This window comes from Qipengyuania triglochinis, from assembly GCF_054655615.1.
The window spans coordinates 229489-287159 of sequence record NZ_BAAHND010000003.1; the positions used below are offsets into that span (position 1 = coordinate 229489).

The 57671-nt window shown below is 58.5% G+C and carries 41 protein-coding genes and 1 tRNA gene (2 of these 42 only partly in view); 8 read left to right on the top strand and 34 right to left on the bottom strand.

Features of this window, described 5'->3' with window-relative positions:
* The 13 genes from ACYQ0G_RS12845 to ACYQ0G_RS12905 form a co-directional block, all read right to left on the bottom strand.
* On the bottom strand, nucleotides 1–721 hold the 5' portion of the coding sequence (locus ACYQ0G_RS12845; RefSeq protein WP_460103249.1) for an ABC transporter permease. Its footprint begins 662 nt before the window's first position; the window shows 721 of its 1383 coding nt (coding positions 1–721); it begins with the start codon at nucleotides 719–721; the stop codon falls past the left edge of the window.
* Entirely contained in the window at nucleotides 718–2136 is a 1419-nt protein-coding gene (locus ACYQ0G_RS12850) for an ABC transporter permease (protein ID WP_460103251.1), read from the bottom strand. The genes ACYQ0G_RS12845 and ACYQ0G_RS12850 overlap by 4 nt, the downstream gene beginning before the upstream one ends.
* Nucleotides 2133–2873 carry an ABC transporter ATP-binding protein gene (locus tag ACYQ0G_RS12855; protein ID WP_460103381.1) on the bottom strand — a complete coding sequence of 247 codons (741 nt, stop codon included), beginning with the start codon at nucleotides 2871–2873 and terminating at the stop codon, nucleotides 2133–2135. Before ACYQ0G_RS12855 ends, ACYQ0G_RS12850 begins: the two co-directional genes overlap by 4 nt.
* Before the next feature lie 2 nt (nucleotides 2874–2875).
* Entirely contained in the window at nucleotides 2876–5041 is a 2166-nt protein-coding gene (locus tag ACYQ0G_RS12860) for a TonB-dependent siderophore receptor (RefSeq protein WP_460103253.1), read from the bottom strand.
* 1806 nt (nucleotides 5042–6847) lie between these two features.
* Entirely contained in the window at nucleotides 6848–7894 is a 1047-nt protein-coding gene (locus ACYQ0G_RS12865; protein WP_460103255.1) for a Leu/Phe/Val dehydrogenase, read from the bottom strand.
* A 136-nt stretch (nucleotides 7895–8030) separates the two neighbouring features.
* A complete protein-coding gene (locus ACYQ0G_RS12870) occupies nucleotides 8031–8507 on the bottom strand; it encodes an Lrp/AsnC family transcriptional regulator (RefSeq protein ID WP_460103256.1) in 477 nt (158 codons plus the stop codon).
* 7 nt (nucleotides 8508–8514) lie between these two features.
* On the bottom strand, nucleotides 8515–9714 hold the full coding sequence (locus ACYQ0G_RS12875) for a dipeptidase (protein WP_460103258.1): 1200 nt from the start codon (nucleotides 9712–9714) through the stop codon (nucleotides 8515–8517).
* Entirely contained in the window at nucleotides 9711–11294 is a 1584-nt protein-coding gene (locus ACYQ0G_RS12880) for a serine hydrolase (RefSeq protein WP_460103260.1), read from the bottom strand. The genes ACYQ0G_RS12875 and ACYQ0G_RS12880 overlap by 4 nt, the downstream gene beginning before the upstream one ends.
* Nucleotides 11287–12435, bottom strand: coding sequence for a YkvI family membrane protein (locus ACYQ0G_RS12885; RefSeq protein WP_460103262.1), 1149 nt, complete (start codon nucleotides 12433–12435; stop codon nucleotides 11287–11289). The genes ACYQ0G_RS12880 and ACYQ0G_RS12885 overlap by 8 nt, the downstream gene beginning before the upstream one ends.
* Nucleotides 12432–13475 (bottom strand): N-acetyltransferase DgcN family protein, encoded by a 1044-nt coding sequence (locus ACYQ0G_RS12890; RefSeq protein WP_460103264.1) that lies wholly within the window; start codon nucleotides 13473–13475, stop codon nucleotides 12432–12434. Before ACYQ0G_RS12890 ends, ACYQ0G_RS12885 begins: the two co-directional genes overlap by 4 nt.
* A gap of 13 nt (nucleotides 13476–13488) precedes the next feature.
* Nucleotides 13489–15819, bottom strand: coding sequence for a TonB-dependent receptor (locus ACYQ0G_RS12895; protein WP_460103266.1), 2331 nt, complete (start codon nucleotides 15817–15819; stop codon nucleotides 13489–13491).
* 98 nt (nucleotides 15820–15917) lie between these two features.
* Nucleotides 15918–16943: a dipeptide epimerase gene (locus ACYQ0G_RS12900; RefSeq protein ID WP_460103268.1), complete on the bottom strand. Its 1026-nt coding sequence runs from the start codon at nucleotides 16941–16943 to the stop codon at nucleotides 15918–15920.
* Nucleotides 16943–18919: a serine hydrolase domain-containing protein gene (locus tag ACYQ0G_RS12905; protein WP_460103270.1), complete on the bottom strand. Its 1977-nt coding sequence runs from the start codon at nucleotides 18917–18919 to the stop codon at nucleotides 16943–16945. Before ACYQ0G_RS12905 ends, ACYQ0G_RS12900 begins: the two co-directional genes overlap by 1 nt.
* A 132-nt stretch (nucleotides 18920–19051) precedes the next feature.
* Here ACYQ0G_RS12905 and ACYQ0G_RS12910 point away from each other — a divergent pair, with 132 nt between their 5' ends.
* Nucleotides 19052–19687 (top strand): helix-turn-helix domain-containing protein, encoded by a 636-nt coding sequence (locus ACYQ0G_RS12910; protein ID WP_460103272.1) that lies wholly within the window; start codon nucleotides 19052–19054, stop codon nucleotides 19685–19687.
* A 293-nt stretch (nucleotides 19688–19980) separates the two neighbouring features.
* On the opposite strand, the gene ACYQ0G_RS12915 is transcribed toward ACYQ0G_RS12910, so the two are convergent.
* The 4 genes from ACYQ0G_RS12915 to ACYQ0G_RS12930 all read right to left on the bottom strand — a co-directional run bounded on the left by ACYQ0G_RS12915 (nucleotide 19981) and on the right by ACYQ0G_RS12930 (nucleotide 27188).
* Complete coding sequence (locus ACYQ0G_RS12915) at nucleotides 19981–21324, bottom strand: efflux transporter outer membrane subunit (RefSeq protein WP_460103273.1); 1344 nt, start codon at nucleotides 21322–21324, stop codon at nucleotides 19981–19983.
* Nucleotides 21321–24446, bottom strand: a complete 3126-nt coding sequence (locus tag ACYQ0G_RS12920) for an efflux RND transporter permease subunit (protein ID WP_460103275.1) — start codon at nucleotides 24444–24446, stop codon at nucleotides 21321–21323. The genes ACYQ0G_RS12915 and ACYQ0G_RS12920 overlap by 4 nt, the downstream gene beginning before the upstream one ends.
* A complete protein-coding gene (locus ACYQ0G_RS12925; RefSeq protein WP_460103277.1) occupies nucleotides 24436–25527 on the bottom strand; it encodes an efflux RND transporter periplasmic adaptor subunit in 1092 nt (363 codons plus the stop codon). Before ACYQ0G_RS12925 ends, ACYQ0G_RS12920 begins: the two co-directional genes overlap by 11 nt.
* Nucleotides 25528–26033: 506 nt before the next feature.
* Nucleotides 26034–27188 carry a DUF3089 domain-containing protein gene (locus ACYQ0G_RS12930; protein ID WP_460103278.1) on the bottom strand — a complete coding sequence of 385 codons (1155 nt, stop codon included), beginning with the start codon at nucleotides 27186–27188 and terminating at the stop codon, nucleotides 26034–26036.
* A 165-nt stretch (nucleotides 27189–27353) separates the two neighbouring features.
* On the opposite strand from ACYQ0G_RS12930, the gene ACYQ0G_RS12935 reads away from it, so the two are divergent.
* On the top strand, nucleotides 27354–28883 hold the full coding sequence (locus tag ACYQ0G_RS12935; RefSeq protein WP_460103280.1) for an MmgE/PrpD family protein: 1530 nt from the start codon (nucleotides 27354–27356) through the stop codon (nucleotides 28881–28883).
* 9 nt (nucleotides 28884–28892) lie between these two features.
* On the opposite strand, the gene ACYQ0G_RS12940 is transcribed toward ACYQ0G_RS12935, so the two are convergent.
* The 3 genes from ACYQ0G_RS12940 to ACYQ0G_RS12950 all read right to left on the bottom strand — a co-directional run bounded on the left by ACYQ0G_RS12940 (nucleotide 28893) and on the right by ACYQ0G_RS12950 (nucleotide 34304).
* A complete protein-coding gene (locus ACYQ0G_RS12940; protein WP_460103282.1) occupies nucleotides 28893–29579 on the bottom strand; it encodes a TetR/AcrR family transcriptional regulator in 687 nt (228 codons plus the stop codon).
* A gap of 92 nt (nucleotides 29580–29671) precedes the next feature.
* Nucleotides 29672–32644: a TonB-dependent receptor domain-containing protein gene (locus ACYQ0G_RS12945; RefSeq protein ID WP_460103284.1), complete on the bottom strand. Its 2973-nt coding sequence runs from the start codon at nucleotides 32642–32644 to the stop codon at nucleotides 29672–29674.
* An 82-nt stretch (nucleotides 32645–32726) separates the two neighbouring features.
* Nucleotides 32727–34304, bottom strand: coding sequence for a carboxylesterase/lipase family protein (locus tag ACYQ0G_RS12950; protein ID WP_460103286.1), 1578 nt, complete (start codon nucleotides 34302–34304; stop codon nucleotides 32727–32729).
* 225 nt (nucleotides 34305–34529) lie between these two features.
* Between ACYQ0G_RS12950 and ACYQ0G_RS12955 the strand changes: the two genes are divergently transcribed.
* On the top strand, nucleotides 34530–36182 hold the full coding sequence (locus tag ACYQ0G_RS12955; RefSeq protein ID WP_460103289.1) for a carboxylesterase/lipase family protein: 1653 nt from the start codon (nucleotides 34530–34532) through the stop codon (nucleotides 36180–36182).
* 145 nt (nucleotides 36183–36327) lie between these two features.
* On the opposite strand, the gene ACYQ0G_RS12960 is transcribed toward ACYQ0G_RS12955, so the two are convergent.
* Nucleotides 36328–36404: transfer RNA gene (locus ACYQ0G_RS12960), tRNA-Arg, on the bottom strand.
* Between the two features lie 78 nt (nucleotides 36405–36482).
* Here ACYQ0G_RS12960 and ACYQ0G_RS12965 point away from each other — a divergent pair.
* Nucleotides 36483–37190, top strand: a complete 708-nt coding sequence (locus tag ACYQ0G_RS12965; protein WP_460103383.1) for a queuosine precursor transporter — start codon at nucleotides 36483–36485, stop codon at nucleotides 37188–37190.
* A gap of 15 nt (nucleotides 37191–37205) precedes the next feature.
* On the opposite strand, the gene virB11 is transcribed toward ACYQ0G_RS12965, so the two are convergent.
* The 9 genes from virB11 to ACYQ0G_RS13010 all read right to left on the bottom strand — a co-directional run bounded on the left by virB11 (nucleotide 37206) and on the right by ACYQ0G_RS13010 (nucleotide 45506).
* Nucleotides 37206–38243: a P-type DNA transfer ATPase VirB11 gene (gene virB11 / locus ACYQ0G_RS12970; RefSeq protein WP_460103291.1), complete on the bottom strand. Its 1038-nt coding sequence runs from the start codon at nucleotides 38241–38243 to the stop codon at nucleotides 37206–37208.
* A 7-nt stretch (nucleotides 38244–38250) separates the two neighbouring features.
* Nucleotides 38251–39375 carry a TrbI/VirB10 family protein gene (locus ACYQ0G_RS12975; protein ID WP_460103293.1) on the bottom strand — a complete coding sequence of 375 codons (1125 nt, stop codon included), beginning with the start codon at nucleotides 39373–39375 and terminating at the stop codon, nucleotides 38251–38253.
* Nucleotides 39376–39377: 2 nt separating this feature from the next.
* On the bottom strand, nucleotides 39378–40142 hold the full coding sequence (locus tag ACYQ0G_RS12980; RefSeq protein WP_460103295.1) for a TrbG/VirB9 family P-type conjugative transfer protein: 765 nt from the start codon (nucleotides 40140–40142) through the stop codon (nucleotides 39378–39380).
* Nucleotides 40139–41311: a TrbL/VirB6 family protein gene (locus ACYQ0G_RS12985; RefSeq protein ID WP_460103296.1), complete on the bottom strand. Its 1173-nt coding sequence runs from the start codon at nucleotides 41309–41311 to the stop codon at nucleotides 40139–40141. The genes ACYQ0G_RS12980 and ACYQ0G_RS12985 overlap by 4 nt, the downstream gene beginning before the upstream one ends.
* Complete coding sequence (locus ACYQ0G_RS12990) at nucleotides 41308–43740, bottom strand: VirB4 family type IV secretion/conjugal transfer ATPase (protein WP_460103298.1); 2433 nt, start codon at nucleotides 43738–43740, stop codon at nucleotides 41308–41310. Before ACYQ0G_RS12990 ends, ACYQ0G_RS12985 begins: the two co-directional genes overlap by 4 nt.
* Complete coding sequence (locus ACYQ0G_RS12995; RefSeq protein ID WP_460103300.1) at nucleotides 43730–44014, bottom strand: VirB3 family type IV secretion system protein; 285 nt, start codon at nucleotides 44012–44014, stop codon at nucleotides 43730–43732. The genes ACYQ0G_RS12990 and ACYQ0G_RS12995 overlap by 11 nt, the downstream gene beginning before the upstream one ends.
* Nucleotides 44015–44320, bottom strand: a complete 306-nt coding sequence (locus tag ACYQ0G_RS13000; RefSeq protein WP_460103302.1) for a TrbC/VirB2 family protein — start codon at nucleotides 44318–44320, stop codon at nucleotides 44015–44017.
* A 4-nt stretch (nucleotides 44321–44324) separates the two neighbouring features.
* Nucleotides 44325–44879 carry a lytic transglycosylase domain-containing protein gene (locus ACYQ0G_RS13005; protein ID WP_460103304.1) on the bottom strand — a complete coding sequence of 185 codons (555 nt, stop codon included), beginning with the start codon at nucleotides 44877–44879 and terminating at the stop codon, nucleotides 44325–44327.
* Nucleotides 44880–45122: 243 nt separating this feature from the next.
* Nucleotides 45123–45506 carry a hypothetical protein gene (locus ACYQ0G_RS13010; protein ID WP_460103305.1) on the bottom strand — a complete coding sequence of 128 codons (384 nt, stop codon included), beginning with the start codon at nucleotides 45504–45506 and terminating at the stop codon, nucleotides 45123–45125.
* Nucleotides 45507–45745: 239 nt separating this feature from the next.
* Between ACYQ0G_RS13010 and ACYQ0G_RS13015 the strand changes: the two genes are divergently transcribed.
* Nucleotides 45746–47323 (top strand): hypothetical protein, encoded by a 1578-nt coding sequence (locus ACYQ0G_RS13015; protein WP_460103306.1) that lies wholly within the window; start codon nucleotides 45746–45748, stop codon nucleotides 47321–47323.
* 93 nt (nucleotides 47324–47416) lie between these two features.
* On the top strand, nucleotides 47417–50170 hold the full coding sequence (locus ACYQ0G_RS13020; protein WP_460103308.1) for a TonB-dependent receptor domain-containing protein: 2754 nt from the start codon (nucleotides 47417–47419) through the stop codon (nucleotides 50168–50170).
* A 161-nt stretch (nucleotides 50171–50331) separates the two neighbouring features.
* On the opposite strand, the gene ACYQ0G_RS13025 is transcribed toward ACYQ0G_RS13020, so the two are convergent.
* The 4 genes from ACYQ0G_RS13025 to ACYQ0G_RS13040 all read right to left on the bottom strand — a co-directional run bounded on the left by ACYQ0G_RS13025 (nucleotide 50332) and on the right by ACYQ0G_RS13040 (nucleotide 53758).
* Nucleotides 50332–50985 carry a response regulator transcription factor gene (locus ACYQ0G_RS13025; RefSeq protein ID WP_460103310.1) on the bottom strand — a complete coding sequence of 218 codons (654 nt, stop codon included), beginning with the start codon at nucleotides 50983–50985 and terminating at the stop codon, nucleotides 50332–50334.
* A 113-nt stretch (nucleotides 50986–51098) separates the two neighbouring features.
* The gene (locus ACYQ0G_RS13030) at nucleotides 51099–52121 is read right to left on the bottom strand and encodes an aldo/keto reductase (protein ID WP_460103312.1); all 1023 of its coding nucleotides are present in this window, start codon (nucleotides 52119–52121) and stop codon (nucleotides 51099–51101) included.
* Between the two features lie 11 nt (nucleotides 52122–52132).
* Nucleotides 52133–53110: an NAD(P)H-dependent flavin oxidoreductase gene (locus tag ACYQ0G_RS13035; protein WP_460103314.1), complete on the bottom strand. Its 978-nt coding sequence runs from the start codon at nucleotides 53108–53110 to the stop codon at nucleotides 52133–52135.
* Between the two features lie 57 nt (nucleotides 53111–53167).
* Nucleotides 53168–53758, bottom strand: coding sequence for a flavin reductase family protein (locus ACYQ0G_RS13040; RefSeq protein ID WP_460103316.1), 591 nt, complete (start codon nucleotides 53756–53758; stop codon nucleotides 53168–53170).
* 230 nt (nucleotides 53759–53988) lie between these two features.
* On the opposite strand from ACYQ0G_RS13040, the gene ACYQ0G_RS13045 reads away from it, so the two are divergent.
* Together ACYQ0G_RS13045 and ACYQ0G_RS13050 are read left to right on the top strand one after the other, a co-directional pair.
* Nucleotides 53989–57006 (top strand): TonB-dependent receptor, encoded by a 3018-nt coding sequence (locus tag ACYQ0G_RS13045; RefSeq protein WP_460103317.1) that lies wholly within the window; start codon nucleotides 53989–53991, stop codon nucleotides 57004–57006.
* A 130-nt stretch (nucleotides 57007–57136) separates the two neighbouring features.
* Nucleotides 57137–57671: the 5' portion of a tryptophan halogenase family protein gene (locus ACYQ0G_RS13050; protein WP_460103320.1), read on the top strand. 1010 nt of this gene lie beyond the right edge of the window; 535 of the gene's 1545 nt are visible here — the first part of the coding sequence; its start codon is at nucleotides 57137–57139; its stop codon lies off the right edge, out of view.

A 57671-nucleotide genomic window follows, 5' to 3' on the forward strand; every position in this document is an offset into this window, starting at 1 on the left:
CAGTGGCGGACGTACGCAGGCTTGCTCCGATTAGCATCGCCAGACCGAACCAGAACGCGCAATAGAGCGCGGCTGTCAGAAGCATGGCTGCGATGCCCGAAGCAGGCGCGGCCATGATCACTCCACCGACAATTAAAGGCAAGCCGAGCGCGGCGAGCACCGCGCCATAACGCAGACTCACCCGGCGGCGCCACAGCCCGCCCCTTGGCAGGGAAAGCAGCAACCGTAGCCGCCCGTTCTCGCGTTCGCCGGTTACCAGATCATGACCGAGGGCGATCACGACCAGCGGCAGGAGATAGATGAGTACGAACGCCCAATCGAATACGCCCGGAAGCGCCAGTTCGGGATTGTACGTTTCTGAATCATAGAGCTGCGCTTGCAGCCCAAGCGCGCGTACTCGCAAAACATAAGGCTGTAGATCGCGCTGACCGATTGCCGCGAAAGATAACGGCGGCGGCGGATCCTGCGTCAGCATGAAGCCGTAATAGGCGTTGTAGCCCGCATCCCCCTCGGGGCCAGCATTCGCCTGTTCGACCGCAGCTAGATCACGAACCTGCTCGCGCTCTACCCGGTCGATAGTGGCGCGCTGGTGCTCGATTTCGGAAATCCCGGCCCATAGCGCGGCACTTGCCAACACCAGCAGCAATAGCAGTGCGAGAAGATTGCGGCCGGAACGCAACAGCAGCCGCGTTTCGGCTAGCCAGATTGAAGACGTGCTCATCGTGCAGTCCTCCCAATGCGACGCGCGGCGAATGCTGCCAGCGCGCTAAGTGCAACAAGCCATGCGAGCAAGACAGCGAAGGGCCAAGCAATGGCCTGAGAACGCTCCAAGGGATCTACTGGCTGGTAAGCAAAGCGGGGAATCTCTTGCCAGTAGGCGGCCGAGATACGCGGATCTTCGCCCCCTATGCCGGGCAGCAGCTCGGCCTGCATTCGGTTCAGCCGCTGGACGAAATCGTAGCGAAAGCGCTCGGCCTGATTCAGAAAGTCGTGATGCGCCGCCAGATCGCTGCCTGCGAACGCCATCGACAGCTGCCGAATAGCGATAAGTGGGCTAACGACGGAGAATGCGTGGACGAAAGCGTTTTGATGAGTCTGGCGCGCAATTTGCCGTTCAGCGGCATCAGCGTAAATTTGTGTCGTCAAACGCTCACCCTCGATGCTGACGAGGCCGGCATACTGAACTGGCAGCTCCTCAACGGTGTCGACCCCATATTCGGCTAGAACCTCTTCCTTGAAATCGTTGAAGTAGGGATCTTCAGGATCGTGGCTGTCCCCGATTTCGAGCAGGTCGCGGTGTAGCGCGATTTCGGTTTCGATCTTGGTCGCAAGTTCGCTCTGCGCCGAGGCTGCTTCGGGCAATGCGCGCGGAAGCAGGATCACCGTCACCATCCAGAGGCCGATGAGGATAGCCAGCGCATCGCGCGGGCGTGCTGTCAGCGCTGAAACAACCACGCCGAGCACCGCCCAAAGCAAGAGCCAGGCGGCATAGCCCAGCACCATCAGGCCCACGCTCCCCCAACCGGCCGCGCCAGTGGCCGCGAAAACGCTCAATACAGCGAACGCCGGTAGGCCTACCACGAGCGCGATGGCTCCGTGTCCAAGAAGTTTTCCAGCGATCAGGCTGCGTCCACCCACTCCTTGGGCCAGCATCAGCTTGAGCGTGGCACGCTCTTTTTCACGTGCGACGCTGGCGAAAGTCAGGAAGATCAGCAGCAGCGGCGCCAGAGTCTGCAGCACGAAGGCTGGAGTCAGCTGGCCGAAGCGCATGAGCAACGATGATTGGCGTGCCTCGGCGAAATTGGCGCTGTTCTGACGATGCCCTTCGAGGAAGATTGTGTTCCCTGTGAAACTGTCCACGCCTGGATCGAAGAACGCCAACGGAGAAATCGGGCGGAATACGAATTGGCCGTAATGGACCATTCGGTGCGGATGGCGATCGGGCTGCGCATCGAAAGTCTCATCGACGCTGGCCTGATAGCGCTCGCGATCTGCTTCGATCGCATTACGCCGTTCCAGGCTGGTGAAACTGGCCACAATAATTAGCAATACGAGCAGCGCGGTGGCGATCAGCCCTGCGCGGTTGCGCGCGAGCACTCGCCACTCTTCGCGCGCGATCAGGGTCGCAGCACTCATACCGGTTCACCTGAACGAGCATAGCGCGCATGGAGAGCGTTGAGATCGAACCGTGGGCCTGTGGAATTGGCTTCGCGCTCTTCCTCGATGCGGCCATCGCCCAGAAAACCGATCCGGTCGGCGATGTCGACTGCGCTCACAATGTCGTGCGTAACCATCAGGACCGCGACCTCGCGTTCGCGCGCAGCATCTAGCAACTGGTTGAATTCGAGCACGGCGCGCGGATCAAGCCCTGAGGTCGGCTCGTCCAATAGCAAAACCGGCACGTCTCTTGCCAACGCAAGGGCAATTGCAACTTTCTGGCGCATGCCCTTGGAATAACCAGAGAGCCTCTTGTCACACGCCTTCGGTGCGAGGCCCACAGCAGTTAGGCCGCTGTCGATAGCCTCCTTACCGCGTGTCACCCCGGCCAGAGCAAGGAAATATCCGATATTCTCACGCGCAGTGAGATGTTCGTAAAGCGAGACGTTCTCCGGCACATAGGCCATTGTCGCGCGCGCGCCGCGAGGATCGGCCACAGGGTCGATACCGCATACCCGCACCGTCCCTCGTTCGGGAGCCAAGAAGCCTAAGAGCGCTGAAAGCGTGGTCGACTTGCCCGCCCCGTTGCCGCCAAGCAGCGCGTATATTTCGCCCCGGCGCACGGTTAGATTGAGCCCGCGCAGCACAGCGTTCGCGCCATAGCTGTGATGCACGTCGGCAATTGCGATGACAGGCGTCAGATCATGTTTCAGCATCATCAGAACCCCGCCCGGAAGCCAACGGTTGCGGTGCGCGGTGCGCCCGGCTGGACCCACAGCTGGGAGTAGCTGTTGGCATACCAATCTTCGTTGAATACGTTCGCTATCGTGCCGTAGAGGGTGACATTGTTCAGCAACTCGACCTCCCCGAATAGTCGAACCAAAGTATGATCGGGCAGGAAGAAATCGGTGCCGGTCGCGCCCAGCCGATCGCTGACATATTGCACGCCGCCGCCCAGTTTCGCGTCGCGGCCGGCCAGCTTGAAAGTCTTGGAAGCTTGGGCGTTGAAGGTGTGGTCGGGAATATTGATCAGTGGATCGCCTGGCTCGATCACGAAGGAGAAATTCGGGTCGAGCACGCTGGAACGCGATTCTGCATCGACATAGGCATAGCTAAGCAACACATCGACGCCGCCCGGCAGGCGGCCGTCCACATCCAGTTCAACCCCGCGGCTGCGCGCTTCGCCGATAGCGACCGAAAAGCCGGGGTTGTTAATGTCGCTGGCAAGGACGTTGCTCTTTTCCAACTGGTATAGGGCAAGTGTACCGTTGAGCGCGCCATCCAGCATTGTAAGCTTGGCCCCCAATTCCATCGACTTGCTGATTTCCGGATCGAAGATGCGACCCGTGACGTCGGTACCGATATTCGCGCGGAAGCCCTCGCCATAGGCGGCATAGAGGGTGACGGCTGCCGCCAGTTCATAGACAAGCCCGAACTGGGGACTGATCCGGTCATCCTTGCGCTCGCTGGTCACATCGGTGAGGTAATTCTCGGTCCGCAGGGTATAGTCGTCATACCGCGCGCCGATACGGATCTGCAGGCGATCACTTAGTTCCACCTGATCCTGGATGAAAATGCCGGTTGATTTCTGCAGGTCCAGCCGATCATTGTTCGGCAAAGGCGTGGGCAGCGGAAAGCGACCATAAACCGGATCGAGAATATCGATTATGTAGGCGGACTCCTCGCTCGGATTGCTACCTAGTGATGGCGGGCGGACACGCCGGAAATCCTGATAATTCTCAAACTCGTCATGGTCGGCCCCGATGAGAATGCGGTGGCGCAGGCCGCCCGTTTCAAACTCGCCGGTGATCTCGCCGCGAAAGACCTGCTGCTGAGAATCATACAGGCGGGAACGACGCTGGCGCGAAAGCGACCGGCCATCGGTGAAGATCGGCTGGCGCGATCCCGCAAGTTCGGGATCGGAAGATGTGCCAGTCAGCAGCGTGTCGCGAATATTCGCGCCTAGCAGCATGCTCCACCGATCGCTGAACTCGTGCTGCAGGCGGAGCTGATGCCCTTCGGCACGCGCGACATGGTCGCCATCGCCAGGCTCACCCAAATAGCGATCCCGTGGCACAGTGTCGAAATCGCCGTCCAGCACGACTATTCCGCGGTCGAATGGGACTTCAACGCGCGTCTTTTCGAGATCATACGTAAGGCGGGTATCAGGCCCCAGCGCGAAACCGATCGAGGGCAGGAAACCCCAACGATATTCCTTAACCGTATCCCGGAAGGTATCGCCATCCTCGGCATAGGCTATGATGCGGGCGCTCACCCCATCGGTGACGGCAAGATTGACGTCGGCTTCGGAGCGCAGCCGTTCGAAGCTGCCAAATTGCAGACCGAACGTACCGAATGTATCGCCGACCACCGCTTGCTTGGTGACGAGATTAACCGTGCCCCCCGGCTCGCCCCGACCAAGCAGCGCAGCTGCCGGGCCTTTCAGCACTTCGATCCGTTCGATCCCTGCGGTATCGCGCTCACCGCCAAAGCCGCGCCCGCCATTGAAGCCATTGACGAGATACCCAGTCGGAATGTTTTCATCACCCGCGAACCCCCGGATCGCAAAGGAATCCCAAAGGCCGCCAAGCGTGTTCTGCCGTGCGATCGAAGCGTTCAGGTCGAGCGCATCGTTTAGACGCACCAGAGAATTTTCTTGGAGTGTCTCGGCAGAGATCGTGTCGATCGACTGAGGAATTTCCGTAAGGGCAAAGTCGCCACGATAGGCCTGACGTACGCCAGTAACGATAATTGCAACCTCGTTACCCTGTGCATTGGGATATTTCGCATCGCCGTTCGCTTTGGGCTGTGCAGCAACTTGCGTCGGCGCAACCAAGAGCGTCAGCGAAGAAAGAGCCGAACTGGCGAGAAAACATTTGGTCATCGGAAGCTCTCGAAGGAAAGAGAAAAGGGACGAGATAGTGTATCGTGGGGAGCGCCCTACTACCGCCCAAAGTTGCGAAGTCAATGTTATGTTGTACCATACAGGGAGGGCGCTCCCAACTTGAACGCTAGCAAGCTCCGGCGGTATTTCTGGTGATGGTTACTACGTACATGACATTCGCGCCCGGTCATTGCTCGCTCTATGTCGGCGATAGCGCCAAGCGGAGCACCAAATGAACTAAGCTTCTGAAACGTCGGGATGTTATTCGCCTGCTAGACTAGAAGGCTACTAAATCGCGAAATGCGTAGCACCCCGTTCTGCCCAATTGCGAATTACAGGATCGTCTGGCAGCTTAACTCTGAACCAGTGAGAAGGAGACGCACCCGGCATATCTGCCACGCTGAAACGTTCGCGCAGCAGCCATGCCCATGGCGCAATTGATGCACCACACGTTCGAGCATCTTGGCTTCGTTCCGTAGGCCCGCTTCGATAGCCGGGTCGGATCCTTGCCCAATTTACTATCAGTATCGGCTCAATTCCGCACTATTAACACAATATCCAAGAAAGATAAGCCTCACGGCGTGCAAACCGACTGTCGGCACCGGCATGCCGCAGAATAGGATCGGTCAGGTAAAGCACAATAGTCCTGCGCTATCGGATATATTCGCGGGCATCGACAAGGTGAGGGACTTTCGACGAAGTAAGGGCCCTTCGTTTCTGGTTGCGGATCGTCCGGATCACGTCCGCTAGTACCATTGGTTTTGCATGATTGAGACTTCCTGAATATCGACATCCGCGCCCAGCAAACGACGAGACTAACAATCGTGTGTCACTTGGATTGGGCCGAATGGTATAGTATCGTCACCATGTTTCTGGTTTCGTTTCCTGTATCGAACGCGCAGAGAAACCCTCCTGACAGTTTGAGACAGTGGCAAAGATAGCACGACAGGACAGGCTTATGCGGCTGCTTAGCGGCCCTACGACGGCTGCCCTCGCCTCCTAAAGCCAAGCAACTGGCACTGAAACCGAGAGCTCGACATGCCAGTTCTATCACGACATCGCCACGCTCGATGCCCCTGTGTGCGGATCGATAGCGTGGCAGGATACGGCTACATTCTGACGGAGGCCGCCGCGATGCCTCAACGACGCGTCTAACCCCTGGAGGTCAACGCGCTTTTATTCGCGAAAGGCAACCTCGACCATTTAGTTGGCGAGCGGCTCGCCACGGCCGGCAACGGTGTGTTGGCGCGGATTATCGCTTACCTAACCGATTGCCAATCGCAGAGATACATGCATGCAATTACGGAATTATGGCTTCCTCCGGTGGAGCGATCCGACATCACGGTCCATTTCCAATTACTACGCGAAGGCTGATTAGGAAAAGGTATTCACTTCGCTTTTCGCGACAAGCAGGATCACCTTCTTAAACCCGAGATTTTGCACCCCGGTCTATCGTACGAGCCAACCCGGTTTTTCGTCGCGGGCTGGTGTCTTCTGCATAAGAGTAACCGCTGTTTAGAAGTCTCGCATACAGAAACGCTTATCATGGGCCACAAGAGCTTCCGCCCATGCTGCGTCGATCTCTTGAGACGCTCCGGGATATTGCCCCTGATGGAGTGGAAAGCGCAACAAGAACCAAAGCGACTGAAGTGAGCTTTTTCGGAAAATAGGGTTCGTTCAAAGCACCCGCCGCCAACAAGCCGTGATCTAACCCCTCATCGATGAGACCGAAGGCTCAAGTATGGCATTCGGAGCCGGTATATCCAGATCATCGTGATTTGCTGAGGCGAGGCGGCGCCACGTTCCTCATCTCCTGCCATGAGAGAGCTTTGCCCGAGCCAAGCAGCAGGCAGCACGGTGCGGAGGAAGGCCGGACACTTCGGCTTCTTCGAATACCCTCGCGAGTCGCTCACCGCTTACCTCTACGCGTTCTTCGACTTCGGCGACTTCCCAGCCGAGATATTCGGCGCACACGTTGATAATTCCCCCTGCATTCACCACGTAGTCTGGCGCATACAGAATATCACGCTCGGCCAGCATGTCGCCCGCTTCCGAGGTCGCCAGTATGTTGTTAGCGGCACCACAAACGACGGCTGCCCGGAGCTTCTCGACGTTCTCCTCGGTCACCACTGCTCCCAGCGCGCAGGGTGAGAAAACATCGCACCGCGTAGAGAGAATTTCGGACGGGCGCACGATCTCGGCTCCATATCGACAGGCGACACTCGCCGCCACATCGCTCCGGACCTCGGTTACAATCAATCGGACACCGGAGTCGTGGAGAAGGCCGCAAAGCGAAGAGCCCACATGACCCAAGCCTTGCACCGCCACCGTCAGGCCGGTCAGCTCGGTGCGAAGCTTATGGCGCACCGCTGTTTGCATAGAGCGGAAAACGCCCAGTGCGGTCCATGGGGAAGGATCGCCGCCAGCCTTGCCTCCTTTCGGCGTCAAGCCAGCCACGTAGTCCGTTTGGCTTCGTACCTCTTCCATGTCCGCAACGCTCGTACCCACGTCCTCGGCAGCGACATACTGCCCCTTCAACTCTGCAACCTTGCGGCCAAATGCCTCGAACAGTCGCTTGCGGTCGAAATCGCCTCTGGGCACATTGATGACGGATTTGCCACCACCCAAGGGAAGGTCCGCCATTGCATTTTTGTAGGCCATTCCTTCAGCGAGCCGCAGACCATCACTCATCATCGCGCCCCTGTCATCATAATGCCAAAGCCGGCACCCGCCGGCGGCGGGGCCGAGACGAGATGAATGCAACACGATGACCCCGTCGAGGCCGCTCGCCTCGTCCGTTACGACATGAACTGCTTCGGGCGGACATTCTGGATCAAGGCGGGAATTTTGCATCGTGGATCTCCGTTGTTTCGGAGCCACTTGTGGTCGAGTGCAGACGGATTTTTCGTTCTAATACCGGTTGGAAGTTCAGCGGAACCGGTAGAATTGACCCGAATGGTCGGCTTTTGCGGTTTATTCACCCGGTCGATCAATCGACCGGCAGACAGGTTGTCCATTTGATTTCCGACAGCGCGATTGTCGAGTTGACCTCTTGAACACCCGGCAGGCGCGACAGCCGATTAAAGAAGAACCGTTCGTATGCCTCGATATCGGGTGCCACTACTCTCAGAAGGAAGTCCACCGGCCCCATCAACACATGACATTCGAGCACTTCGGGAAATGCTTGGATGGCCTTCGAAAATTCGTCCAGATTGGCGCGACCATGCGCGTTGAGCTTTACCTGGGCAAAAATCTGGGCATTCAGCCCCACTTTCTTGCGATCGACGAGTGCAACCCGTTTTTTAATAAAGCCTTCGCGTTCCAGCCGGTCGATCCGCCGCCAGCAGGGTGAGGTGGACAGCCCGACCTTTTCCGCAATCGCGGTATTGGAAAGAGATCCGTCTTCCTGCAGCACTCGCAAGATCTTTTTCTCAAATCGGTCGAGGGTCGCGCTCTTTGTCATCATGCCCTCATCAATCGCGTCGGTGGGCCTCCGCTTCAACTTCGCGCATGATACGCAGCACATTGCCGCTCGTCATCTTCTCGATATCTGCAGGTGAATATCCGGCGGCGAGCAAGCGCCCGGTTACCACGGGCAAAGAGGAGATCTCCATCAGGCCCTCGATGCCGCCGCCACCGTCCCAATCACTGCCGAAGCAGACGTGATCGACACCGGCGACCTCGATCATGTGCAGCAACGCTTCCATGTATCGGTCGAGGTCGATGTCCCACAGCGGCTGCGTCCTATCGAGTTCGCGCCACTCGGCGATCAGGTCGCGCTGCTGGGCCGGCGACATGCTGGCGATATTCTCGTACTGGTCGAACAGTTCGCCGCGTTCACCGCTCAGGTCGAGCTCGCTCATGAAGATGGTCGACATGCAGATCGCCCCGTCCTTCTCGGCAAGTTTGCGGATGCGCGTATCGTCGAGATTGCGCGGGTGGTCGTAGGCCCAGCGCGGCGAGGTGTGCGACAATATGATCGGCGCGGCGGAGAGTTCGAGCATCTGGTCGAACACCGCGTCCGATGCGTGGCTGCCGTCAATGACCATGCCAAGCCGGTTCATCTCCTTCACCCACTCGCGGCCGAGCGGGCTCAACCCGTTCCACTTTGCTACGTCAGTCGAGGAATCGCCGAACTGGTTGGTCCCGGTATGAACCGGCCCCGCCATGCGGACGCCGCGATCATAGAACTCCTTCAGCAAGCCCAGATCATTGCCCAGCGGATAGCTGTTCTCGATCGACTTGAAGCCGATCAAACTGCCCGCTGCCGCCAGTTTTTCTGCTTCGGCGACGGTGGTTGCCGGGCGGATAATGTCGGGAAACTTCGCCAGCTCGCTGTCGATCAGATCCGACCGGGTTCGCGCATGGGCGAGCGCGTCGGCATAGCCCTTCGCCGTCAGCGGGCCCTGTTCGGTATAGATGACGAAGAACCCGCCATCGAGGTAGCCTTCTCCCATCCGCCCGAGATCGACCTGCGCGATGTCGTTCTGCTCGGTATGCGCTTCGGAGAAATCCCACCCCTCACGCCCGAAATTGAGCGCAGTGTCGAGGTGCGTATCGAGCACCAGCAGGTTGCGATGGACCTCCATAAGGTCGGCCTCATCCGCAGGCACGGTGGCGCATGCGGTAAGTGAGGTCGCCGATAGGGCCAAGATGAGTGTGCGCTTTGTCATTCCTGCTTCTCCTTGACGGGGCGAAGGTCGAGATCGCGATAGTCGTAGCTGAAGTCTGCAAGGGGCGAGGCTGCTTCCATCGCCACCCGCTCGATGTTGCCATTGGCGTCGAGCCCGAAGGTCACCAGCGCATTTTCAAGCGAGGAATCGGTCAGTTCGGTCTTGAAGGTGTCGTATTGGTAATGGACCAGCGGCCCCTCCATGCGGGGATTGGTGGTGAAGTTGATCCACAGCCCCCCATCACGCTCGCTTACCACAACATCGCCGTACCACGGGTCGCGATAGGTGCCGACGTAGCGCGCGACCGGAAGCGAGGGGCCGACATTGGCGGGCTTCTCCTCCCTTTGCGCTAGGAACGCCCTGCCCACTTCGAGCCGCTCCGCGACGAAGGCGTCCCACTTGGCAGGCCAGTCGTTGGCCGGAAGACCGAGGTAGTGGTCCAGCAGTTCGTAAAAGAGCCCGCGCCGCAACGCAGCCTCTTCGGAATTGATCATGATCGCGATGCCGACATCCTGATTGGGCAGTAGCGCGACGAGCGTGATCGCGCCGAACACGCCGCCGCCGTGCCAGATCAGCCGCGCGCCGCGATAATCCTGCACCTGCCAACCGAGGGCATAGGCGGTGTAGTTCGGATTGGCCGGAGCCAGATCGCCCGGCCAGTCTTCGTTCGGCATGGGCGTGACCGGCGTCCACATTTCCTTCGCGGCGGCTTCGCTGAACAGCCTGCCACCACCCAGCATTGCGCCTTGGGCGAGCTGAATCTTTAGCCACTGCGCCATGTCCGTCGCGCTCATCGCCAGCCCCCCGGCAGGCATAGCATTGCGACCCAGCTCGTCCCGCTCATTTAGGACAACGTTCGGTCCGAGCCCGCGCAGTAACCCCGTCGTGCGTGCGTGCGGTCTGGCACGGTTTTCGACGGCATATCGGCTATCGTAGTCCGATTTGGAATCGACCATGCCACCGGCCCGCAGCACCCGGTCGAAAACGTATTGCTCCCAGGTCTCGCCGGTCATCTCCTCGATCAATTGCCCGGCGACGATGTAGAGAATGTTATCGTAGGCGTAGGACGAACGGAAACTCGTCGCTGGTTCGATATATCGAAGGCGCTCGACCGTGTCCTTTCGCGATAGGTTGGAGCGCGGAACGAATAGCAGGTCGCCTGCGCCCAGCCCCAGTCCGCTACGGTGGACCAACAGGTCGCGTACGGTCATCTCCGCAGTCACCCATGGGTCGTTCATCCGAAACCATGGCATATGGTCGATCACCTTGTCGTCCCACGAGAGCTTGTGTTCATCGACCAGTGTGGCGAGGGCGGCGACGGTAAAGGCTTTGCCGGTCGAACCCGTTGCAAAGATCGTATGGGCATCAACCGGTCCCTCTTCGCCCAATTCGCGGACGCCCCAGCCACGCGCCAGAGTGGTCTCGCCTTGTTCGACGATTGTAATCGCGATCCCAGGTGCGCCGGATGCTTCGCGAAGACTTTCGACGCGCTGTTCGAAACCGTCTGGCGGTGCGGCCTGCACATTGTGTGCGAAAGCAAAAAGGATCAGAGCTACGGCGTATTGGATCGTCCTATGCATGGTGTTTTCCCGATGCCTGTGTCCGAAAGGCACGCGCTGACCAGAGCCTGTAAGCTCCGATTGTCAGCAGCGGCAGGATGAAAGTGAACAGGAAGACGCCCGCCATAATTCGGTAGCCTGAAGCGATCAGCTCCACGAGGCCAATCGAGTTGGCGACGAACATGCAGCCGGCGAGGACGGAGATGGTCAAACCGGGGCGGAACCACGGGGACACAGGCCGTTGCGGGTCAGAATTTTGTCGCCAGGCGACTGCCCGCTCATTCAGCGCGTGGATCACGCCCACGCCGCTTTCCAGCAACGCGCCGAATACCATCATCTGGAAGACGAAGCGAAAGACAGGGCTGCCGAGGCGCTGGAGAACGTAGTCCGACGGCAGCGTCTCGCCCAGTATTGCGGGATAGAACCCGATCATCGCGACGAGGAAGGCCAGCGCGGGAAGCATTGCCATCGGCCCCGCTATCATGCCTGCTACAAACGCCTGACGTCGGGACGCCAGGTGCCGCAGAACCGGCAGTATCATGATCGCTGCGACGATATTGTAAATACCGTAGGTCAATCCGCTTACTGGCCAGCCGAATTCGATACCGGCATCCGCGAACGCTTTGTCCATCTGCCCCCCGACCCGGCTGAGAGCGAGAACCAGGAAAGCCGCATAAACAAGGTATAGGAAGACCGAGACATACTTAAACATCAGTTCGACGGCCCGCTCTCCGAGGCCGGCAACTAGCGCGATCGCAGCAGCGAGGACAAGCGTGCCCACAAGTGTCGGAGCGCCAACAAGGCTCGCTCCAACCTCGCCCGCGGCGGCACCGAACACCGCGAGCAGCAGGATCGAAAAAAGCAGAAAGCAAATCTCGAAGACGATCGCGCCGCGACCCAACAGTTGCGAGATGAATGCGCGGTAATCGTAGGATCGGGTCTGCTGCGCGAAAGCGAACGTCAACGCTGAAACGATCGTCCAGACCCCCGTTGCCAGCGCCATGGCAAGAAAAGCTCCCAAAGGCCCTAGACTCAGAAAATACTCAACCAACTCGCGACCGGTTGCATAGCCACCACCGATGATGACCCCTTTCAGAGCGAAAGCAGGCAGGAGGTAACGCTGAAAGAACGTCACTCCGCCCGCTTCGCTCTCGCCCCTCATGCGAGGCAGCAATCGAGCAGGCGTTCGAAGGGCCGTCCGCCACGCATTGGGTCAGCCACCGGCATTCCGTGTAGCCGCTGCGATTCTGTAGCGAGAACTTCCGCAGCCTCCTCTTCCGGAAGGCTGGACGTATTCAAGCTTATGCCGCCGCACCGTATAGCAGGGTTAGTGAGCGAACCGAGGCGGATTGTGAGATCGATAACCTCCTCGACGCTGGGCAGTTGATAGCCGTCCAGCCCTATGATCGTTTTTCGTGTCGGGTCGTGACACACTACGAAGACGTCGGGCTGACTGCCATGAAGCAGGCCGAGCGAAACGGCAGCATAGGCGGGATTGAAAAGAGAACCTTGTCCTTCGATAACGTCCCAGTGATCAGGAGCTGCATCGGGAGAAAGAACCTCAGCCGCGCCGGATTCAAAGTCAGAGACTACGGCATCCATTGGGATCCCACTTCCCGAAATCATGATGCCCGTCTGGCCCGTTGCGCGAAAATCGACATCTAGCCCCCTTTCATCAAAGGCGCGTGCTAACGCGAGAGCCGAATATTTTTTGCCAAGCGCACAGTCTGTCCCGACCGTAAGCAATCGTTTACCGGATCTTTTGCGTCCCGTCCCGACCGGAAGGTCGTTTGGAGGGCGGCGGATATCGATGAGGCGGCGACCTGTCCTCTCCGCGGTTTCCGCGAGGACAGGTATCGAGCCGAGGGGAGTGTGCAGACCGCTCACGATATCGAGCCCGGCTTCCAGTGCTTGCGCCAGAGAATGGCACCAGCTTTCAGGGATGATACCGCCCTGATTGGCAACCCCAATAACCACCGACTTCGCCCCCTTTCGGATGGCCTGCTGGGGTGTCATCTGCTCCAACCCCACGCTCACCGCGGCGCCTTCGATCACCATTTCCCCGACACAGAGATCGGGCGCCCAATCGACCAGACCGAAGGCAGTCTTGGCAAAGCCCTTCTCGGTAATATCTCCGAGAAAAAGCAGATAGGGTGTTGGCAGAACCGTGGCGCATACCTTGCGCTGGATCGGTAGGTTCATCTCTGCCTGCCGATCAGAATTCGGCGCCGACCGTGACACCGTATGTGCGCGGCCGTATGGGGGCAGCGGATAGCGTGGTGCCGGGCCGCAGAAGGAAATCGCCCAGGCCCGTTAGGCCGCGAGAGTTGGTGACGTTGCGCATGTAAGCGTTGATGCTGAAACGCTCCAGCCGCACTCCCGCGCGGAGATCAGCCGAAGCGTACCCGTCGAGTTTTAGGCGACGACCGAAGGCCTCTTGATAATTGGCATCGAAGTTGCCGGCCTGATCGCTGACAAGCCTGACATTACCACCGACAAAAGCTGTCGTTTCGCCCCCGAGAGACCATTCATAGTCGGCGGCGAAATTCGCCGTCCATTCCGGCGCATACGGCAGTCGATCGCCAGCAAACCCGCCATTCCCATCCGGCAGGTCCTCATCGAGCTTGGCGTCGCTATAAGCCATGCTCGCGACAAGGTCCAATCCACGCGTTGGCCGCAGTGTCGCGGTGATTTCGGCTCCCTTGCTGGTCGCCGTCTCGCCATTGCCATCTGCCCCCACCGGGCCGATATCGGTGTTGTAGGTGACCAGCACCTGGATATCTCGCCAGTCCAGATAGTAGACCGAAGCGTCGATGGAAAACTCCTGCCCCGGCGTCTCCGCTCTCACGCCTGCTTCGTAGCTGATCAGCGTGTCGGCATCGAACTGAGTGGGGAAGCTCGAGCCCGCACCGGGTGGCACCACGTTCGGCCCACCGGGACGGTATCCCTTGGCAACTCGAGCATAAAAGGTCGTAAGATCTGAAATTTCGAACCGCGGCGCGACCGACCAGGTAAACACATTCTCTGACGAGTTACCTTCGACAATTTCCGGCACTTCGTCGGGCGTCGCACCTGACAAAACCAGCAGCGAGCCGTCCAGTATCTGCGAGGTCTCTTGCTCGTTATGGCTATAGCGGCCCCCTGCAGTAATATCGAAGCGGTCCGACAGAAAGAAAGTGACGCTGCCGAAGGCGGCATATTCCTCATATTCGGAATCAAGCGTCGCAGTCAGGAAATCATCGAAGACGATGCCCGGCGCGAGCTCGAGCGTTGGATCGAGGGGTTGCGGTTCGTTCAAGGGGAATGGCGTGTACGCTTGGAGGAGGAGGCCCGTTTCCTTGGTGTAATACCCCCCAACCAGCCATTCGAACCGATCACTCACAGCGGAATCCAGGCGCAGTTCCTGCGTGAACTTCTTCTGAGAAGCCGAGGCGGGGAACACTACGCCGAGCGGCCCGGCATCAGGATAGAGCCCGCCGAACACAGCGTCGGCAATTCCCGGCAATTGATAGGTGACGTCGTAGGCCTCGCTCTGGTCAAGCGTACCATAGCTGGTGACAGAGGTAAGAGAGGCGGGGCCGAAATCCCAATCGACGGTTGCGCTATAAACGCGGTAATCGACATCGTTCTTCTCTGGAAAATATTCCGTACGGACAAGGCGCCCGTCCAGCGGTGCGCCCGTCGCCGGATCTGTTTTAATCGGGTCATGAGTGAGCGGATCGACATCGAAGCTCGCCTGCGAATTCGCCCGGATATTTTGCGCGAGCGCAGTCAGCCGGATCGAGAAGTCTTGGATCGGCTCGAAAAGTAGCGATGCCCTTCCCCCGTAACTATCGAAATCGTTGGCGTTCTCGCGATCAATTCCGATCGTGTCGATGAAGCCGCCGGACTTGCGGTAGTAACCGCTGGCGCGCACCGCCAAAGTATCTCCCACAGGGACATTGGCGACGACATTACCGCTATAGCCCGGATCGCCGCCTTCGGTTAGCTCCACCCCGGCGCGGACACGAGCCTCATATTCGCCGAGTTTCGGCTTCACGGTGACAAACTTGATGAGACCACCAAGCGAGTTGGCCCCGTAGAGAGTACCCTGAGGTCCCCGCAAAACTTCGAGCCGCTCAATATCGAACGTGTCGATATCGCCCGCCAGCACTGCACCGTTGGCTTGCCCGGTACTAGGGCTAAAGGGCGTCTCATCAACATAGATCGCGGCAGTCGGGCTTGCTCCCCCGGTGTTCACGCCGCGAAGGATTATGCGGGTCTGACCCGGGTTGGATTGCTGAAGGCTGAGACCGGGAACTTGCGCAGCATAGTCCACGAAGCTCGTTGCCTGCTGCTCTTCCAACTGCTTTCCGCCGAGAACAGAAATCGACTGCGGGATTTCCGCTAGCGTCTGCTCCCGCTTTTGTGCGGTAACCACAATCACCGTGGGCTCTCGGGCAATAGTGCCCGGCTCCGACACGCGAGACTCCTGAGCTTGCGCGCTGGCGGTCGAAGCCAAGATCGCGATGACCATCATGCTACTGCCGAACTGCAAATATCTCATCGTGATTTCCCTCCGCCCCTATTGGGCCCCTCGTGTCGCCATCGAGCCAAAGACCCGGAATTTCTCAATAAGACATTGTTGTCCTGAATAGAGAATTGTCAACCTAAATGAGATTGTGCCGCGGGATGACCCCAAATCTGCGCAGAACAGGCGATGTGTCCGTTCCGATATTCCACCGAGGGTTCGCGATCTTTCTTCAGGAAAGTCGGGCCATCCAGATCCACGATCTGGCACAGCTGGCCCACAAGGTAGGATGGCGCCATCGACAGGCTCGTCCCCATCATGTTGCCGACCATGACATCAAGACCCAGCGCCTTTGCCCTGCGGGCTATGGCGAGTCCCTCCGTGAGTCCGCCGCACTTGTCGAGCTTGATGTTCACAACACTGAAGCGCCCCGGAAGTGATTCAGTGTCCGCGAGCGTCAGAGCGCTCTCGTCAGCCGCGATCGGGATTGGGCCAGTAAAGCTGTCGAGTTCAGCCTCGCGGCCGCGCCGAAGCGGCTGCTCAAGCAACTTTACGTCTATGGCTTCGAGCGCAGCCGAAAGTTGCGGAAGGTCGTCAATTTCGTAACCCTGGTTGGCGTCCACCCCGAGCCACGAGTCAGGTCGCACCTGCCTGATCCCCTTCAGGCGCGCGATATCCTTTTCCATATCTCCGGTCAGCTTGACCTTGATCGGCGCGGCCGAATCGAGAGCCAGCGCAGTTTTCGCCATTTCTTCCGGCTCGTCTGCGCCTATGGTCAACGTGGAAAGAAGGGGTCGAGGCTCGGACAGCCCCGCGAGCCGCCAGACAGGCTCACCCGAAAGCTTAGCCTCCAGATCCCATAAGGCGCAGTCAATGGCATTCCTCGCGCCCCCGGGAGGCATGAGTGTCTGAAGTTCAACCCGCGTAGCGCCGGTTTCCACGGCGCTGCGTGCGTTCTCTGCCTGCCGGAGCATATTCTCGACATCATCTCCGAGGTAATACGCCCCAGCCCCTTCGCCCCGTCCCTCGCTATCTCTCTCCCTAACCGAGGCAACGAGTACAGCTGTCTTTTCGAAGACATGGCCCGAAATACGGAACGGCTTCTTGTAGGCGAACTCCTCGACCTTAAGGGTAAGGCTGCGTCGGCTAAGCGAACTCATCAGTAAGCCATGCTGTAGCCGTAGAGGTGGTGGGCGATTGTGACCCACGACAGGATGAGCCCAGCAAACACCAATAAGAATGCCCCTAGCTTCATCGTCCATCGACGATGTGCCCGGAAGCAAAGCACAAGGTGCCAGACTGCAGCCACGAGAAGTCCGAAAGAAGCAATTGGCGTAAATGTGCGCAGCAGGTTCAGCAGAAAGTCCAGATCGCCACCCAGCGCTCCACTGTCTGCCATGAATGACTGGATGAGAAGTACCCATCCTGCCAGCACCACGAGTATCATCCAGCAGAATATTCGCGCAGTGCGATAGGCGAGTAGGCCTCGTCCGGTCAGCACGAATTGCGCACCATATTTGCGCCGCACGATCGCGCGGATCGGCCAGGCGAGCGCCGCGACTGTTACGATGGCGAGCGCGATTAAAAGAGCCGGCAGCAACCAGGCGGGATTGGTTGCGGCGGGAGCCGGCCTAAGGACCATGAACGGAGAAACGACATCCATGCTAACGCGGACGACTTTTCCATCTTTCACTTCGGCCGCAATGCGCTCTCCGGAGTTGGAATCCCGCCAAACGAATGGTTCGACTTCGACCCAGTCACGCGTTCCGGCAGACACTAGGTCTAGTCCGGGCATACTGATTTTACCGTCAGGGCCCACCACGATCTTGTTCGAGTCGAGCAGCCCGAGCACTGACAGCCAACTGTTGAAAAAGCCACGGCTGGATACGTAAGTGCCAGCAAGCAACTTTGCATGTTCAAGGGCGTTCTCTGGGTCGATCGATGTGACCTCGGCAGTGTCGGGGTCCCGCGGGAAATAGCGGTTGGCGAACTCATGCATGATCGTCCCGCGCAGCCCGTATGCGGCCGCTTCCTTACCCGCGCTGTTCATGGAGATGAACATGCCGATATCGCTGCCGGGGAATATCCATAAGTCACTGTGGAAGAAGTCGGTATCTCCGCCATGGCTAACACTTCGCCGGCCATTAATGGTTTGTTCGTAGAAGCCCAGCGCCATGGTATTCAGAGGGCCAAGACCGGGCGCCTTGAAATCCTGCATTTGCCTCGCCGTTTCAGGTTTGAGCAGCGGGCCACCATCATCCAACTGCGCAATCATGAACTTTGCCATGTCGGCTCCGCTAGCGGAGACACTTCCGGCGGGTTCCGGGATGACAATTTCAAAAGGCTCGGAAGCCCCGTAGGTTTTCTGGTATCCGCCCGAGGCATAGGCTTTGAGCCTGTCTGGCAGTGGCTGACGGGTAGAAGTATAACGCATATCGAGAGGGCGCAGGATCTCTCGCTCGATGTAGGAATGGTATGGTGTGCCGCTGACCCGTTGGACGATGTAGCCAGCCAGTGCGGTTGCATAATTGGAATAAGCCGGAGTCGTGCCGGGGGCGAAAACACGTGTAGGCAGCGCCTCGCGCACATAGTCGTCTAGCGTGAGGAGATCATCAGGATCGCTGGAGATCAAGTGGCGCACCGATTCCTCGAAACCGGCAGTGTGGGTCATGATCTGGCGCAGCGTTATGGGCTGTCCGTTATAGGGAGGGACTTCGAAATCGAGATATTCGTTGACGTCAGCATCGAGATCCAGCCGCCCCGCCTCGACCTGCTGCATAACCGCGGTCCAGGTGAAGAGCTTGGAGATCGAACCAATGCGAAAAAGAGTGGTGTCGGGGTCCACCGGTTTTCGGTTGGCGATGTCGGCATAGCCATAGCCCTTGTTCGCCAACACTTTGCCGTCTTTGACCACGGTCACCACGGCGCCTGGTATGTCACCGGAAGCCAGCGCGTAGGGCATGAGGCCATCGAGCCACGCGTTCACATCCTGCGAGGTAAGCTGCGCCGCCGGCTGTTCGGCTGCTTTGCGCGGCTCACCCCCATTGGTTTGACTCGGTGAAAGCTGCTGAGGAGATTGAGCCAGCAGCGGCGTCAGGCTCAACAGCGCCAGGATCATCGCGAGCTTCTTCAACATTTGCTTCCCCTTCTTCGATCATCGCAACTCTTGCGAGCGCCGCCGAGCCGTTTTACATTAGAACAATCGCAATCCTCTTCGGGACATAATGATCCTGATTGGAAAATTGTCAAATGAAGAGATCGACTCCCGATGCAGGTCACCAAGAAGCGCCCCACTCTCGCCGACGTTATCCGGGGCATCCGAACCCGGAACGGCTGGACGCTAAAACAGATGAGCGACAAGTGCGGTATTCCGGTTTCGACCCTCTCGAAGGTCGAGCACGGACGCCTGACGCTAACTTACGATAAGCTTCAGCAAGTCAGCGATCGCTTGGATCTAAGAATGTCTGATCTGTTCGCGGAGGAGGATGAGGGTTCAGCCGCGATAGTGACTGGCAGACGCTCAATCGGCACGATCGAAAGTGCGGTACAGGTCACGACCGATAACTACGATTATCATTACCTTTGCACCGACTTACGGCAGAAGCGGATGATTCCGATCATCACCCGGATAAGAGCGCAAAGTGCAAAGGAATTCGGCGAGCTGGTCACGCACAATGGAGAAGAATTCATTTACGTGATCGAAGGTGCCATCGAAGTTCACTCGGAGTTTTATGACCCGGTGACCTTGAAGGCGGGCGAGAGTATCTACCTCGACTCTTCGATGGGGCATGCATACGTTGCCGCCGCTGGGTGCGATGAAGCCGTCGTTCTCGGCGTATGCTCGAGCTCGGACGAAGATCTTTTCGATTCGTTGATGAGGCTGCGATCTGAAGGAACAGAGTAAGGTAGATTGCTGCCCACTTTATATCGGCATTGGTGCCTCAGGTGGCCAAAATACCGCGCCATTTTATAACGGTTTCGGTGCGCCCGTCATCGAAGCCATGCCAACCGCAATCCTCTCAGAAGTCGTCGGACTAATTGTGGCATGATCCGTTGGATTAATTAAGGCCCCCAAAAAAACCACCACCGTCCGAGTTCGATAGCCGTTATCGATAAAATCTAATGTGAATCGCCGCGAACTCTACATGGTTGCAATCACGCCGCCGGACTAGCCCCAAACGCTCCTCTCCGGCGAAATCAATCGGAGCCGATACCGGCATGGAAGGCGGTGTAGGAGTTGGCGAGAGCAGCTTCGCTATCGATGAGAGACTGCCTGCTTGAAATCAATTGCCGCTGCGCATCCAGCACATCGAACAGCGACGCAAGGCCTTCCCGATAAAGTGCGTTGGACTGTGAAAGTGCGGTTTCGCTTTCTTCGATTGCCTCGGACAGCGCGTCGCTGCGCTGGCGGTATGCTTCGATCGCCACCAGTGCATTTTCTACTTCACCCAGCGCGTTTAGAAATGCCGCGTTATATTCCGCGAGCCGGGCCTGCGCCTCAAATTCGGCGGCAGCAACTTCGGCACGGCGCCGTCCTCCGTCGAACAGAGGCAAATCGAGCGCCGCGCCAATCCCGATCAGAAAGTCTCCGAAAAGCCCCCCCAACGTTCCATCGCCGATGCCGAGTGTGCCGGGAATGGTGAGCGAGGGCTGCAGATCCGCGCGCTCGATACCGATATTGGCCGCCGCTTGTGCCAGCCGCGCCTCCGCCGCCAGCATGTCTGTCCGCCGCCGTAGTAGGTCGGCCGGAATACCGGCGGGCGGGCCGAGTCCGTAGTCCGGTATTCTTGCATCATTCCGGGAGGGAACGGAAAAAGCACCGGGCGGCTCTGCCAGCAGGATTGCTAGAGCGTTTTGCGCCTCGTTGCGCGCAATTTCGATCAGACCGCGGCGCGCCTGCGTCTGCGCAAGGTCCGCCGCGGCGCGCCTTACGTCCAAATTGGCCGCGAGCCCCGCCTCGAAACGCAAAGTAACGATCCGGAGAGTCTGCTCCTGCAAATCGGTCGATTGCTCCAGCAATTCGAGTTGTGCACCGGTGCGGCGATATTCGATATATTGGCTGGCGACTGCCGCCGCTAACAGGCGCCGTTGATCGGCAAGCAGATATTCGGCTTCTGCATAATCCGCCGCTGCTGCGCGCTCCTCAGCTGCAAGCCGCCCGTTGATGTCAGGATTAAATAACCCGAAAAGCCCCGCCGCTGCGGTAACCGCGCCGTCGTTTGACAGCGACGCGCCAACCTCGGTTGTTCCGCTGATTGATGGGACGAAGTCGGACTTTTCCGCCCGTAGCAGCGCGGCGGCAGAGCCGAGCCGGTCCGCGGCCGCGTCGACGTCGAGATTGGCGGCCAACCCTTGCCGGATGAGCGTGTCGAGTACCGGGTCGTTATATCCGAGCCACCATTCGCGGTCGATGCCCGATGGCGGGAGGCCGGTTGCATAGACTGGCGGCACCTCGACGAGCGGAATCATCACTTCGGGCTCGGCGCCCGCACAGGCGGTCAGCAGCAACGCGGCGCCCGCCATTGCTGATAGCCGTCTCATGCTGGGGCCATCGTCATGTCTTCATCCACATCATGGATCTCGGCGCGCAGCCGCTCCAGATCGACGGTGCGCGGTTTGCCAAAGCGCGCTATGCCGAGGTAGATGACCGGCGTAAGGAAAAGGGTGAAGACGCCTGCAATACCGAGGCCCCCGAAAATCACCCAGCCGATCGACTGGCGAGCTTCCGAGCCGGCCCCGCTCGCTAAGATAAGCGGCAAGGCACCCAGCACTGTAGAAATCAGGGTCATCGCGATCGGTCGAAGGCGAATGGCGGCGGCTTCCTCTACCGCTTCGCGCACGCTGCGGCCCTGCTGGCGTAATTGGTCGGCGAATTCCACGATAAGAATACCATTCTTCGCCATCAGGCCAATCAGCATGACGAGGCCGATCTGCGAATAGATGTTGAGCGATACGCCCGAAAGATACAGCGAGAACATCGCCGCTGCGAGGGCAAAAGGGACCGTGAGCAACACGACAAGTGCGCTTGTCGGGCTTTCGAACTGCGCCACCAGCACGAGGAACACGATCACCAGCGCGAAGGCATAGGTCAGCAGAAGATCGTTCGATGTCTCTTCCAGGCTTTCAGCTTCTCCTTGCAACAACATGTCGATACCGGGCCCCACCGCTTCCTGTGAAAGACGTTCCATCTCGTCCACCGCATCCCGCAGCGGCGTGCCCGCTTCGATATTCGCGCTTACTTCGATCGCGCGGCGTTGTTCGGTCCGGTCGAGTTCGGCGGCGATGCCTTGCTCTTCGATTTGCGCGACGCTGGAGAGCGGAACGAGCGTGTCCTGCCCGCCCACAGTACCGCGGACGTAAAGGTTGCGAAGGTCGGAGGGATTAGTGACAGTCACTGCCTGTGCCGTAAGGAAGATCGGCACCGCCTGATCGCCGACATTCAGGTCGACCAAATCGTCTCCACCTATCATTACCCGTAACGTCTGCGAAAGGTCGTCCAAATCCACGCCTAGATCGGCTGCGCGCTGCCGGTCGATCTGTACTGATAGTTGCGGCTGAGTGGGCTGGTAAGAGATTTCGGCATTCGACAGGATATTGGACTGCGTATCGATTGCAGTCGCAAGCGCCTGCGCCGATTTGTAGATCGTGTCATATTCGGCACCCGTAAGTGCGACCTCGATACCATTTCCGCCTCCGCCGAAGCTCAACGTCCCACGCCCGCGGGCATTTGTGCGTGAACCAGGGATTTCCTGCAGCGGCTCGTTCAAGTCGTCCACTATCTCGGTCTGGTTCCTTTCGCGGTCGCCCCAATCAGCCAACTGCGCAGTCACGCGGACGCGGTTGGGATCGAAACGGCCGACGATCGAGAACGTGCTCTCGATCTCACCACTGTGAAGATATGGCTGAAGCACTTGCTCCACCTCGTCGAGCTCGCCATCCATAAAATCGATGCCGACCCCATCCGGCCCGGTCGCATCGACAGTGATAACGCCGCGATCCTCATCGGGCACGAGTTCGTTATCGAGCTGCGAATAAAGCAGTCCTGCAGCCATTGCGATGGCGACGGACACGACACCCACCAACTTCGGCCGATCGAGGCAGCGCGTTAGGGCGCTTGCGTACCACCCGTTCGCCTTGAGGCCCCAGCGCGACAGTCGCCCGCGCTTCGCATCTTCATGATCCTCTTTCGCACTCGTCAGGTCGAACCTTGCGGCGAGCGCGGGGACGAGCGAAAGGGCTACGAAGCTCGAGATGATGACGGCAACGGCGAGGACGAAGCCGAATTCACGAAACAACCGGCCCGCTTCCGAAGGCAGGAAACTGATCGGTACGAACACCGACACCAGCACCGCCGTGGTTGCGACGACCGCGAAGAAGACCTGCCGCGTACCGAGCACGGCCGCCGCGCGTCGGCCAAGGCCCTTGTTCTGCAAGCGCTGCGCATTTTCGAGCACGACGATGGCATCGTCCACGATCAGGCCGGTCGCCAGCACCAGGGCCAGTAGAGTGAGCAAGTTGATCGAAAAGCCCATCAGCCAGATGCCAGCGACCACGCCAACCAGCGCGACTGGAATGGTCGCGCTCGGCACCACGGTCGGTCGCCATGCTCGAAAGAAGACCAGCATCGTGCCGATCACGACAAGAATGGTGAAGCCGAGCGTGATTAGCACTTCGCGCACGGAGATGCGGATGAATTCTGCATCGTCGGACACGACGTCGACGGAAAGATTGGAGAACCGCTCGTTCAACCGGTCCACGCCCTCGCGGATGCTGTCCGAAATCTCGATCGTGTTCGAACTTGCTTGCCGCACGACACCCAGCCCCACGATGGGCCGGCCGTCAAGGCGCACAAAGTTGGTTGCATTGGCGGGCGCGAAATCGGCCTGCGCCGCGTCGCCGATACGGGTGGTACCGGAAATGACCACGTTCTCGATCAATGCAGGGCTCGTCGCGCTTGCTTCGGCCCGCACCACCAGTTCCTGCGCATCGGAACGGAACGAGCCGACCGGAACGTCGTAAGGCGCGTTTTCCAGTGCGTCGGCGACATCGGTCAGCGTCAGGCCGAAACGGTTTAGCCGCGCGGGATCGACCGATACGCGCATCTGCCGGGCGCGGGTTCCGAACTGCTCAATGCTGGCCACGCCTTCAGCGGCCAGCAATTCGGGCACGATGTCATTCTCTACGATACGGGTAAGCTCGGCCTGGTCGTATTCGGTCGATTGCACTGCCAGTGTCATGATTGGCTGCGCATCCTGATCTGCTTTGACCACGGTTACCTGCTCGACCCGATCAGGCAGATCGCGAATTACTCGGCTTACCGCCTCGCGCACATCGGATGCGGCCGTATCGAGGTCGATACCGGGATTAAATTCGACACGAATGCGCGAATTGTTCTCCTCGCTGGAAGAGCTGATCTGGCGAACGCCGGAAACACGGGCAACCGCGTCTTCCAGCAGACTGGTCACTTCGGAATCCATCGTCTCTGGGGCGGCACCCGGCAGGCTCGCAGTAACCGATACGATGGGCCGATCGACATTGGGCAGTTCGCGTACTTCCACGCCAAGCAAGGCCGCGATGCCAGCAATCACGACCAGCAAATTGAGCACGCCGATCAATAGCGGCCGCTTGACCGCCAGCATGGGCAGATCGAACTTATTCTTCATCGGTTGCGGAAGGAGAGGCCGCCCTTCGGTTCTCGCGAACGCGGACCGGCTGTTCGCTTGTTCCGCTGTTCCGAACGATGCGGATATCCTGCCCGTCGCGGACCTTCTGGACGCCCTCGACGATCACTCGGTCTGTACGCCGAAGCGCGCCGTCGACAAACACACCTCCATCACGGCGGGAGGTAATGGTTACCGGTATGCGGACTGCTTTGCCTTCACGGAGCACGAAAAGATGAGAGCCTTCTCCACCCCAGACGATCGCCTGCTCGGGCACGACGGGCCGGGACTCTCCAGCGCGGCTAAAAATAACCCGGAAACTCATGCCCGGCCGTAACCGGTCGTTGTCGTTGCTGACCGCAGTGCGCACGATGAAATCGCGGCTGTCTTGCGAAACGCGGCTGTCAGTCGCGACTACCCGCGCGTCAATGGTAAGAGAGGGGTCTGAAAAAGGCGTAACCTGAACCGCCTGTCCGGGGCGAAGCGAATTGAAAACAGCCTCGGGAGCGGGGAAATCGACGTAGAGGGTACTGCGCTGGTCGATCTGGGTGATCGGCGTCGTATCGTTCACACGATCGCCGGGGTCGATCTCTGTAAGGCCGATATGACCGCTGAACGGCGCGCGCACCACGCGATCGGACAAGGCAGTTTGTGCCTGCTCCAATGCAACGCGGGCCGATGCCAGAGCGGTTTCGCCTGCCTCAATCTGGCTTTCGGAGATCGCCCCGGTATCCTCGATTCGTCGATACCGACCAAGAAGTTGGTCGGCTTCGCGCACATCTACCTGCGCCGCCTCGACCGCGAGCCTTTCCTGCCGGGCATCTAACCGAATAAGGGGTTGCCCTTTCCTGACAAAATCGCCCGCACTGAAGAGCACGCTGGTAACGCGACCATCTGTTTCTGCATAGACTTCCGCCGACGTAGCGGCGCGAGCAGATCCAATCGCCTCAACCTCTAGCTCTTCCGGGAGAACACGTATCTCCTCGGCCACAACCGGAATTGCCTCTCGTTCAGGCTCGGGCTCAGCTTCTCCGCAAGCCATGACGAGGAGAGAAATTGTAATTACCGAAAGTCGGAAAATCAATCTAGGCACCTTGACGGCCTAACGAATAATATCGGTAGGGGGAAGCAGCAAGGAGCCGACCTCGCCCGAATATTTGGCAAGCTAATGATCTCTAGTGTGGTTGCAATCGTATAACTGGAACTTTCGGAGTTGGCCCAATTTCGCGTGACGATAATTAATCAAAGACGATGACCAGCCAAATACCCTCATTGAAGTCATTGGATAATCCGCTGAGCAATCTCATGTTAGCGGAAGAGGTCAATGAGATGCTCAAGTTCTCTGCCCCTCTAGCATGCCCATAAACACCAGATCGAAGCTGACCGTCGTCTTGGCGCCGGCGTTCAAGCAATCCGTATTTTATCCTGTTGGGTATTGCGATTTGTATTCCTTAGGAAGAGCCGTCGGCGCAGATATAGGCTCTGGCTTCGAATTTTTCGCCTTGGAGCGCCAAAAGCCATTCTGGTTTCAGGCGCGCATAATTAGCGTAGTTGTGGCTACTTACCCGCGGCAGAGGCCCCCGTTTTGCCTTATCGGTCTGCCAACCAAATTGCGCTTTGTTCTCGGGCTAGATCGAGCAGGTTGCCCATAACCAGATTGATGTCGATCAGGTGCAGGCCCATGTCCGGATTGAGCTTGCCTTCGGTATAAATATCGCCCGTGATATCGTCGCTTCGCGGATCGTCGGCATCGGCCTTGATGCGGATGGTCAGATATTGGCCCTTCTCGTTCGACACGCATTCGCCGGTCAGGAGGCCGGGTACCGATGCGAAGGGTGTCTCTACCTTCCTGCCGTCGGTGGTCCACTGGGGGACCGGACCACCCATCAACGCGTCGGTCGTCAGGTAGGAATGCAAGGGCGCCTCGCCTCCGCCCGGGGCCGCCGGGTTGACGCAGGCGATCGTCATGCCGTCGCGCGAGGTAGCGGCGTAATCGTTCACCGGGCCGATCGTGTCGCGGAAGCTGCGATATGCGACGATGCAGCCGGTTTCGCTGGCGCTGGTGCAGAGAGGCATCGACTTGAAATCGCCGCCGACTACCTTGCCTTCGGGGACAAGCACGCTGGTGCCGTTGAGGTAAGCAGCCACGATCCGGTCCTGCGCGGGCTTGCCGTCGATCTCAGTCTTGATGAGCTGGTTCATCATGCGCGATCCCTGCGAGTGACCGATCAGGATGACGCCGCGCCCCTGGTTGTAGTTTTCTAGGTAGTATTTCCACGCTTCCGTGACATCGCCGTAGGCTGTGCGGAACGCGGCAATGACCTCGGTACGGGGAAGCTGGCCCGAAGCGCCTAGCATAGTAATCTGGCGGTACTTGGGTGCGTAGACCCGGCAGACGTCGGCAAAGCGGGCGAGCTGCTGCTGAATTACGCGTCCTTCCTCGGGACCCTCGTTCCAGTCGGCATTGACGCTCTGGTCGAGCGAGATCGTGGGATAGATGTAGAAGCAGTCCACTGGAACATCGGCGGGCGGATCGAATTGCTCGAGCGTCATAGTGCCGTTTGCTGCCACCACGGTGGTCGCCAAATCCTGATCGCAAGTATCCTCGCGCCCCGGAAGGCACAGCCACTTGTCGCTATCGGCATAGAAGCTCTCGGCGTCATCTGTCGCTGGATTGGCGCTTGCAGGTGCACCGAACCCGAAAAGGGCCACGCTCAGCACGGCCCCGATTATGCGGCTTTTCATCAGTCTCTCCCAATGTCCGTCACACTCCCGATCTTGCTGCCGAGGTGCACTTATTCTGGTCGCAGGATGCACCGCTTCGCTTCAGAGATCAACTTACAAACAAGCGCGTTTGTTTTTTCCGCTTCGCGGTGTAGGCTCGGGGGCAGAACATAAAGGGAGAGAGTGATGGTTGATAGGCTGGCGCTGTCCCGGCGCGGAGCGATGGCGGGTGCGGGCATGATGGCACTCCTTGCCGGTACGCGGCTGAGCGCTGAGGGAAGCGGCGCAATTCAGAGCGATGCAGCCGTAGAGCCTCCTGCGCCCGGCGATCCCGGCTTCGTCGAGGTGATGCCCGACCTGACGGCCTATCTGGCGGGCGCCGGCACCGCTGCGGTACCAGCCGCCATTCGCGATCGGGCACGGCTCCACATCCTAGATACGCTCGCCGCGATTATTGCGTGCCACCCGCTCGAAGCCTCGCGGCTCGGCACGACATATGCGTTGGCGATGAGCGGCGGCGGTGGCAGCCCGATCTTCGCCTCGCGCTCGACCGCCAGCCCGATCGACGCCGTCTTCGCCAACGCGATGACCGCGCATGCGGCGGAAATAAACGACTTCATCCCTTCCGCCTATGTCCAGCCGGGCCCGTCCATCGTCAGTGCAGGGATGGAGCTGGCCCGTGCCAATGCGCGCAGTGGGCACGATCTGGTGAATGCAGTCGTCGCCGGATACGAGATGGCGGGCCGTATTCCCAAGGCGATCGGGACGCGCAACCTGTGGCTCGCGGGGCTTGCCAATCACGGGGTCGGCCCGGTCTTCGGCACCGCAGCCGCCAGCGCAGCGTTGCTCGGGCTCGACCCGTCGCAATGCAATCACATGCTCGCCTATTGCGCACAACAGGCCTCCGGCTCGTGGCAATGGATGCTCGACGTGCGGCACGCCGAAAAGGCATTTGTCTTCGCCGGAATGCCCGCGCGCAACGGGATGCAGGCGGCAGTGATGGCCGGGCTGGGCTTTACCGGCGTGCCCGACAGCTTCGACACCGAAAAAAGCTGGTTTCGCTGGCCCGCGCTGATCGGGGAGGGTTCAGACCCTTCGCAGTTGATCGAGGGGTTGGGCGAGGAATTCGAACTCTCGCACGCGGCCCTCAAGCGCTATCCCGTGGGCGGCCCGACCCAGCCTGCGGTGCGCGCGCTGCTGGAGCTGGAAAAGGAAGTGGACGCGAGAAATATCGCCGCAATCCGCGTCGAGATGCCAGGGGCGGCAGAGACGTTCCGCAGATCCAATATGCCCGCGCTCAACATCCCTTATCTCGCTGCGATCATCATGCACGACGGGCGGCTCGATTTCGTCGACGCGCAATCGCTTGATCGAATGACTAATGACAAAGCGGCCAAGGCGTTCGCGGAGAAGGTCGAGGTGGTGGCGGACCCATCGCAGGAAAAGGGTGAAGGCGAGGACCGCACCGAGAGTGCGCGCGTGACGATCACCATGGCCGATGGCAGCACGAAGTCGCGCTACGTCGCCTACGTGCCCGGATTCCCGACGCACCCCATGGGCAAGAACGAAGTCCAGACCAAGGCGCGTGAACTGGTCGAGCCGGTACTCGGCAAAGCGGAGTGCGCCCGGCTGATCGAGCTGTGCGACAATATGGACAGGCTCGAAAATGTCGACCCGATCATCGACCTGATGCGCTTCGAAGCAGCGCCCGGATAAACTGCCGAACTAGTTCTCGGTGTTTTCCGCAATCAGGCGCTCGGTCAGTTTTTCCTTGTACCATCCGAGCAGCTTGACCGATTCCGTGATCGTCTCTGAAGACCCTGCGAAAATCGATTCCAACAACAGGCCCCGCATCGCCGCCATGTGCAGCTTGTTCATCGTGTTGAGCATGTCGTCGTTTTCGATCCCTGCATCCTTCGCGATGTCCTTCGTCTTCGCGAGGTGGATCTGATCGAGCTGTTGCAGGAAGCGCGGCATGATCTCGGCCAAAAGTGGGTCGCCGCGCGATCCGATCAGCATTTCGAGCAGGGCGATCGATTCCGGCTCGCGGATCGTCTCCCATGATGCGTTAGTGAGCGCGTGAAACCGTTCGACCCCGCGTTTGGTACCACGAAGCGCTTCGCCGCGCTTCTCCTGCAACCTCTCCACGGCACGGTATCCGACTGCCTCCATCAGTTCGGCCTTGCCGGAGAAGTGATGCAGGATGCCGCCCCGGCTGATCCCGGCACGCTGAGCAACGCGCATCACAGTGGTCGCCGCATATCCCTCCTCCGCAAGATTTACGATAGCTGCGTCTATCGCGCGGCGCCGCGAAGACGAGGTGCGCTCTGCCTGCGTCCGGCGAACCCTGCTGGGCCGCTTCTGGTCGCTCATGCCCATTTCAGGAGGTGTAGTCGGCGCTTTATCAGTCATTTCGGTTCAATACCCTAAGACCGATAGAAGCGCCGAACAAGTTCCCGGTTGGGGTGCTTTTTATCACCTCGCACGCCAGCGGCGTCGATATGTTAAAAACGCGCGGTCGCACCGATGAAGAACCGCCTCCCGATCACATCATAGGTCGAGGTCGGCGTGACCGAGCTTCCTCCGAATTCCGGGGGTTGCTTGTCGAACATGTTGTTGATCCCGGCCCGGAATTCAAAACCGTCATCAACCATCAATCGGCCGATCAGGTCGAAATAGCTTACCGCTGGCACGCCTTCCGCAATGCTGTCAGGATTGGTGACGTTCGCCGAATTGTCCTGTTCCCCAATGTAGCGCCAGCGGAGCGACAGAGATCCGGTATCGCCCCCGAGCCCCAGGGTGGTGACGTGTTTCCATGCAGGATGCGTCGAAGAAAAACCGTCGATCTGAGCATTACCCACGGTGCCAGCGTAGTCGAGGACGGGGTCACTGGAAGTGGACTGGATCTTGTAGTCGATCACGTACGTCACCGCGCTGTTCAGGAAGAGCCGCCCGATGCCGCCAATATCGAGCGCGGCGTCCAGTTGAAAATCGATGCCCGAAGCTTGATAGCTCGCGAGGTTGAAAAGCGGTTCCTCGATTTCGGCAAGCAGGCCCGAAGCGTCGCGTTCGATCAACTGACAATTGACATTTTGCGGATCATAATCCGGATTCTGCCCGGTGAAGTTGTAGCACTGATTGAGTGCGATCGGGCTGGTGAGGTAGCCGATCGCGTCGTCAACGCTGATATTGTAATAGTCGACCGATGCGGAGAAGTCCGACAAGACATCGAACATAAAGTCGGGCTGGAAAACCGCTCCGATCGTGTAGCTATTGGCGGTCTCTTCCTGAAGGTCCGGATTGCCAATGCGGAATGCTGCATTGGCGCTGCCCGAATAGGTATAGCCGTCGATCAGTGATTCCGGAACGCCCTGGGCGATGCACAGCGCACGAACTTGCGCGGGATCGACACCATCAACCTGACCATTACGAGCGGCCCCCGTCACGTCGCACGGATCGCCGCCCCCGGTTGCCGCACGCCCGATGATGCCGATCGCGCCTTCGCGCGGCGAATATAGATTGCCGAGGCTGGGGGCGCGTATTGCGCGTGAATAACCGCCGCGCAGCGTGAAGCCGGTCACTGGAGTCCAATTGGCTCCGGCCTTGTAGGTGCTTACCCCGCCGATAGTATCGTAATCGGAGTAACGATAGGCCAGATCGAGTTCGAATCCGGTGAACACCGGGATCAGGAGTTCGCCGTAGATTTCGGCAACCGACACGTCCCCACCGGAAGAGAACGCCCCTGATGTGCCCAGCACTTCGGGTGCGTTGGTGATACCGGGCGTCCCGGTGGGTGTCGGGCTCTTGAGCGGGTCGATCGTTGCTCGATATTCGTTGCGGCGATATTCTGCCCCGACTGCAAAACCAAGTGGGCCTGCAGGAAGGTCGAATAGGGTGCCGGTGAGGTTGCCCTGTACGACGGTCTGTTCGAACTCCGCGCGATCCATGGTGTCGAGCGTCAGGTAATCGGAACATTCCTGCGATGTGGGCGCGAACCCGAATGGGTCGTAGCCGCCTGCGCACAGGCTCGCACCGCCGTCGGCCGCGGATACGACGGCATTGAAGCGCGACCGACTGATCTGGTTAAATGTCATCGAATCGTTCGTCGTCCTGCCGTGCGTTGCGTAGACATCAAAATTGAGCGACGCGCCGATCGATCCTTCAAGCCCGAGGAGGGCCTGATAGACGTCGTAATCCTCCTCCACTTCAAGCCGACCGATACGCGTGCCGGTAAAGTAATATGAAAATGGCGCCGAGGGTACGGGCCGTGCGTTTAGCAGGGTCCGTAGGTCCGGCGTAATGAACGGGTTGCTTGCAGGGATCTGGATCGGATCGACGACCGATTGCAGTACACCGGACGCCGACTTCTGCCGTGCCGTATAAGTCGCGTAATTGACCTGCGCATACGCCGTGACCGTATCGGTAATATCATACTCGCCGCGGGCGAAGGCGGTGTAGCGTTCGATGGGAAGCTGTACGGTGGAATCGTAGAGCGAATTCTGGCGGACTACGCCATCGGCGACCAGGTATCCGGTCGTTTCGGTGTCACGCAAATTCAGCGCGCCGTCGCGGCCGATGATCGTGCCGTCCGAATTGACCAGATAGCTGCTCGACACTCCGGGGATATCGGTGCCGTAGGTGTCGCCGAACAGATTGCGAAACGCCGCGACGTTCGCCGGGCGCCCGAAGCCAAACGGGTTCCTGCCCGACTGGATGATAAGGCCACTGGTAGGTGAAGACGTGCCATCTACATTGTCGAAGAAGGGCCGCGCGAACTGCGATGCAGTATCCCTTTCCAGATAAGAGCCGGACAGAAAGACCCGCGCGCGATCATCGGCAAAGCTGCCGCCATAGGTTGCCGAAGCACTGTAGGTTTCCGCATCGCCCAGTTCGGAAATCCCCACGTCGCCTTGCAATTCGACGCCTCGAAAGCGATTGTTGAACTTGAAGTTTACCACGCCTGCGATAGCATCCGACCCGTAAACCGCGGATGCGCCGCCCGTAATTACCTCGACCGAAGAAACAAGTGCGGAGGGAAGCGTGTTGAGGTCGATCGCGCCCGACGTGTCCGAAGGCTGGAGCCTGCGTCCATCGAACAGGATCAGCGTGCGCTCCGCACCCAGTCCCCGTAAGTTCGCATTTGCTCTGCCACCACCGCCGCCAGTGACTGCGTTGGTCTGCGAGCCTTGCGTGGCCTGGAACTGCGGCAGTGCGTTAAGCGATTGTTCGAGTGTTGCAGGGCCGGCGTTTTCGATAAACTCATCGTCGATCGTGGTGATAGGACTTTCCGCAGTGTAGTCGCGGCGGAGAATGCGCGATCCGGTGACGACGATCGTCTCTTTGGGTATGCTCGCCTCGCTATCTTCAAGCTCGGACTCACCGTCGCTCTGCGAAGATGGAACTTCCTGTGCCTGTAGCGGCGCAGCAAGCATCCCGAGGCTGACGCCTGACAAGGCCATCCAGCGGATAGTACGCATAATCTCTCTCCTGACTAATATCCGCTTTTTGCGGTTTGGGGCTTTTGCCCTCTTCAATTTTATCTTTGGGTCGTGAGCGAACTCAGCTCTCGTCGCCACGCGACACGTCGATTCCGGCCCAGATGTCACGGAATTGCGAACGTGGGTCGTTCTCGACATGCGGGTCCTGCGACATGATTATCGTCGCCCGGGTTTTGCTGTCGTAGGCAGGCCAGTCCGGCAGGTATTTGTTATTGGGATCGCCGCTCGCCGCGAAGGCGGCCCAGCTGCCGGCTATTCGGTCGGCCATGGCAAGGCTGTCGGCGCTCGGCCCATTGAGCCCACCACGCACGCTGTGGAGACTGGGGGCGACATCGATGCCGTGCACCGCGCCATAGCGTCCGCCATAGGCGGGGCTGGGCCAGGTCCACAGGTAGGACCAAACCGGCGCACCGCCCTGCTTGGCCTTCAGTTCGGCCTGCGCGAAAGCACCCTTCCGGAACCAGATATCACTATCCATCCGGGCTGCGAGAAGGAAGGGCTTTTCCTCTGGACTCTCGTCGCGATAGAGGTCGACCACCTCTTTGGCCCTGTCGCCCGCGCGTCCACGTGCAAACTCCAGCAATTCGGCTTCGGTCATGTCGAAATTGCCCATCCGGTAGGAGCGCTCGTCCAAGGCGGTCGAGACGATCAGCGGGACATCGCGGCTCACATCGGGTGCATCGGGAGCGAAGGGATGGCGCGGCAGGACATTGCCATCGACGACCGGCGCGAAGGATGTGGGCGCCTCTCCCTTGGCGCGCGCGGCGGCTTCGAGCTTGGCCTGTGTTGCGAGCAGTGTCGTCCACGGCACCGCTTGCAGCGCATCAATATCGCCGGGCGCGATGTCGAGCGCCTTGAGGAGCCGCGCGGTATTCGCATTGGCCATTTCCTCGGGCATCATGCGCAGGGCGGAACCGCTCATCACTCCGGCGCGGTGGAACAGGCCCCTGCCACTCGGCATCGCCATCAGCGTGCTGGTTTTCGCGCCGCCACCAGATTGGCCGTAGACGAGCACGCGTGAAGGATCACCGCCAAAAGCTTCGACATTGTCGCGCACCCATTCCAGCGCTGCAACAATATCCTGCATTCCGACGGTGCCTGATGAGGCGAACCGATCGCCCCCGGATTCGGCGAGATGAAGAAAGCCCAGCGCCCCGAGGCGATGGGTGACCGAGATCACCACGCTGTCCGAAAAGCGAGCCATCGCTTCCCCGTCCATGCCGATCCCGTTGCCCGACCCGCCATAGAAGCCGCCGCCGTGCAACACGACGATCACCGGCTTCTTGGCAGTGCTGGAAAGCGTGGGGGACCACAAATTAAGCGCAAGATTGTCCTCGCCCGGGCCAGCAGGCTGGTTCTCGAACATGATGAGATCGGCATAGTCGTGACGCCGGTCGCCCGGCACCTGCGGCGCGCTGTCGGAATATTGCAGGGCGCTGCGGATCCCGGCCCATTTCTCGACTGGCTGGGGCGGCATGAAACGGTTCGCCCCCGATGTGGGCGCGCCGTAGCGGACCCCCAGGAACTTGGCGATACCGCCCGCCATCATCCCGCGTAGGCGTCCATTGGTCGTTTCGACTACCGGAAAAATCTCGGCGGCCGACAACGGGCTCGTCATGGCGAAAAAACCTCCTGCCATTGCCGTGCCCAAGAAGCCCCGCCGACTCGGCGAAAACAACGTTGCCATTCGATACTCTCCCAAAATTGGTAAGGCTTTTGCCAAATCCGCAGGCAGCGTAACCCGCGCGGCAAAATAAAACAATCGTGACTGTCGGTAAATTCTCGCTTAGGGTATGGTTCGCCAGACAAAGGCGCAGACATTCAGGGCGAAAACGCCCGATTTCACTGGGAAGAGGATATCGAGATGGCGACGAAGGCCGGCAAGATCTGGAATTTTGGGTATGTAATTTCGGCAGCGGTAGGCATGTCACTTGCCGGATGCTCGACTACGAGCGCAGTCGATGCCAGCTCGGCACAAAATGTCGGCAGCAGCAGCCCGGTCCTTTCGACCAGCCTTGGTCCCGTGCGCGGTACTACCAGCGAAGCAGGCGATGTGAAAATTTTCCGCGGCGTGCGTTACGGCGCTTCGACCGAGGGGATGCGTTTTCAGGAAGCCGCCGATCCCGAACCGTGGCGCGCGGCCTATGACGCAACAGAATTCGGTCCTGACTGTCCGCAGCGGCCAAGCGGTGACGTCCCGGTTTTTGCGTCATGGGCGAATGACCTGCCGCAGAGCGAGGACTGCCTGTTCCTCAATGTCTGGACCCGCGGCACCAATGACGGGAAGAAGCGTCCGATAATGGTCTGGCTGCATGGTGGCGGTTACGTCACCGGATCGGGCTCGAGCCACGGCTATGACGGTACGCGACTGGCGCAACGCGGCGACGTGGTTGTGGTGACCATCAACCATCGTCTCAACGGGTTCGGCTATCTCTATCTCCAAGGCGTCTCCGACGACCCGAAATATGCCCATGCGGGCAATCTCGGCAGTCTCGATGCGATCAAGGCGCTCGAGTGGGTGCGCGACAATGCGGCGGCGATCGGCGGCGATCCCGACAATGTGACGATCTTCGGCGAGTCGGGTGGGGCCGCGAAGGTATCCACCCTCATGGCCATGGAAGCTGCGGACGGCCTGTTCGACCGCGCCATCGCGCAGTCCGGCTCGATGTCCCTGGCCGGCTTCGAGCCGCGGCTGGCGACGGCTTTGACGAAGAATATCTTCGAAACGGCCGGGCTCGAACCGGGGGACGTGGAAGGTCTCGCCGAGCTCCCGATGGAAGAATACGTCAAGGTGCTGATGAAATCGCGTACGCGGGCAGCCTATTTCCGTCCGGTCGTCGACGGCAGTTCGCTGACGCGGCAGCCTTTTTCGCCCGACGCGACGCCTGTCTCTGCCGACATCCCGCTGCTGGTGGGGACAAACCGTACCGAAATGCGCCTGCAGGCAGGCCTCGCCGATCCCGGCAATTTCTCGCTGACGTGGGAGGACCTGCCTGCGAAGATCGAAGGCGTGGTGGGCGACGCCGACGTGGATCAGATCATTACGGGAATGCGGGCGGCCTATCCGGATGCCGATGCGAGCGAGATATTCTTCCAGACGGCCACGTTCCAGAACTATCGCGGCACGGCCCTGCGGCAAGCCGAACGCAAAAGCGCCCAGAACCAGGCACCGGTCTACATGTACCGGCTCGACTGGGAGACACCGGTGGAAGGCGGCAGGCTCAAGTCCCCGCACGCCCTGGATATCGCATTCGTGTTCGATAATGTAGCGCGTTCGGTTTCGTACACCGGCACCGGACCAGACCAGCAACGTATGGCCGATCTCATGTCGGATGCGTGGATTGCCTTTGCCAAGACAGGTAATCCCAACACACCTGCTCTGCCACAATGGCCGCAATATACCATGGGCAACCGTGCAACGATGATTTTCGACACTGACCCGGAAGTGTCGGTGGACCCGGATCAAGCTGAGCGAGAGCTTCTGCAAAGCCTATTGTCTGAAGGTCGCTCTAACTAGTAATCGAGGCTTAACGGGGTGTAAGCTTACTCGATTGTAGGCTTGGTAAAGTCGCGTCGGACTGCGTTCAGTCCGACGTTGCCACTAATGTTAGATGAGAAAAAAAATTCACGACCGCGTGCATTTTCACATCATTGAACGGAAATGGCGCGCCCGGCAGGACTCGAACCTGCTGCCTCAAGATTAGAAGTCTCGCGCTCTATCCAGATGAGCTACGGGCGCGCTGTTCGATCGCCATAACGTGGCTTTCGCCATGCGCCAATCGGCGATATTCGCTTAGGTATGGAAAATCGAGTGATCATGCCCCGCCAGGGACGGACGTCTTTCCGTTTCTATGATTTGGTCATGGCGGCCTTCGTCACCATTCTCCTGCTTTCCAACTTAATCGGCGCGTCCAAGCCAAGCTACATCGATGTACCCGGCTTCGGCCATTGGTCTTTCGGGGCCGGCGTGCTGTTCTTTCCGATCAGCTATATCATTGGCGACGTGCTCACCGAGGTTTACGGCTATGCCCGCGCCCGACGCGTCATCTGGACTGGATTTGCTGCCCTTCTGTTCATGGCATTCATGGCTTGGATCGTTGTCCTGCTTCCCCCGTCGGAAGGCTGGCCGGGGCAGGATGCCTATGAATTCGTGTTTGGAAACAGCTGGCGCATAGTCCTAGCGTCGATGGTCGCGTTCTGGGTTGGCGAATTTGCCAACAGTTTCGTGCTCGCCAAAATGAAAATATGGACTTCAGGGAAGCATCTATGGATGCGGACAATCGGATCGACCGTCGTCGGACAAGGTTTGGACAGCCTGATTTTTTATCCGCTAGCTTTTTGGGGGCTGGCAGGCTGGCCTGTGGAACTTTTGTGGCAGGTCATCCTATCGCAATGGCTCATCAAAACGTTATGGGAAGCGCTTCTCACACCTGTGACTTATTTGGTAGTGGGTAAACTTAAGCGAGCTGAGCAGGTCGAGATTTTCGACGACAACGTCAATTTCTCTCCCTTCGCGTCGCAATGACCGCAGATTGAGGGCTCAGAAACCTTGGTTCAGGAGTTCGGCGCTTTCGGCAATATGCGCGATACCCCGCTTGCCATTCGCATCCCGGCTTAACTGCACCACAACATCAATCACACTCGCTGCATAAGCGATTGTATCCGAACGTGTGAGGCCGATTCCGGTCTGCATGACCATGAGAGACAGCTGTTCGAGCGCGCCGCGCAGAGAATTGGCATGGATAGTCGAGAAGCTGCCAGGGTGCCCTGTATTGATTGCTCGCAAAAAGCTTACGCTTTCTGCTCCGCGCAATTCGCCGAGCACGATCCGGTCGGGCCTAAGGCGCAGGGCAGCCTGAAGCAGTTCGTTGGCCGTGACCTTGGCCTCGCCGAGCTCTCCCTTGACGGCCACGAGACCCACACCGTTCTCGCCGGGCAGCTTCAGTTCTGGGGTGTCTTCGACCAGCACCACACGTTCACGCTTGGGTATCTCTCCGAGCATGGCGTTAAGGAAAGTTGTTTTGCCGGTGCTCGTTCCGCCCGAGACAAGAATGGTGCGCCGCTGCCTGATGGCCTCCCGCAGGAATACTACCGGATGAGCTTGGGGATCGGGCATTTCGCCGAGGCTTGGGGGGCTGAGCGGCCCGGTATCATAGGCATCGAGAGGCAAATCGAGCTGGCGATGACGGCGAATTGCCATTGCCCAGTGCTTACGGGCGGCTGGAGGGCCACAAAATTGGACACGCGCCCCATCTGGCAGCGTTGCGCCCAGCAGTGGGTGTTCGCGATTGATCCCTTGATGGCTCACGCGGGCAACTTGCTCGGCCAACCTCTGGATGAGACGATCATCGATATCGGGCCGAGGGACTTTCTGCATGCCCCCCGCCGCTGCATCTTCGATCCAGACCTCGCCAGGTCGATTCACCAGTATTTCGGTGACCGTGTCCCGCTCCAGCCATTCGGCAAACGGTTTGAGATACGCATCCAGATAGACACTGCGCTCACCATGCAGGTCTACATTCGGCGCATCTTCGTCCGGGAAATCATCCGGATGGAAAGGATGGATATCGGCGCTCATTCCGAGATCAACTCACCCTGCTAAAATCGAGATCACGAGCGGTGAAGATGCGAATCGGTTCACCTTGACGGACACGAACAGTTGGGCCGCGTTTTCCGTCCTGTTCGGCCGCCGAAGCGGCAGCCGAAGAGCTTGCGCCGCCGAGGACAACTCCGCCTGCCCCCCCCGTCGCCAGCGAACCGAGACCGCCAACAACAGACAGCAACATTGCCGAACCGAAGCGCTTGAAGAAACCGCCTCCGGTAACCTTTCCTTCGAGACCGGTAGTGCCGTCGAACCCGATGGCTGGTGAGGCGAGATTGACCGATGCGCCATCTGGACGGATCAACCGCGTCCAGATGACATACGCGCGCTTCTGGCCGTTCTGCATACCCGACTGGTACTGACCGATCAGACGGCTCGAGCGCGGCACTAGCGTCTTCGTGCCATCGAAGCTCCGGACATCTTGGCTCACCACGGCACGAACATACCCTGGTACGTTGGTATCGATGGCCGTCTCAAGAATTGCAGGAATAAGTGTGCCCTGTGTCACCGTGGTGGAAGGATTGGTCATGGCTTTTGCCTGCGCCGGAGCGCCGCCCACACCGCCAACCCGGCTCGCAAAATCACTTGCCGAGCCGGCAGGAGCTGCGGCTGCGGCACCTTCCGCTGCTTCGACAGACTGCATAGATCCAACCGCTGCGTTGTTAGCTCCCGCATCGAAGACCACGGTCGGGCTGTTATAGGGATTACCCATCGGCTGGGTCTGCGGCTGAGGCGGTGCGGCATAAACGGGTGAAGGCGCCGGATCTCGCATGGCTGTTTGCTGAGCTGCCGTCGGAGGGTCGACCTTTACCGGAGGAGTTGCGACGGCTTGCACTGGTGGAGGTGCTAACGTTTGCTGCTGTCCGCCGACGCCCTCCTGATCAGGCAGGCGAGCTGAATTCATACTCCACAGCGTAATCGCCCCAAGACCAGCAACTATGGCAATGCCAGCCACCATGCCCATGGCATCGCTCTTTCCGCCTGGCCGTGCAACGGCGGGAAATGCATTACGCTGGGCTAGGTCGATGATCTCTGCATCGCTGCCGTCACGCGGATCGGTATCGTTTGCGACAGTGGTCGATTGCGGGATGCGGTTGGCTAAGCGCATTGTCAGTTACCCCTCTGAGCAAAATTGCTGCCGGTGTTCTGCGACGCGGAGGCGCGTTCCGGTCCGGCATTGACCAGCATGGCACTCTCCTCTCCGGACCGAAGTACGATGGTACGCGGAACACCGTCGATAACAATGGTGTCACCGCGTACGGTATAATTGACGGGACCTTCGTCACCCTTTGAATTTGTGACGAGAATGGCAGGCACGTCGCGTCCGGCAGGCCACGTCAGGAAGGTAGCTTCGCCATCATCGAAGGCCCGTTCTGGCAAAAGACCGGGAGCTCCATCGCCGTTCCAAGCAAAATTGAGATCAGCAGGATCCACGGATGAAAAGGGATCAGCCGGAGTCTCCGGCTCGGCTGCTTCAGCAAGCTCAGCCTTCCGAGCTTCTTCAGCAGGGTCGACAGGATAATCGAACCGCAGGACATAAACCGGCTTTGCATTCGGGCTGGCAACCAGATCGAACAAATAGGTCCGCTTGCTGGTGACCACCGTCAGATTGGTGGCAGCCCGCGCTTCCAATGGTTTTACAAAGAGAATGTTAGCGCGCTTGTTGGGTGTTACCTGCCAAGTTTGCGAGTTGCCGATCGCAACGTTCTCGATTGTCTCATCATCACCGAAAACGATGCTCGCTTGCACGTTCACCCGGCCAGGAAGCGTAAAAACTTCCATTTCATCGTACATGACCTGCTTCAGTCGAGAGTCGGCCAGTGCCGGCGTCGCGACCAGCGAGAGAGACAGCGCGGCAAACGCTACGCTTTTCATGAGCTTTTCTCCGTAGAACCAAGATTGCTTGGAGGGGCGGCCTTGAAACGGCTCCCGATCCCAGAGGTTCGGCTTGGGCCATTGCTGCTTGCAGTGTCTTTAGCACTTGCTGACGCTGTGGCGTAAACCCTAGTCGTGCGCGACGAAGAAATACCGCCGCTGTCGTTGGCAGCCGCTCCAGTTGCAACGGCCGACACATCGATGCGGCGTGCCTGATCGCTTGCGCGTGTCGCAGCCTGCGCCTGAGCGAGAGGTTGATAAGCCGCGATCGGGTGTGTGGGCGAAGCGGAAAACGACGCATCGCCTTTTTCCGCGGATGGGACGAGTCCGAACACGCTCCAGCCCGAAACCATTGCGCCCGCAACCTTGAACACCATAAACATCAGCGCGACATGAACTGCCCCGATCATGAAAAATGCCATACCCGCCTGGGCAGGAACTGTGCCCGGATTTGCTGTCAGAGCTCCAAGAACAGGAACTGAAAGCTCCAGCATTATGGAACCGCCCAAGACGGCGAAGAGTGGAGCTAGCCCGCACATCACCACCCCTTTAAGCCAGCCGGTGAAAAGGCCGCGGGTGCCGTTGAAAAGCGCCAAAACAACGAACACTGGCCCGAGCGCGACCAAGATACCAAGCGCAATTTTCGTGGTAACCAGAAGACCTACAGTGCCGAGCATGAACAGCATGGCACCCAACCACATCATCCCTTGGGGTGAAAAGGCGGAGAAATCGCTTTGACTACCGCTGGCTTCTTGGATTGCCAGGAACACCACATCGATTTTCTGGGCGAACACATCGGTGGCTGAGCCCTGCGTGCCGGTAAGGATACCAGCCAGATAATCGGGGGTGCCGATAGCCAGGTTCCAGACCACGCTCTGGTAAGCGACCCAGCTGGTTGCGAACGTCAGGACCAGTCCCAAGGTCATCATTCTGGGGACCAATGCGCGGACCCCGATGTTGGTACGCCCCGTTAGAAGCAGAAAACCGAAGATGGCGATGTAGAGCGTAAGGACAATCGTCAGCGTAGTGCCCAGCGCGCCGCCCGGCGCGAAAAGCTTGCCGAAGGCCTGCGCGCTTGCTTCACCCGCAACGCAGTCCACACCGCGCAGGGCGGCTGCGACACCATTGCCAACCTCTTGGGCTGCTTGCTGACAGGCCTGGCTGGTCATTCTGCGGCCAGCCCGACTTGAATTTCCTCACCGCGCGCATCGTCGCGACCGCCCGGCCAGGCTGTACCTGTAAGCGCCGGATACCAATCCGCAGGCGCGTCCCCCATAGCATGGCGCAGCAAATCGAGACGGCGAACCGAACTTTCGCGCCCGGACAGCAGTGTGAGAACTTCAGGCGCGCCGGAGAGGTCGAGCCGCACCACCACACTCGCATCGGGCTGGCGCACGAGAAAGCATCGACTATGCGCAGGTAGTGTTCGGATCAGCGCCAGTTCGTGGCTGGTCAGACCGAACCCGTCACAATAATCTTCCGGCCTTGCGCGACTGTTAGGCATGAAAACCATGGTGGCAGTCTGTTCGACCAATGCGGTGGAAATTCGGCTTTCCAGTGCATCGCGTGCCGATTGGGTTGCGAAACCAACCAGGGCATTGCGCTTACGAAGCGTTTTCAACCAATCGCGGATACGCGCAGCGAAGATTTCATCGTCCAGCGCTTTCCATCCTTCGTCAATGAGGATCATCGTGGGTTTGCCGTCGAGACGTTCCTCGATCCGATGGAATAGATACATCATCGTCGGCGTGCGCAGCTTCGGGTTCTCAAGCAGCGCAGTCATGTCGAAGCCGAGGACGCGGGAGGTCAGGTCCAGTTGATCGTCTGCATTGTCGAACAACCAGGCATTCTCGCCCTCTCCGATCCACGCGCCAAGCCGGTCGGCAAGGTCGCCTGGCTGCGGCCGGCGAGTGCCCGAAAGCAACTCTTTGAAATGTCGGAGGCGGCGGAGCGATGGATCATTGGCATAGGCGGCATCGACAGCTGCCGCGATGGTCGCTTCCTCTTCTGGTCCCTGGGCCTTCAATAGGACCGAAAGCCAGTCGCGCAGAAAGGCCTTGTTGCTGGCCGTGTCGGGCAGCGCCATCGGATTGAAGCCGGTCGGTTCGCCTGCCCGGATGCTGTCATAGCGGCCTCCGATGCCGCGGACAAAAAGCTCCGCTCCGCGATCTTTGTCGAACAAAATCGTCCGAGGGCTGAATTTCTGAGCTTGAGCCGCGAGGAAGTTCATCACTACCGTCTTACCCGAGCCGGACGGGCCAATGACCGAGAAGTTACCCAGGTCACCATGATGGAAATTGAAGAAGAATGGGGTTGCGCTGGTAGTTTCCAAAAGGGTGACGGCTTTGCCCCAGTGATTTCCCTGCGCTTGTCCTAAAGCAAACCCGTGCAGTGAACCGAAGCTCGCCATGTTGGCTGAGGAAATCAGCGCGCGACGAACAAGATAGCCTTCGTTTCCGGGGAATTGCCCCCAGAACGCCGGCTCGAGATTGGTGTCCTCGCGAACCGCGATTGCACCGGTATCGGCGATAGCGGCGGCGCAGGCCGCGGTCGCGTCATCCAGCCTAGCAAGGCTGCTTTCCTTCACCATTACGTTAAGGTGATGGTCACCGAAACCGACAGCGCCATTCCCAAGGGCGTCCCGTGCCGCCATCATATCGGCACGCTCGGCAGCCGCTTCTTCGTCAGCGCTCTTGAGGCGACGGATCGCAAGATCCATGCGTTCACGGGCAGTCTGTCGTTCAGCGGGAGCATAGCTTTCCGAAACTACCATCTCGAAAGGCAGACGCAGAAGGCCGTCAAGCAGACCGGGGCTTGTCGCTTCAGGATAGTCCTTCAGGCCCAACATCGCACCGAAATCAGGTGATCCCGAACCGCGCATCTCGATTGCATCCAAGCCGAAGCTCACGCGGCGATATGGGAGGAGCATGCCGAGATCCACATCGTCGGACGGCCTGCGAACTGGCCGCATTTCACCGTTATATAGCGCCGAAAGCAATTCCAGCATCTCGGAATTCACATTACCCTGCGGCCCTACATAATCACCCAATACGCTCGCCCCATACGAGGTGAGCGACGCAACCAAGCCTTGCGAAGCCGCGCGCAGGCTACGCAGATCCTTTGGATCGGCTTCTAAGCGTTCCTTGCGACCCTTCGTCTTTTTCGAGATACGCTCGACGAGACCGGCCTTGCCGCGAGCCGGACGGCGTATCAAGGTTATGAACTGGTCGTTGACGAACAGCTGCCCTGATCCAAGACGCTCCTTCCAGCGGGCGTCGATGTGACGACTGATCGGATCTGGGAACTCGGCATCCAATTCGACGGCCACACGGCGCCGAATAACGTGGTGATACATCACGAAGCGCGCATCGAGCGTGCTGCGAAGCATGACCTCCCGAGTGGCAGCGTGGGCATTAAGGGCTTCGCTATCTTCGGTTTCGAACAGCAAGCCTGGAACCTGGATCGCGGTCATCAGGCTGCCGTCGCGCATCAATACCGTATGCTCGTCGACCAAGCGCGAATAGGGCAGTCGATCGCCCGCCCGGGCTTCCTTTTCGCTCCATGCAGCGGGGCCGAGCCATTTGGTCTTACGCGGCATAAGAATTGCACCCCCAGCGCTTGTAGTTCTTGACCCGCGGGCACTTCGAAACCTTGGTCATCCAGAGGTCGAAAATGCGCGGCTCGCGCAGGCAGGCGAAATAACCGATCCCGTGCATAACCAGCGCGGCGAACAGCGCCCAGAAACTGCCGGTGATAAGAAATATCTCGGTCGTCACCACCCCGTTGATGATGAAATAATTGAACGTCACTCCCGCAAACATCTGCGGCCGCGTAAGCGCTCTATGGACGGGGTGGCGGACCAGCGTAGTCATCTATGCCGCTACGCCCTGAATCCCGGCGACAATCGAAGCTGCGCCGAACAGGATGAAGACGCCAATGATAACCGTTGCTCCAAAACGCCAGTTAAGCCTGCCCGTGAGCATCATGAACCCCACGGCAGCGACAGCCATCACCGCCACAGCAGTCGCGACGTTGCCAAGCAAAGTGCCCTGCAGCCAGCCAAGTGCATTTACTATTGGCCCGGATCCAGCAGGGTCTTGCTGGATGGCCTGGGCCATAGCCGTGGATGGACTAATAAGGGCGGCAATTACCGCTAGCTTGGCGAAAAACGATTTCAAACTTCTACTCCCGTGAGTGGTCTGCAAGGCGGCCCATGATGGAGGCCACATAAAGCTGGGTTTCGCGAATGCGGGGGATACCGTTAGCGCGTTCAACCCGCCCCGGCCCGGCATTGTAAGCGGCAAGCGCTTTCTCGAGATCGCCATCGAAGCGGTCGAGTTGCTGCCGGAGGTAGCGTGCACCGCCCTCAAGATTTGCGAATGGATCACCCGGATCGACGCCCAGATCACGTGCAGTTCCGGGCATGAGTTGAGCGAGCCCCCGGGCCCCTGCAGGAGAACGTGCATCATGCCTCCAGCGGCTTTCCTGCCAAACCATTGCCTCTATCAAAGATGGAGACAAATCGAAACGGGCGGCAAGTTCAGCCACCTTAACTCGATATATGTCCGGCACGCCGGCTGCATGGCGCGTCGGATCGCCGACAATATTGTCTGGAAAGACAACTTCGGCAGGGACCTCTACAAGCGCCGCCATGTAATCTGCGTGAGCAGTTGATGCAGCGGCATTCAAAGGCTGCCCGCCGGCTATCCAGCGCGAACCATCCGAATTAATCTCCATGACATCCGCTTTCGCTGGGAAAGCAGTGAGCGCCAAGCAGACAACCAAGGTCTGCAGCGCCCCGTGTGCGCGAATCATTTCGTACACCCTCCGTACGGCCCCACTGAACATCCTACATGACAACGGGGTGACAAAAACCTGAATATACTATGTTATCGCATCCCCAAAAGAAATTGGCCCGCAACCTCGTAATAGAGGGCGGGCCAAGGCGGAGTAAGCTCGAAAAGCTAAGCTGTTTATCGGTTACCGCACAGCAAGAGTTTCCATCGAACCGAATTTCCCGACATCAAGCATGGCAAGTCCGCGCCGCGCCAACACGCGAGAGTCGATCCAATCGCCAGTCGCAGTTTCGAGTTCATAGCGATCTGCATTTCGGGCCGCCGCCTCGAACCGCTCTCGCGCTGCTCCATACTCTCCTACCCGCGCCAACGCCACTGCCAGATTTATCTGCCGGGCAGGATCGGTGGATGGTATTTCATCGCATTCTTCGATTGTATTGATGGCCGCATGGTTTTCACCAACGACGAGCTCCTTGTATCCGATGTCGTAATCGGTTGCTGGCGCGGAGACTACCATTACCGGGCCTTCTGCGATCATGAGGAGCGCTGCTGCAGCTGTGATAGACATTTTCATTCTCCCAAACTTCGAAGCTCATTCATGCTCATACCAGAGCCATCCTGCAACAAAACTGTAACAGTGTCATAATTCTGCAATGTCGGCGCATGGCCGATTTGGGTGTGGAAACTGCAACATAACGGTCACGAAGCGACACAAACTGTCACACGGCATCACTAGCTGACGAGTCGCGATCAACGAATTCGCACTTCGAATTTCGACTCATCCGGTTTTTTGAGGGGACCGAACCCGTGAAGACACTCCACCGCTCGCTTATCATTGGCACTTCCGCACTGGCTCTCGCGGGTTGCGGCGCCGACGAGATCGTTTCGCCCGGCACCGGCGGCGATGTAATCATCAACCCTGGCAACGGCGGCGGAACGCCGACGCCGACGCCGACGCCCCCATCCAGTCCGAAGGTGACGCCGGCTGCGGGCTGCCCAACTATTAGCGATCCTGTAGGTCTTACGGACGATGGAACGATTTCAGGTCCAACTGGCGAGTACCGTGTCTGCACCATGCCTGAACGCTTCACTGCCAGCTCCACCCTCCCTTATATCGAAGGCCTCCTTTATCGCATGAATGGCCGTGTCGACGTCGGTACGGACGGGGGCCCTGCGGCAGATGACAGTGATGGCGTTAGCGATACCGATGTCGAATTGACCATCGAACCTGGCGTTATCGTTTATGCGTCGGGCTCGAGCTTCCTCAATGTCAACCGTGGCAACACCATCGAGGCCAACGGCACTGCCGAGCGCCCAATCATCTTCACCAGCCGCGATAACGTCCAGGGTCTCAATACGGACAGTTCTTCGGGCCAATGGGGCGGCGTCGTCCTCTCGGGCCGTGCCCCTGTAACGGATTGCATCGCTTCAGGCGCAACGCCGGGTAGCGTGAACTGTCAGCGCCAGGTCGAGGGCGCCGCACAGCCCGCAATCTTTGGAGGCGCAACTGCCGACGATAGCTCCGGCAGCATGTCCTATGTCCAGATCCGTTATTCGGGCTTCGTCCTTTCGGGCGATAGCGAACTCCAATCACTGACGACTGGCGGTACTGGCACCGGCACTGAACTTGACCACATCATGAGCTTCAACAGCTCGGACGATGGCGTCGAATTCTTCGGTGGTTTCGTTAATGTGAAAAACCTCATCGTCGTTGGCGCAGAAGACGACGGGCTGGATACCGACACCGGTGTTAAGGCGAACATGCAATACGTACTGGTAGTGCAGCGCCCCGGCGCCGGTGACACGATTATCGAAGCTGATAGCGATAACGCATTCAATGACAGCACTCCGCGCCAGCAGACCCGCATCTCGAACGCTACATTCGTTCACCAGAACGCAATCGATCAGGCTATCCGGGTCCGCGGTTTTGCTGACTATTCGATTGCAAACTCGGTTCTGGTTTCGAACCAGGATACGGCATGCCTTCGTATCGATGGCCAGGAAGAGCTTTTCCGGGCTGCCGATGGATCAATCGATGAAGCAGGTCCGGTTACCTTTGATAGTTTCGTAATGGATTGCTCTACACCTTTCCGCGACAGTTCGGGGGCTACTGCTGCCGAAATCGAGAGCGTCTTCGACGATGGATCGAACAACAATTCGAATTTCACCAACACGCTGCAGGCACTGTTCCTCAACGGCAGCAACGAAAACGGCGTGCCTGTTTTTGACGTGACCACCTGGAGCGATTTCTTCGAGAATCCTGCTCAAATCGGTGCAGTTTACGACGAAAATCGTGACTGGGTGAATGGCTGGACCTGCAATTCCAGCACTATTTCCTTCGATGACAGCGTGTCGGCTTGCACGAGCCTTCCCGTCTACAATTGATCCCAAATACTGTTTCCGGGGACGCGGCGAATACGCGTCCCCGGACTTTCAACATTTCCCACGCTTTTGACCTGATCTGAGGGGGTCGTTCACATGTCATCCGGCAAGCAGCTTTCCGCACTGCTCCTGCTCTCCACCGCCCTGACCTTTCCAGCCGCAGCGCTTGCGCAGAGCACGGGTGCAGAAGGTCCGCCTCCGACGGAGGAGGAAGTTCCTGACGAGGCGCCGGCACAGGAAGTAGACCCTGCGAACGACAGTGTTCCTGGTGAGATCGCAGATCGCGATCAGGCAACACCGGATATTTCCATTCCTGGTGGGACGATCGTAGTAACTGGTCGCCGCAACCGCGATATTACCCGCGCATCGCCTCAAGTTGTCACCGTCCTAGACACAGCCACCATTGCTCGTACCGGCGAAGGCGATATCGCTGGCGCGCTCGGTCGTACGACCGGTCTTTCGCAGCAGGGTAACGGGCTCGTCTATGTTCGTGGCTTAGGCGATCGCTATTCGCTCGCCTTGCTGAATGGCCTGCCTCTTCCCTCGCCCCAACCCCTATCTCGAGTTGTCCCATTGGACATTTTCCCGACTAGCGTCGTAGCATCGAGCCTGGTCCAGAAGACCTATTCGGCGAACTTCCCGGGCGAATTCGGTGGCGGCGTCATCAATCTTACCACCCGCGCCATTCCCACCGAAAGCTTTCTCACCGTAAGCGGCTCTCTTTCCGGAGATACTGAAACTACCTTTAGCCCCGGGTACTCCTATTATGGTGGCGATTACGATTGGACAGGTTTTGATCAGGGACGGCGTACCGTTGAAAATTACGGCTCGTTGCAAGGCTTTTTCGATAGCGGCGCCCGCATAAACGATGAAGATGTCGATACGCGTGCAATCCTGCACGATATCAACGATCCCAACCTCTATCTCGTCCAGAAGATCGGCGATCTTCCGGCCAATTTCTCAGCTGGTTTGACTGCAGGTACGGCATTCGATGTCTTCTCCGATGGACGCTTCGGGATCATCGCCACTGCTTCACTTAGCAACAAGTGGCGCAATCGTTTCATCACCAAACAGACGGCGGTGAACGAAGAGCTGGAACTCGACACTGATTTTCGTGAACTCGCTACGGATAACCGCATGCTTTTCAATGGCATGCTGGGCTTCGGTCTTGAGGTTGGCGAACACAAATTTCGGTTCACCAACCTGTTCATTCGGGACACCTTGAAGCGAGCCTCGCTCGAACAAGGGACGGATTTTCAGGATGGGGACGATGAATTCATCCAGAACACAGCGTGGTTCGAGCGCCAACTGCTCAACAGCCAATTTGTCGGAGAGCTGGAATTCGGAAAACTTTCGGTCGATTTACGAGGCGGCTACGCGCAGACGCAACGCGAAGCGCCATTCGAATGGACCTTTGAATACGTCCGCACAAACAATGCGAACGACCCCTTTGGCGATACCTACCTTAACACGCTCGATCCACAGCGCGGCGGTGCGATCGTCAGCTTTTCCGACCTTAGCGAAGACTTGTGGTATGGGGGTATCGATCTCGGTTATGAAATTACCGACTGGCTGAATGCGACAGTCGGTTATGCCTACACTGATACCGATCGGTTTTCCACCCGACGCGAATTCGACATTCGGGCATCCTCGACCTTTCCAGATGCTTTTGGCGCGTTGCGTCCCGATAATCTGCTGGGCGATGCCCTGATCGATTTCGGCTTTGATCGTGAAGCACAGCTTGCGGGGGGCCTCTCCCCCTACGAACTCAACATATTCGAGACTACGCAATCCGACCCAGCTTTTGATGCCGCGCTGCGCATCCATGCTGGCTATGGGAAAATTAACGTGCGGCCACTTGATCGGCTCTCGCTGGATGTCGGCGTTCGCTACGAAGACGCGGTCCAGTCGGTGGATGCGGTCCAAGTCTTTGCGCAACCGATCAACTCCACCAGCGGTACGCTTCTCGAAAATGATTACTGGCTGCCCGGAGGTACGCTGACGTGGGAACTGACCGATAATCTGCAGTTCCGGGCCAGCGCTTCGAAAACGATCGCGCGCCCTCAATTCCGTGAACTTGTATACCAGACCTATTTCGACCCCGAAACGAACCGTCAGTTCAATGGGAACCCGCGACTTGTTGACAGCCGACTTACCAATTACGAAGCTCGGCTTGAATACTACACCGGTGGTGGCGGTCGGGCTAGCGTGGCAGGTTTCTATAAGGAAATCGAAAACCCAATCGAAGTGTTCACGAGCTTTTCGGACAATGACATCATCAGTGGCTTTGCCAATGCGCCAAAGGCTGAGCTGTATGGCGGTGAAGCCGAGATGCAATACAATTTCGATCTAGCGAACTTGGGTGGGTGGTTCGACAGCCAGCAACTTGTTGCTGTTGCAAACTACACTTACACCCAGTCCAAGATCGAAGTCGGAGCGGCAGACATCGCACGCGTCTTCCCATTCGCAGACCAGCCGGCAAGCAACTTCTTTGATGACGGGGTTTCATTGACGGGCCAATCCGATCATCTCGTAAACTTGCAACTGGGCCTCGATGATCTGGATCGCCTCAGCCAGTTTACGCTGCTTCTAAAATACGCCAGCGAACGCGTGAGCAGCCGTGGTGCCGGGCCGTTGCCCGATATTATTGAAGAGCCGGGCTTGTCTCTTGATTTCGTAGCGCGACAAGGGGTCAACCTGGGCGGCAACGAGGTCGAGCTAAAGTTCGAGGCGCGCAATCTTACAGGTCAGGACCACGAAGAGTTCCAGACCAATGGCGAGCGCCGCATCGATATAAACAGCTACGATGTCGGTCAGAGCTTCAGCATCGGCGCTTCTCTCAAATTCTAACCTCCTGCAAGGGTAGCCTTAACACGGGGTCGCTTCATAAGCGGCCCCGTTTTATGTGGGAATGGGTCACTGCTCTAGATTTAGGGATGCTCGTGATACCTCAGCTGAAACCCGCGAAGGCGAAGCGTAGAGCTAAGAAGATTAGATGCGAGCCGCAGGCTTTAGTGACTATCGTAGACGTATCCAAGGGAGCGGACGGTGCGGATAGGCTCTCCCGCGCCGACTTCACGTAGCGCGCGGCGCAAACGGCCGATCCAGACGTCGACGGTTCTCTCGTCGATGGGTGGATCCTGCTTTCCAAGACCATCGATCAACTCGGTCCGACCTAACACGCGATCTGCGTTTTCAGCGAAGAAGCGCAGCAGCCGGAATTCATTCGGGCGAAGAGGAATGGGCTGTTGTCTCCATCGAGCCTGGAGCGCCGGAAGGTCGATTTCGAGATCGCCGAGCACGAAAGGTCGAGCGCTGGCCTGCGCGACGCGGCCCGTACCGAGTGCAAGTACACGATCGAGAACCGCTGTCCGATCAACCGGCCCTACAACATAGTCGTCAGCCCCTGCGGCCAATGCACGGCGCTTGTCTTCTGCGTCGCAGCTTTCGAGCACCATTGTTATATGCGCATCGCTTGTCCGGGGGTCGGCTCTCAGCCGGCGACACATCTCAAGCCCGGAAAGTTCGTCCAGAACCCAATCGACAAATGCGCAGACGGGCCCCTCGATAAGTCGGTGTGGCCCGCTAGCGGTGAGGTGATCGAATACATAACGTGTCTCACCGTTGTCGAAGGAGTCATACATTCCTGCTTCTTCAGCGGTCATCAGAATATTCATCACGCCCACGCACACGTTAATTGCCCCTCTATTCCGTGGCAGGAATGGCGCATTGATGTGACTAGTTTGTGACCGCGAACGCTCAGTTGTAACTTAAGCAATCACGTTGATTTGAGCGTTACATTCCCAAAGTCGGGCGAGGTAGAAACCACGCCAACAGGCATCTTCGGACGGTAGGGTTTTTCGAGCCTTTCCACTTCCTTTTCCGTCAGCCTGAGTGTCACTGCTTCAACCGCAGCGGCGATGTGCCCACGCTTCGTTGCACCGATGATCGGCGCAGTCATTCCCTTTGTGAAGTGCCATCCCAAAGCCACTGTCGCGCGGGAAACGTTTCGCTCTGCAGCGATCGCACCGACGGCTTCGATCACTTCGCGATCAGCCTCCACATTCTGAGTGTAAAGTGTTTTCCCAAACCCATCGGTCTCGCTTCGGATGGTGCTTTCGTCCCAGGCCCGCGCGAGCCGTCCACGAGCGAGCGGCGACCATGGGATCAGGCTAATTCCTTGATCCTGGCACAGCGGGATCATCTCGCGCTCCTCTTCGCGATAGAGCAAGTTCACGTGGTTTTGCATAGAGATGAAGGCAGTCCACCCCCGCCTGCGGGCGATTTCCTGCGCCTTTGCAAACTGCCATGCGGCCATGGAGGAGGCACCGATGTAGCGAGCCTTTCCCGCCTTTACGATCTCGTGCAAAGCCTCCATCGTCTCGTCGATCGGGGTGCTGTCGTCCCAGCGATGGATTTGGAACACGTCGACGTAATCCATGTCCAGTCGTACTAGGCTATCGTCGATGGCCTGAAACAGGCTTTTTCGAGAAAGGCCGCCGGCATTCGGCGTATTGCGCCACGGCAGATAGGCTTTCGTCGCAACGACGATCTCGTCGCGATGAGCGAACTCGGGCAACAGCCGGCCAATGACTTCTTCGGAAGCGCCTTTGGAGTACATGTTCGCAGTGTCGAAGAAGTTGATCCCCGCTTCAACGGCTTCGCGGATAAACGGGCGGCTTTCATTCTCGCTTAGCACCCAGTCGCCGTGCCATCCTTTACTCGTGTCGCCATAGCTCATGCATCCAAGGCAGAGACGGGAAACCTTGAGGCCACTAGGTCCGAGATTAACATATTCCATCCTGCGCGTCCCTAGCCAGTCTGAAACGCAGAAAGGCGTTTCGTGATGATTTCCTCGGCCTGAGCCATGATACGATCGATCAACTCCTTGCAGGTTGGAATGTCATCAATAAGGCCCGCTACCATACCGCACGACCAGGCGCCCGCATCCATGTCCCCCTCGGTCATGATGCGCGGATAAACCCCTGCGACCTGTTCGATAATGTCCTCGAACTTGAGATCCGCGCCTTTTTGCTTCTCGATCTCAAGCAACTCTTCGACTGCGTCGTTCATCATGACACGCTCGGTATTGCGCAACGGACGCATGACCAAGCGGGTATCGAGTTCGCTGGCCGCAACGATCGCCTGCTTCACATTCGCATGGACCGGCGCCTCCTTGGTGGCAATGAAGCGTGTTCCCATGTTCATCCCGTCCGCCCCCATAGCGAGTGCCGCGACCAGGCTCCGGCCGTCCGCCATGCCTCCGCTCGCGACGTATGGAATTTCTAATTCATCCGCAGCGCGCGGCAGAAGGATCATATTAGGGATGTCGTCCTCACCTGGATGTCCGCCGCACTCGAACCCATCCACTGAAACCGCGTCACATCCGATCGATTGGGCTTTGAGGCTATGCCGGACACTGGTGCACTTGTGGATCACCTTGACCCCGGCATCCTTGAAAAAGGGTAAGACCTGCGCAGGATTATTGCCTGCCGTTTCGACGATCTTCACCCCACCCTCGATGATGGTGCGCACGAGCCCCGAATAATCCGGCGCATTGACCGTCGGCAGAAAAGTCAAATTCACACCGAATGGCTTGTCGGTCATGTCTTTGCAGCGAGCAATTTCATCGGCCAGTTTTTCAGGCGCCCCCTGCGTCAGTCCAGTTATGATGCCGAGCCCGCCCGCATTACTTACGGCCGCGGCCATTTCCGCGAAACCAACATAGTGCATGCCGCCTTGAATGATTGGATGCTGGATACCGAACATTTCGGTGATGCGGGTTTTCATGGTGCGGCTCTCCCAAAGTTGCTCTTCGCAACCGGTATCGGGCAGAGCAGCCCAAGTCTAGCGCTTGGCTAGTGCCTGTAGTGCTTCGAGCAGTTCGCTGCCGCGTTCAGTCAGGATGAGATCGCCATCTTCAGCATGAGCCAGCCCTTCCCGCTCGAGATTTGCCCCGGAAGGCGTTCGCATAATCCGCCCATACCGTCCTCCATGATAAATAAGTGGCTCAGCCTCGCGGCGATCGAAGTCGGTCACTTCGCCCAGAAAAATGGCATGATCCCCACCTTCATATTCGAACTGCGCTTGGCAGCCGAAGCGCGCTGCACAGCCCTCGATAAGTGGCGCTCCTTCGGGACCGTCGGCAAGGTCCAGCCCGGCAAATTTATCTACTCCGGGGGTGGCGAAGCGATCGGACATGCCCTGCTGATCCGCAGCGAGGACATGAACCGCCCAACTTGTCGCGTCGCGAAAGACCGGCAAGCTGCTGGATTGAAGCGCAAGGCTCCAGAGCACCATCGGCGGGTCGAGGCTCACCGAATTAAAACTGTTGGCCGTCAACCCTACGGGTGCACCCGCTTTGTCTCGGGCAGTGACGATAGTTACGCCAGTGGCGAAGGAGCCAAGCGCACTGCGAAATGATACCGGATCGAACATGCTGGACGCTGAGCTAACCGCCAAGCCGAGTAAGGGCAATCCGCAAGCTCTTTAATATGGCTTAAGTGAATACTTCTTAAGAGCTGGCGTAAGCAGAAATGCCACAGCGCGGGAGGTTTGTTTCGATCCTGTTTCAGCTGCGTTGACCAAATGAACGTTATCAATTAGGTGAACGTTCACAAAAGGGGTTCTGGGTTAGCCAGAACCTTGTGTTGGGAGGAGAATCACTGATGGCTTTTGAACGTAAGCGCACGTTCGCCAAATATCTCGCAGGTGCCTCGGTCATGGCACTGGGTTTTGGCTCTACTTCTGCGATGGCGCAGACAGACATTCCCGCAGACCAGAGCGCGCAGGAAGTCACCACTCCGGATGAAGATGTTATCGTCGTTACCGGGATCCGGGCTTCGCTGGAAAACTCGATGAACATCAAGCGCGGCGCGCAAGGCGTTGTCGACGCAATTTCCGCCGAAGACATCGGCAAATTCCCCGATACCAATCTAGCCGAATCCATTCAGCGTATCACCGGCGTTTCGATCGATCGCAACAATGGCGAAGGTCAGTATGTAACGGTTCGCGGCTTTGGCCCCGAATTCAATCTCGTCCTTCTGAACGGTCGCCAGATGCCCGCGTCGAGCCTTGCCGGCACCGCTCCGCCCGCTACGCGCAGCTTCGACTTCGCTAACCTCGCATCGGAAGCTGTAGCCTCAATTGAGGTATACAAATCAGGTCGTGCGACCCTGCCGACCGGGGGCATCGGTTCGGTCATCAACATTCGCACACCCAAACCACTCGATCGTTCCGGTTTCCAGGGCAGCATCGGTGTCAAGGGAGTTCTCGATCACACATTCGACGACACCAAAATCACACCCGAAGTTTCGGGCATCATCAGCAAGACGTTCGCCGACGACACGTTGGGCATCCTAATCAATGGCGCTTACCAGAAGCGCGAAGGCAGCTGGGCGCAATTTTCCGTGGGCGAATGGCGCGAAGGTATCCTTGGAAGCAACACCGACGCCTGGGGTGCACTTCCCCCGGCGGACAGCGGCCGTGTGGAGAACCGCCCCGGCGCAGACGACATCTATCAGGTTCCGCAAAACGCAGCTTACGATTTTGCGAACTTCCAGCGTGAACGGATCAACGGCCAGGCCGTTCTACAGTGGGCCCCTTCGGACCAGTTCGAGGCGTCCATCGACTACACCTACTCTCAATATACGCTCGACGCGCAAACGAATAGCATCGGTGTCTGGTTCAACCACGGTAACACTTTCAGCAGTTGGACAGACGGACCAGTCGCAGGGCCAAATTTTTACGGCGAAAACTTCAGTGCCGGCGAAGGTAAAGATCTGGCCATTACGGGGGCCGTTGAGGCCAACCGCAATGTCAATCATTCCATTGGCGGCAACCTGAAATGGAACCATCCGAGCGGTTTCAGGTGGGAACTGGACGTGCACCATTCGACCGCGGAATCTAAGCCCACGTCGCCTTTCGGAAGCAGTGTCGCCGTCGGAAGTGCGATTTTTGGTGTACAGCAACAGACCGTCGACTTCACTTCCGACATGCCGGTTGTCTCGGTGGCCATGTATCCTGGTTCAGAGATTCAGGCTTCCAATATTGTTGCCTCAGGTAACGCGTTCCGCACTGGTTACATGAAAGATCGAATTCAAGAATTCCGTCTCTCCGGCGGATATGACTTCGACACCGGTCTCATCGATGCACTGGATTTCGGTGTTACTTATACCGATAACAAGGTTCGCACCGCGTATGGCAATTTGCAGAATGAAACCTGGGGTGGCATTGATGCAAATCCCGACCCAGATATTTTCGAGCGCTACGATCCAGCGGACGACATCTATACTGAACGCGATTTGCCTGCCGATCTCGCGGGCATGGAAGGATCACAGGATCCAGCGATCATTAGTCGCTACTTCGCCATCGATACAGTGCGACTGATCAATGACCTCGAAAGCCGCTTCGGCATCTGTTCGAATTCCATAGTCGGCGATTGGTCGGGTGAAGGTTGCATCGCGGAATTGACGACCGACCGTCGTTTGCGGGAAAAGACGATCGCTCCGTACATCCAGTCATCGCATACTTTCGACATCCTGGCTGACGATGCACATCTGCTTCTCGGCCTGCGCTATGAAGTCACGGATCTTGTAAGCTCTGCCTTGACCCCGACCTACTCCGGGACATCCTTGCTGTCTTTTAATGAAATGACGCTGTTCGAAGTTGGGCGCCAATTCCGTACGGACAGAAATTCCTACGACAATTGGCTACCTGCGATCGATTTCGACATGTCGCCAATCGAAGACGTCGTCCTCCGCGCTTCCTACAGTCACACTATTACACGTCCAAGTTATGGCGACCTAGAAGCGGGCTTCAACCTCAACTTCCCAGCACGGCCGGACGGCGGCAGCACAGGTGGTGGCGGCAACCCATTCCTCTTGCCGTACAAATCGAAGAACATCGATCTATCCGCTGAATGGTACTATGGACCGTCCAGCTACATTTCCGTTGGTTATTTCAACAAGCGAGTTTCCGACTTCATTGGAAATCGCAATCGTAGGGACACGCCGTTTGATCTGCCCGATCCCAGCGATGGCGCAATCTTCAATGAAGCTGTCGCCGCACTGGGGTCCGACGCCAGTTTCGCGCAAATCCTGAATTATGCGGCAACCAATTACCCGAACGCCGTTCAATACGATGCGAACGGCAGCCCCCTTGGCATCATTGGGCAAGCGGGTGACCCACTCCTCAGCTTCAATCTGAGCAGTCCGGTAAACCTCGAAGAGCCCGCAACGGTCGATGGTTTCGAGTTTGCGATACAGCATAGCTTCTGGGACACGGGCTTTGGTGCCATCCTGAACTACACCGTCGTTAATAGTAACCTCGAGTACGATTTGCTTCGGGAGGGTTTTGATCCGGAGCCGCAGTATGCAATCAACGGGGTATCGGACAGCGCCAATGCAGTTGTTTACTACGAGAACTACGGTTTCCAAGCTCGTGTCGCCTATAACTGGCGCGACGAATTCCTGGATGGCTTTGGCAACGATCCATTCTTCGTGGAAGATTATGGTCAGTTCGACGTGAGTGCAAGCTATGAGTTCGATAATGGCCTCTCGATCTTCGCGGAAGGCATCAACGTAACCAATGCGGACCGCCGCGGCCACCGGAGGGCGGATCAGGCTGTCCACTTCGCTGCGCCGGGCTATGCCCGATACGCGGCGGGCGTACGCTTCAGCTGGTGATCGGCGGCATGGAGCGGTTCATACTTTACCGTTCCTTGCACTAGCCACAGAATGGGCCACGCTGCAGAACCGCAGTGTGGCCCTTTTCTTGGTCACTTGCTGCCAAGCCTGTATGGAATGTCGAACTGACATGGCGATAGATTTCGAAAAGGTGGTTATAGTTGGCGGGGGCACCGCAGGGTGGCTCTCGGCCGCCTATCTGGCAGCCCGCCGTCCAGAACTTCAGATCACATTGGTCGAAGCACCCGATATTCCGACCATCGGAGTGGGCGAAGGAAGTTGGCCGACCATGCGTGAGACGCTGCGCATCATCGGCATTCCCGAAAGTCAATTTCTCTTCGAATGCGATGCCAGTTTCAAGCAGGGTTCCCGTTTCGACGGCTGGCGCACGGGGGGGTCAGAAGACAGTTATCTCCATCCCTTCACGCCGCCCATCCTGGGGGATGTTAGGCCCCTCATTACAGCCTGGAAGCAGACTGACGGTCGATCTTTTGCAGAACTGGCATCTCCGCAGGCCGCTGTATGCATGCAAAATCTGGCTCCGCGACAGCGTTCCATGCCCGATTACGCTGCTGCCTTGAATTATGGATATCACTTCGATGCTGGCAAATTCGCCAGACTTTTGTCCCGACATGCGGTAAACCGCCTTGGCGTCACGCATATAC

Coding starts and splice junctions, on each gene's coding strand:
- ACYQ0G_RS12850 (WP_460103251.1), bottom strand. CDS start 2,136: ATGAGTGCTGCGACCCTGATCGCGCGCGAAGAGTGGCGAGTGCTCGCG.
- ACYQ0G_RS12855 (WP_460103381.1), bottom strand. CDS start 2,873: ATGCTGAAACATGATCTGACGCCTGTCATCGCAATTGCCGACGTGCAT.
- ACYQ0G_RS12860 (WP_460103253.1), bottom strand. CDS start 5,041: ATGACCAAATGTTTTCTCGCCAGTTCGGCTCTTTCTTCGCTGACGCTC.
- ACYQ0G_RS12865 (WP_460103255.1), bottom strand. CDS start 7,894: ATGCAAAATTCCCGCCTTGATCCAGAATGTCCGCCCGAAGCAGTTCAT.
- ACYQ0G_RS12870 (WP_460103256.1), bottom strand. CDS start 8,507: ATGATGACAAAGAGCGCGACCCTCGACCGATTTGAGAAAAAGATCTTG.
- ACYQ0G_RS12875 (WP_460103258.1), bottom strand. CDS start 9,714: ATGACAAAGCGCACACTCATCTTGGCCCTATCGGCGACCTCACTTACC.
- ACYQ0G_RS12880 (WP_460103260.1), bottom strand. CDS start 11,294: ATGCATAGGACGATCCAATACGCCGTAGCTCTGATCCTTTTTGCTTTC.
- ACYQ0G_RS12885 (WP_460103262.1), bottom strand. CDS start 12,435: ATGAGGGGCGAGAGCGAAGCGGGCGGAGTGACGTTCTTTCAGCGTTAC.
- ACYQ0G_RS12890 (WP_460103264.1), bottom strand. CDS start 13,475: ATGAACCTACCGATCCAGCGCAAGGTATGCGCCACGGTTCTGCCAACA.
- ACYQ0G_RS12895 (WP_460103266.1), bottom strand. CDS start 15,819: ATGAGATATTTGCAGTTCGGCAGTAGCATGATGGTCATCGCGATCTTG.
- ACYQ0G_RS12900 (WP_460103268.1), bottom strand. CDS start 16,943: ATGAGTTCGCTTAGCCGACGCAGCCTTACCCTTAAGGTCGAGGAGTTC.
- ACYQ0G_RS12905 (WP_460103270.1), bottom strand. CDS start 18,919: ATGTTGAAGAAGCTCGCGATGATCCTGGCGCTGTTGAGCCTGACGCCG.
- ACYQ0G_RS12910 (WP_460103272.1), top strand. CDS start 19,052: ATGCAGGTCACCAAGAAGCGCCCCACTCTCGCCGACGTTATCCGGGGC.
- ACYQ0G_RS12915 (WP_460103273.1), bottom strand. CDS start 21,324: ATGAGACGGCTATCAGCAATGGCGGGCGCCGCGTTGCTGCTGACCGCC.
- ACYQ0G_RS12920 (WP_460103275.1), bottom strand. CDS start 24,446: ATGAAGAATAAGTTCGATCTGCCCATGCTGGCGGTCAAGCGGCCGCTA.
- ACYQ0G_RS12930 (WP_460103278.1), bottom strand. CDS start 27,188: ATGAAAAGCCGCATAATCGGGGCCGTGCTGAGCGTGGCCCTTTTCGGG.
- ACYQ0G_RS12935 (WP_460103280.1), top strand. CDS start 27,354: ATGGTTGATAGGCTGGCGCTGTCCCGGCGCGGAGCGATGGCGGGTGCG.
- ACYQ0G_RS12940 (WP_460103282.1), bottom strand. CDS start 29,579: ATGACTGATAAAGCGCCGACTACACCTCCTGAAATGGGCATGAGCGAC.
- ACYQ0G_RS12945 (WP_460103284.1), bottom strand. CDS start 32,644: ATGCGTACTATCCGCTGGATGGCCTTGTCAGGCGTCAGCCTCGGGATG.
- ACYQ0G_RS12950 (WP_460103286.1), bottom strand. CDS start 34,304: ATGGCAGGAGGTTTTTTCGCCATGACGAGCCCGTTGTCGGCCGCCGAG.
- ACYQ0G_RS12955 (WP_460103289.1), top strand. CDS start 34,530: ATGGCGACGAAGGCCGGCAAGATCTGGAATTTTGGGTATGTAATTTCG.
- ACYQ0G_RS12965 (WP_460103383.1), top strand. CDS start 36,483: ATGCCCCGCCAGGGACGGACGTCTTTCCGTTTCTATGATTTGGTCATG.
- virB11 (WP_460103291.1), bottom strand. CDS start 38,243: ATGAGCGCCGATATCCATCCTTTCCATCCGGATGATTTCCCGGACGAA.
- ACYQ0G_RS12975 (WP_460103293.1), bottom strand. CDS start 39,375: ATGCGCTTAGCCAACCGCATCCCGCAATCGACCACTGTCGCAAACGAT.
- ACYQ0G_RS12980 (WP_460103295.1), bottom strand. CDS start 40,142: ATGAAAAGCGTAGCGTTTGCCGCGCTGTCTCTCTCGCTGGTCGCGACG.
- ACYQ0G_RS12985 (WP_460103296.1), bottom strand. CDS start 41,311: ATGACCAGCCAGGCCTGTCAGCAAGCAGCCCAAGAGGTTGGCAATGGT.
- ACYQ0G_RS12990 (WP_460103298.1), bottom strand. CDS start 43,740: ATGCCGCGTAAGACCAAATGGCTCGGCCCCGCTGCATGGAGCGAAAAG.
- ACYQ0G_RS12995 (WP_460103300.1), bottom strand. CDS start 44,014: ATGACTACGCTGGTCCGCCACCCCGTCCATAGAGCGCTTACGCGGCCG.
- ACYQ0G_RS13005 (WP_460103304.1), bottom strand. CDS start 44,879: ATGGAGATTAATTCGGATGGTTCGCGCTGGATAGCCGGCGGGCAGCCT.
- ACYQ0G_RS13010 (WP_460103305.1), bottom strand. CDS start 45,506: ATGTCTATCACAGCTGCAGCAGCGCTCCTCATGATCGCAGAAGGCCCG.
- ACYQ0G_RS13020 (WP_460103308.1), top strand. CDS start 47,417: ATGTCATCCGGCAAGCAGCTTTCCGCACTGCTCCTGCTCTCCACCGCC.
- ACYQ0G_RS13025 (WP_460103310.1), bottom strand. CDS start 50,985: ATGACCGCTGAAGAAGCAGGAATGTATGACTCCTTCGACAACGGTGAG.
- ACYQ0G_RS13030 (WP_460103312.1), bottom strand. CDS start 52,121: ATGGAATATGTTAATCTCGGACCTAGTGGCCTCAAGGTTTCCCGTCTC.
- ACYQ0G_RS13035 (WP_460103314.1), bottom strand. CDS start 53,110: ATGAAAACCCGCATCACCGAAATGTTCGGTATCCAGCATCCAATCATT.
- ACYQ0G_RS13040 (WP_460103316.1), bottom strand. CDS start 53,758: ATGTTCGATCCGGTATCATTTCGCAGTGCGCTTGGCTCCTTCGCCACT.
- ACYQ0G_RS13045 (WP_460103317.1), top strand. CDS start 53,989: ATGGCTTTTGAACGTAAGCGCACGTTCGCCAAATATCTCGCAGGTGCC.